General features: G+C 43.3%; 39 protein-coding genes (1 of these 39 only partly in view). 16 read left to right on the top strand and 23 right to left on the bottom strand.

Going from position 1 to position 57,671, the window contains the following annotated elements; genetic code table 11:
* On the bottom strand, positions 1-1,425 hold the 5' portion of the coding sequence (locus C4F40_RS14210; RefSeq protein ID WP_231390073.1) for a glycoside hydrolase family 2 protein. The gene continues 426 nt to the left of window position 1, outside the view; only the first 1,425 of its 1,851 coding nucleotides appear in the window; the start codon lies at positions 1,423-1,425; its stop codon lies off the left edge, out of view.
* Between the two features lie 326 nt (positions 1,426-1,751).
* Between C4F40_RS14210 and C4F40_RS14205 the strand changes: the two genes are divergently transcribed.
* Positions 1,752-2,531: a response regulator gene (locus tag C4F40_RS14205; RefSeq protein WP_196940042.1), complete on the top strand. Its 780-nt coding sequence runs from the start codon at positions 1,752-1,754 to the stop codon at positions 2,529-2,531.
* Positions 2,532-2,632: 101 nt separating this feature from the next.
* Here the strand turns inward: C4F40_RS14205 and C4F40_RS14200 are convergent, their stop codons facing one another.
* The 3 genes from C4F40_RS14200 to C4F40_RS14190 form a co-directional block, all read right to left on the bottom strand.
* Positions 2,633-3,916, bottom strand: coding sequence for a Gfo/Idh/MocA family protein (locus C4F40_RS14200; RefSeq protein ID WP_196940041.1), 1,284 nt, complete (start codon positions 3,914-3,916; stop codon positions 2,633-2,635).
* Between the two features lie 76 nt (positions 3,917-3,992).
* Positions 3,993-5,075, bottom strand: coding sequence for a glycoside hydrolase family 43 protein (locus C4F40_RS14195; protein WP_196940040.1), 1,083 nt, complete (start codon positions 5,073-5,075; stop codon positions 3,993-3,995).
* Between the two features lie 273 nt (positions 5,076-5,348).
* Positions 5,349-6,467 carry a family 43 glycosylhydrolase gene (locus C4F40_RS14190; RefSeq protein WP_196940039.1) on the bottom strand — a complete coding sequence of 373 codons (1,119 nt, stop codon included), beginning with the start codon at positions 6,465-6,467 and terminating at the stop codon, positions 5,349-5,351.
* A 205-nt stretch (positions 6,468-6,672) separates the two neighbouring features.
* Between C4F40_RS14190 and C4F40_RS14185 the strand changes: the two genes are divergently transcribed.
* Positions 6,673-9,807, top strand: coding sequence for a ligand-binding sensor domain-containing protein (locus C4F40_RS14185; protein WP_196940038.1), 3,135 nt, complete (start codon positions 6,673-6,675; stop codon positions 9,805-9,807).
* Between the two features lie 75 nt (positions 9,808-9,882).
* On the opposite strand, the gene C4F40_RS14180 is transcribed toward C4F40_RS14185, so the two are convergent.
* From C4F40_RS14180 to C4F40_RS14170, 3 genes are all read right to left on the bottom strand, one after another.
* The gene (locus tag C4F40_RS14180) at positions 9,883-11,139 is read right to left on the bottom strand and encodes a metallophosphoesterase (protein WP_196940037.1); all 1,257 of its coding nucleotides are present in this window, start codon (positions 11,137-11,139) and stop codon (positions 9,883-9,885) included.
* A 13-nt stretch (positions 11,140-11,152) separates the two neighbouring features.
* The gene (hemH, locus tag C4F40_RS14175) at positions 11,153-12,181 is read right to left on the bottom strand and encodes a ferrochelatase (RefSeq protein ID WP_196940036.1); all 1,029 of its coding nucleotides are present in this window, start codon (positions 12,179-12,181) and stop codon (positions 11,153-11,155) included.
* A gap of 73 nt (positions 12,182-12,254) precedes the next feature.
* A complete protein-coding gene (locus C4F40_RS14170) occupies positions 12,255-13,103 on the bottom strand; it encodes a 4-hydroxy-3-methylbut-2-enyl diphosphate reductase (protein ID WP_196940035.1) in 849 nt (282 codons plus the stop codon).
* 107 nt (positions 13,104-13,210) lie between these two features.
* Here C4F40_RS14170 and C4F40_RS14165 point away from each other — a divergent pair, with 107 nt between their 5' ends.
* Complete coding sequence (locus C4F40_RS14165; protein WP_196940034.1) at positions 13,211-13,630, top strand: nucleoside-diphosphate kinase; 420 nt, start codon at positions 13,211-13,213, stop codon at positions 13,628-13,630.
* A gap of 578 nt (positions 13,631-14,208) precedes the next feature.
* Here the strand turns inward: C4F40_RS14165 and C4F40_RS14160 are convergent.
* The 3 genes from C4F40_RS14160 to ruvX form a co-directional block, all read right to left on the bottom strand.
* Entirely contained in the window at positions 14,209-14,880 is a 672-nt protein-coding gene (locus C4F40_RS14160) for a DUF2490 domain-containing protein (RefSeq protein WP_196940033.1), read from the bottom strand.
* A gap of 96 nt (positions 14,881-14,976) precedes the next feature.
* A complete protein-coding gene (ybeY, locus tag C4F40_RS14155) occupies positions 14,977-15,411 on the bottom strand; it encodes an rRNA maturation RNase YbeY (protein WP_196940032.1) in 435 nt (144 codons plus the stop codon).
* A gap of 2 nt (positions 15,412-15,413) precedes the next feature.
* On the bottom strand, positions 15,414-15,827 hold the full coding sequence (ruvX, locus tag C4F40_RS14150) for a Holliday junction resolvase RuvX (RefSeq protein ID WP_196940031.1): 414 nt from the start codon (positions 15,825-15,827) through the stop codon (positions 15,414-15,416).
* Positions 15,828-16,036: 209 nt separating this feature from the next.
* Between ruvX and C4F40_RS21600 the strand changes: the two genes are divergently transcribed.
* Positions 16,037-16,246, top strand: a complete 210-nt coding sequence (locus C4F40_RS21600) for a hypothetical protein (RefSeq protein WP_231390072.1) — start codon at positions 16,037-16,039, stop codon at positions 16,244-16,246.
* 18 nt (positions 16,247-16,264) lie between these two features.
* A complete protein-coding gene (gene def, locus C4F40_RS14145) occupies positions 16,265-17,254 on the top strand; it encodes a peptide deformylase (protein ID WP_231390071.1) in 990 nt (329 codons plus the stop codon).
* Positions 17,255-17,363: 109 nt separating this feature from the next.
* On the opposite strand, the gene C4F40_RS14140 is transcribed toward def, so the two are convergent.
* The 4 genes from C4F40_RS14140 to cobA all read right to left on the bottom strand — a co-directional run bounded on the left by C4F40_RS14140 (position 17,364) and on the right by cobA (position 21,790).
* Positions 17,364-18,401 (bottom strand): glutaminyl-peptide cyclotransferase, encoded by a 1,038-nt coding sequence (locus C4F40_RS14140; RefSeq protein WP_196940030.1) that lies wholly within the window; start codon positions 18,399-18,401, stop codon positions 17,364-17,366.
* A 25-nt stretch (positions 18,402-18,426) separates the two neighbouring features.
* Positions 18,427-18,780: a YraN family protein gene (locus C4F40_RS14135; RefSeq protein WP_196940029.1), complete on the bottom strand. Its 354-nt coding sequence runs from the start codon at positions 18,778-18,780 to the stop codon at positions 18,427-18,429.
* 24 nt (positions 18,781-18,804) lie between these two features.
* On the bottom strand, positions 18,805-20,793 hold the full coding sequence (gene dnaG, locus C4F40_RS14130; RefSeq protein WP_196940028.1) for a DNA primase: 1,989 nt from the start codon (positions 20,791-20,793) through the stop codon (positions 18,805-18,807).
* Positions 20,794-21,010: 217 nt separating this feature from the next.
* A complete protein-coding gene (cobA, locus tag C4F40_RS14125; protein ID WP_196940027.1) occupies positions 21,011-21,790 on the bottom strand; it encodes a uroporphyrinogen-III C-methyltransferase in 780 nt (259 codons plus the stop codon).
* Between the two features lie 228 nt (positions 21,791-22,018).
* On the opposite strand from cobA, the gene nirB reads away from it, so the two are divergent.
* The 7 genes from nirB to C4F40_RS14090 all read left to right on the top strand — a co-directional run bounded on the left by nirB (position 22,019) and on the right by C4F40_RS14090 (position 32,322).
* A complete protein-coding gene (gene nirB, locus C4F40_RS14120; RefSeq protein WP_196940026.1) occupies positions 22,019-24,544 on the top strand; it encodes a nitrite reductase large subunit NirB in 2,526 nt (841 codons plus the stop codon).
* Positions 24,545-24,659: 115 nt separating this feature from the next.
* On the top strand, positions 24,660-25,007 hold the full coding sequence (nirD, locus tag C4F40_RS14115) for a nitrite reductase small subunit NirD (protein WP_196940025.1): 348 nt from the start codon (positions 24,660-24,662) through the stop codon (positions 25,005-25,007).
* Between the two features lie 22 nt (positions 25,008-25,029).
* Positions 25,030-25,851, top strand: coding sequence for a formate/nitrite transporter family protein (locus tag C4F40_RS14110; RefSeq protein WP_196940024.1), 822 nt, complete (start codon positions 25,030-25,032; stop codon positions 25,849-25,851).
* Between the two features lie 12 nt (positions 25,852-25,863).
* A complete protein-coding gene (locus tag C4F40_RS14105) occupies positions 25,864-26,268 on the top strand; it encodes a hypothetical protein (protein WP_196940023.1) in 405 nt (134 codons plus the stop codon).
* Between the two features lie 535 nt (positions 26,269-26,803).
* The gene (locus C4F40_RS14100; protein ID WP_196940022.1) at positions 26,804-28,081 is read left to right on the top strand and encodes a TolC family protein; all 1,278 of its coding nucleotides are present in this window, start codon (positions 26,804-26,806) and stop codon (positions 28,079-28,081) included.
* A gap of 3 nt (positions 28,082-28,084) precedes the next feature.
* Positions 28,085-29,188 (top strand): efflux RND transporter periplasmic adaptor subunit, encoded by a 1,104-nt coding sequence (locus C4F40_RS14095; RefSeq protein ID WP_196940021.1) that lies wholly within the window; start codon positions 28,085-28,087, stop codon positions 29,186-29,188.
* Between the two features lie 5 nt (positions 29,189-29,193).
* Complete coding sequence (locus tag C4F40_RS14090) at positions 29,194-32,322, top strand: efflux RND transporter permease subunit (RefSeq protein ID WP_196940020.1); 3,129 nt, start codon at positions 29,194-29,196, stop codon at positions 32,320-32,322.
* 46 nt (positions 32,323-32,368) lie between these two features.
* On the opposite strand, the gene C4F40_RS14085 is transcribed toward C4F40_RS14090, so the two are convergent.
* The 3 genes from C4F40_RS14085 to C4F40_RS14075 form a co-directional block, all read right to left on the bottom strand.
* Positions 32,369-33,832, bottom strand: a complete 1,464-nt coding sequence (locus tag C4F40_RS14085; protein WP_231390070.1) for an efflux transporter outer membrane subunit — start codon at positions 33,830-33,832, stop codon at positions 32,369-32,371.
* Positions 33,825-36,989: an efflux RND transporter permease subunit gene (locus C4F40_RS14080; protein ID WP_196940018.1), complete on the bottom strand. Its 3,165-nt coding sequence runs from the start codon at positions 36,987-36,989 to the stop codon at positions 33,825-33,827. Before C4F40_RS14080 ends, C4F40_RS14085 begins: the two co-directional genes overlap by 8 nt.
* 65 nt (positions 36,990-37,054) lie before the next feature.
* On the bottom strand, positions 37,055-38,236 hold the full coding sequence (locus C4F40_RS14075; protein WP_231390069.1) for an efflux RND transporter periplasmic adaptor subunit: 1,182 nt from the start codon (positions 38,234-38,236) through the stop codon (positions 37,055-37,057).
* Between the two features lie 206 nt (positions 38,237-38,442).
* Between C4F40_RS14075 and C4F40_RS14070 the strand changes: the two genes are divergently transcribed.
* The 4 genes from C4F40_RS14070 to C4F40_RS14055 all read left to right on the top strand — a co-directional run bounded on the left by C4F40_RS14070 (position 38,443) and on the right by C4F40_RS14055 (position 42,532).
* Positions 38,443-39,120, top strand: coding sequence for a response regulator transcription factor (locus tag C4F40_RS14070; protein ID WP_196940017.1), 678 nt, complete (start codon positions 38,443-38,445; stop codon positions 39,118-39,120).
* Between the two features lie 2 nt (positions 39,121-39,122).
* On the top strand, positions 39,123-40,457 hold the full coding sequence (locus tag C4F40_RS14065; protein ID WP_196940016.1) for a sensor histidine kinase: 1,335 nt from the start codon (positions 39,123-39,125) through the stop codon (positions 40,455-40,457).
* A gap of 496 nt (positions 40,458-40,953) precedes the next feature.
* Complete coding sequence (locus tag C4F40_RS14060; protein ID WP_196940015.1) at positions 40,954-41,580, top strand: helix-turn-helix transcriptional regulator; 627 nt, start codon at positions 40,954-40,956, stop codon at positions 41,578-41,580.
* Between the two features lie 175 nt (positions 41,581-41,755).
* Positions 41,756-42,532, top strand: coding sequence for a sensor histidine kinase (locus tag C4F40_RS14055; protein ID WP_196940014.1), 777 nt, complete (start codon positions 41,756-41,758; stop codon positions 42,530-42,532).
* A gap of 170 nt (positions 42,533-42,702) precedes the next feature.
* Here C4F40_RS14055 and C4F40_RS14050 read toward each other — a convergent pair whose 3' ends face one another.
* From C4F40_RS14050 to C4F40_RS14025, 6 genes are all read right to left on the bottom strand, one after another.
* Positions 42,703-44,658, bottom strand: a complete 1,956-nt coding sequence (locus tag C4F40_RS14050; protein ID WP_196940013.1) for an OmpA family protein — start codon at positions 44,656-44,658, stop codon at positions 42,703-42,705.
* Between the two features lie 74 nt (positions 44,659-44,732).
* Complete coding sequence (locus C4F40_RS14045; protein ID WP_196940012.1) at positions 44,733-45,743, bottom strand: PorP/SprF family type IX secretion system membrane protein; 1,011 nt, start codon at positions 45,741-45,743, stop codon at positions 44,733-44,735.
* A 104-nt stretch (positions 45,744-45,847) separates the two neighbouring features.
* Positions 45,848-47,437 carry a T9SS type B sorting domain-containing protein gene (locus tag C4F40_RS14040; protein ID WP_196940011.1) on the bottom strand — a complete coding sequence of 530 codons (1,590 nt, stop codon included), beginning with the start codon at positions 47,435-47,437 and terminating at the stop codon, positions 45,848-45,850.
* A gap of 111 nt (positions 47,438-47,548) precedes the next feature.
* Entirely contained in the window at positions 47,549-48,049 is a 501-nt protein-coding gene (locus C4F40_RS14035; RefSeq protein WP_196940010.1) for a hypothetical protein, read from the bottom strand.
* Positions 48,050-48,107: 58 nt separating this feature from the next.
* The gene (locus tag C4F40_RS14030; RefSeq protein ID WP_196940009.1) at positions 48,108-55,130 is read right to left on the bottom strand and encodes a thrombospondin type 3 repeat-containing protein; all 7,023 of its coding nucleotides are present in this window, start codon (positions 55,128-55,130) and stop codon (positions 48,108-48,110) included.
* A gap of 122 nt (positions 55,131-55,252) precedes the next feature.
* The coding region (locus C4F40_RS14025) for a collagen-like triple helix repeat-containing protein (RefSeq protein WP_196940008.1) at positions 55,253-57,671 on the bottom strand (2,419 nt) is incomplete at its 5' end.

Genomic DNA, 57,671 nt, shown 5'->3' with positions numbered 1-57,671 from the left:
AGGGTCTTGTTTCATCGTCCATTCCGTAATTTCCTTCGTTTTAAACTGTCCCCAAGCTTCGTTAAATGGCACCCAAACTACTATACTTGGATAATTATGCAGTACATCCATAATAGCTTTCCATTCTTTACGGTATATTGCTTCCGACTCGGGTGAACGAACTTTATCGTGGAGGCCTCCGGATATCTTACCAGGCTGCATATCCCACACATTTCCTCCGAGATCGCCACTTGGCATATCCTGCCATACCAATATACCGATGCTGTCGCAATAGCGGTACCAATTAGCCGGCTCCACCTTGATGTGTTTTCTAATCATATTAAAACCCATCTCCTTGGTCTTGATGATGTCGAACTTCAACGCTTCATCAGAAGGAGCTGTATGCAGGCCGTCTGGCCACCAACCCTGATCTAGCGGACCATAATGGAATACAAATTTATCATTCAAGTACATGCGCTGAATGCCCATTTCGTCTGGTTTCATCGTAATTTTCCGCATCGCGAAATAACTTTTAGCTTCATCGACTACCTTGCCTTTTCTTAACACCTTGATGTTCAAGTCATAAAGTTTTGGGCTATCTGGTGACCACAATTTCGCTTGTGGGACTGCGAGTTTAAGTGCAGAACCAATAGAAGTATTCGCTTCGGCGATCTTAGCAGTTCCATCATAGGCTTCTACTACGATCTGATCACCTTGTTGCGCGCCTTCTACCTGCGCTTCGAAATGCAATGCTTTGGCATCCACATCTGGTGTATGTCTTGTCGTCACGATATAGGTTCTTGGCACAGATTCTATCCATACAGTCTGCCAAATACCTGTAACTGGTGTATACCAAATACCGTGTGGGTTATTGATCTGCTTTCCACGTGGCTGTGGGCCGTCGCTTGTCGGATCCCACACACGTAGTGCGATATTTTGCTTTTTACCTTTTTTAAGAAATGAGGTCACATCAAATGAAAAAGGATTAAACCCACCTTCATGACGCCCCACCAATTTACCGTTTACATACAGGTCACATTGCCAATCAACAGCTCCAAAATGGAGAATAGCATTGTTTTTATCGACTTTGAGATCTAGACTGATTTCATTATTATACCAAAGCGCTTTATCTTTTCCTACCTCTTTTCCTACTCCAGATAATGCAGACTCCACTGCGAAAGGTACCAATATATTTCCTTCCCATGTGTTCGGTATCTCCTTTTGATCTTTAGCTGTAATGGCATATTTCCATAAACCATTTAAATTCTGCCAATTATTTTTACGTACTAACTGTGGCCGCGGATACTCCGGATGAGGTCTTGTAGCGTCGAGTTTTTCTCCCCAGGACGTCAGTATCTTTTCGCCAGCAGGCTTCCATTGCTGGGAAAAACTTTCTGATAATGTAGCGGCTAGCACAACGGCAATGGCAATAGTTTTTTTCATCATATTTGTTGTTGTTATTTAAGTTTAGTTTCTTTTATCTACACATACGGCCTGATTCGTACAGGTTCGTTAAATATCTTAATAATCATGATTTTTATTACCTTCTTGAATGAGCGAGAGTAAATATCACTTCTATTACAATTTGGTTTACTATCAGTCAACGAATTTTTAAATTTATCAAATATTCAAACCAACTTGTTGACATTTTGTCTCATTAAATCATTAAATCGTCTCGTCAAGGGCTTCAAATAAATACAGGCATCTTAAAGGTTATAACGATTTAAAAAAAATCGTTATATTCGTACAAACAATACCAATCTATACGCCCTATGTATAATAATGCTACCACACGTTTCACTGTACTTGTTGCAGATGACCATCAAGATATTTTAGATTTTCTTGCGGACGATCTGGGCGAACATTATGATGTGGTCAAAGCTAACAATGGCCAAGAGGTATTAGACTTTATCGTCGAACAACATGTAGACCTTATCGTAAGCGATATTATGATGCCCTATGTCGATGGCTACGAATTGTGCACCCGTCTGAAAGAAAACCTTAGCTACAGTCATATTCCCTTTATTATGCTCACGGCGAAAAACAATTTACAATCTAAAATTGAAGGGCTAAAATACGGTGCTGACGCTTATATCGAAAAACCGTTTTCTCCTTCTTTTCTACAGGCGCAGATTGACAGTTTATTGCGCAACAGACAACATGTTCGGGAGCATTACAGCAAATCGCCCTTAGTACCCTTGAACAGTATTGCCTTGAATAAGGCCGATCAGACTTTCCTTGAAAAACTCAACACCCTCATTATAGAAAACATTTCAGAACAAAGTTTATGTGTTGATATGCTGGCCGATCATATGCATATGAGTCGCCCTACATTATATCGAAAAATCAAAGGGATATCAAACCTTTCTCCTAATGAACTCATCAACATAACACGACTAAAAAAAGCAGCCGATCTACTGGTCGAAGGTGAATTAAAAATTTATGAAATATCTACTATGGTAGGATTCAATTCTTCTTCTCATTTTACGAGAAATTTTCAAAAACAATTTGGTGTCTCTCCGAAAGAATATACTGATTCAAAGGTTAAGTAAAGAGGGGTAGGATGCTGGTACCATAGTGAAGCTTGCCTGCGGTATGCAGGCAAGCTTCCGTTAAAAACGTAAAGATCGCCACATCGCTATGACGAAATGTACTATACCTTTGGCAATTTGTAACCGTTGTGATATTGCGACACTAAATATTTATTTGCTTCCTTATCCGTGAATTTCCGTTGGTTCTTGTCCCAGAACAATTTCTTATCGGTTCGGTATGCAATATTTCCCATTTGTGAAAAGATAGCAATATGTGCCCCCACCTCAATTGGAGCGTTCAGTTTCGTTGCATCTTTTTTCGTTATCGCGTCGGCAAAATTAACCATATGCTTTTCCAGTCCGTTGTCGGAAGATTTCTGCAAGGGAACGGCCTGTATATGTTCTTTTTCCGGAATAACTTCCCAACCTTCTCGGTTTAGAATCAGGGTGCCGTTATTTCCAATAAATGCTACTCCATGTGTTCTATTGTATGGTCCCAAATCTATGCCTAATGCATGTTCCCATTGAATATTAAAATCATCAAACTGATACACAGCCGTCAGGGTATCCGGAGTTTCTGCAGCACCGTTTGGATCAGCGAACTTGCCTCCGGTAGCCATTACGGATATTGGATCCGACACTTTCATTCCTAGCAATGCGTAATCCAACATATGTACTCCCCAATCTGTCATCAATCCCCCCGCGTAATCCCAAAACCACCTAAATTCAAAATGAAATCTATTTGGGTTGAACGGTCTAGTCCTAGCCGGGCCCAGCCATTTGTCGTAATGAACGCCATCGGGTGCTAATCCGTCTGGTTTAGGCAAAATACTCTTCTTCCACCCCACATATGACCATGCTTTAACCAATCGTATTTTACCCAGTTTTCCGGAATGGACGAAATCGATAGCATCTCGAAAATGTTGCTGACTGCGTTGCCATTGTCCGACTTGCACAATACTTTTATTACGCTGTGCAGCAGCTACCATCACTTCACATTCTCTAATTGAATTTCCAATAGGTTTCTCTACATATACATGTTTTCCGGCATTTACGGCATCTACCATCTGTAACGTATGCCAATGATCTGGTGTTGCAATAATGACAGCATCAACCACATTATCCTGTAGGAGTTCTTTGTAATCGATATATCGCTTTACAGTTATACCGCGTTGCGCCAATTCATCCGAACGTTTTTGAAGAACATTTTCGTCCACATCACATAAGGCCGTACAGACTACCCTATTGTCTTTCAACAGGGCATTCAAATTTGCCCATCCCATTCCATTCGCACCAATTAGCCCCACCCTAATTTTTTCATCTACTAACGCGAATGCATGAGATGGGGAATACATTGTAGAAGCTGCAATGATAGCAGAAGCTGTTAAAAAATCTTTTCTGTTCATTCTATGATACCTTTTATTTTTACCGGTTGTATAATTTAAGGAAGTCTGATTAAAAAAAACCAGTATTCCTAGCGCATTAGGGCTTAACTGTCGGTCCGTGTACCACTAATTGTCCATTAGGCAAAATCTCCAACGCATCTAAAAACACCAGCCGCTCATTACCCGTTTCCTTAGTTCGCGCGTGATATACACACCATAATTTCCCATCTCTATCTTTCAGTATGCTATTGTGTCCCGTACCAGATACGACACCACCCTGATGGATATTTTTTTGCAGAATCGGATTACTAGCAGACTTCTCGAAAGGTCCCAGGGGATGTTTGGAAGTTGCATAACCTACTGCATAATTTTCGCCACCAAAATGATTTGCCGAATACATCATGTAATATACATCATTTTTTTTAAAAAGATAAGAACCTTCTGTCCATCTTCTGTTTACCTCGCGTGAAGTTACTGACCGACTTTCCCATTCGGACTGCTTATCTTTCATTGATACTGGAGGACGCAGTAATAACTTGGGCTCGCCAACAATCTTGGAAAAATCTGCGGCAAGCTCCACGCCGTAGATCCAACTTTCTTCAATTTCCTGAAATAACCCTTGTTGTTTAGCCCAATCTGCAATTTCCGATTGTACCGGATTTTTATAACAGCATCTGGAATAATACAGATACAGTTTACCATCTTCTCCAAAATAAACATTGCCATCTATCACAGGATATCCCGGATCAAACAATGGAGCACCTGTCACATCTATAAATGGTCCTGTAGGACTATCCGACACGGCTATGCCAATACGGTAGTTTTCCAGTTCGTTCGTTGGATTTTCTTTCCAATGCGCGCTGTAGAACATATAGAACTTGCCATTGCGCTTATACACCTCGGGAGCCCAAAAGTCCTTTGTTCCCCATGATTTATCCTGTTTCGCGGTGTACACCGTTCCCTGGCTTTCCCAATTCTTTAGATCATCGGAAGCATAGGCCATAAATCCATTTTCTACACCTCCGGTACCATACATATAGTAGCGGTCTGAGGTTTCGTCATACACGATAAACGGATCACCGAACGCGACCTCTAAGGGGTTGTTTGACTGTGCAAAACCCGTGGAAATGCTAGATAAACTGCATATCAACAACATCAAAATAACACTTATTTTCATCATTTTATAATTTATTTTTAAAGGTTGATGAGAGCTCGATGTAAAAACACATTCCCCATTTAGCAATACCATTTTACATCTCGGTTTCATCATTTTATAATTTATTTTTAAAGGTTGATGAGAGCTCGATGTAAAAACACATTCCCCATTTAGCAATACCATTTTACATCTCGGTTTCATCATTTTATAATTTTTTTTCAACGGTTGATGAGAGCTCGATGTAAAAATACTTTCCCCATTCAGCAATACCATTTTACATCTCGGTTTCATCATTCATTAATTTTTAAATACAGGAACAACATCCGACTGCTGCGTTGGAACACCTTGTCCAATAATCGGCCAACTATCCGTCCACACTACTTTATCCAACATCAATACACGCCTACTTGCGCCACTTGAAACTTTTGCTTCATCCTTTTGAATGGCATGATACAGTAGCCAGTCCGTGCCTTCATCATCCTTGATAATCTTGCTATGATGACCAGGTCCGACCATCCATTCATTCCCTCTCAGTAGCACCGTTCCGGCACCACGCTCGTTGATATCCCGTCCGGTTTTATCGAGATAAGGACCTTTCAAGGATTTCGATCTAGCAACCAGTACATGGTATTCACTATTGGCACCCTCACAGCAACTTCCTTTGGATCCAAAAAAATAATAATACCCTGCTCGCTTATGGATCATCGCTGCTTCCCAATCACCGGCCGCTACTTTGAATTTCTTGGTGAGATCGGGTACACTTGCCCCATCTTTGGCCAATGGAATTCCGTGTATTCCTTGCGCTGCTCCGTTGCCAAAACTTCCCCAAAATAGAAATTTCTCATCATCTTCTTCATAAAAAGACGGATCGATCGAGTTGGGAACGTTGATTTCACGCGTTGTAAACAATTTACCTTTGTCCTCGAAAGGACCTTCCGCCTTATCGGCAATAGCTAGTCCAATACCAGGATCTGAATCTCCCCAGAGCGAATACGAATAATAAAGATAGTACTTCCCATTGATTTTATTAATATCTGGCGCCCATAATCCCCCGTGGTGTTTCCAGTTCGGCTTTTTCGCAAAAACATCACCGACATAATGCCAATTAATCAGATCCTTTGACCGCAGGATCGGCATCAATCGGTTGCCTTTCCCATCCCCCCAATTATCTTCGGTACCGTACGCGTAAAACAGCCCTGCATCCTCGTCCCTAATTACAGTAGGATCGGCCAAAATAGGTTCGAATACCGGATTAGTAAATTGTTTCATTTTAGAAACCTCGTACTCGTTTCTATCTATTTTCTGATCAAAAATCTGACAAGAGGAAAGAAAAAGTATTCCTCCCAGCGATTGGAGCAAAAAAATGCTATACATACTTTTCCCCAACATCGACCTAAGCGATTTCATCTTCTTCATTAAATTTATATTTCTATTCAACACGATTTATCTAAGTTTGCTTATAATTGTAATCGGATACGTATTATTGAATCACAATTTGATGATTAAATAACACCTACCGATCGGACACCACTGAATTGTAAATCAGCTGACGCAAAGTTTAAAATTAAGGCTTGCAAAAAATTGTCCTTTTTATTCAAAATAAACCAAAATTGTATCATTCATGAGAATTCATAGGTTGTTGGCATCATTATATACTACTTTACTTGTTACACTCTTTATTCCTTTTCACAAAGCCGATGCGCAATTATATTACTTCAACCATTATCAAGTAGAAAACGGTGTATCAAACAATGCTATTTTATGCAGTGCACAAGATAAAGACGGCTTTATGTGGTTCGGTACACGCGATGGTTTGAATCGATTTGATGGATATAACTTTAAGCATTTTTACGCAGACACCGAAAAAGAAGATGGTCTTGGGAGCAACTTCATTCACAGCATTACTGTTAGTCGGGATAAAATGCTTTGGATAGGCACAGATCAGGGCGTGTACATCTTTGACCCGAAAAGCGAACATTTCACCACTTTAAAAGAGGTTCATAAAAGAGAAATCGTAAAAATTGAAGAAGATCACGTAGGCAATATTTGGTTTATCGCAAACAATGAGCTTTTTTGTTACGATACCGACAAGAAGCATCTGGAACGAAAAACAGAATCTAAGCAACATCTGGTATCCAGTTTTTGTTTCGACAGAGACAATAATGTATGGATAGGTGTTGGTAAACATCTTATTTCTCTTGCAAAAAACGTACGGTATCCACTACCCACTACTACTTCCCTTCCAACAGAGATCAAGAAACTATTCGTTGATCGAGAAGGTAATATCTGGATAGGGACTTCCAAAGAAGGATTGTTTAAATATGCCAAGAAAGAACAAACGATTAGTCAGGTCATTGCTAGTCCATCTCCATCTACCCCCTTGTACATCCGCGATATATTGCAGGTTACCGATACGTCGCTGTGGGTGGCATCAGAAGCAGGTCTCTTCATTTATAATATAACCAATAATCATTATAGTAAATTGCAACATGAAAAAGACAACCCTTGGAGCCTTACCGATAACGCGATTTACACGCTTTCCAAGGATCATCAGGGTGGCATGTGGGTGGGCACCTATTTTGGTGGTATTCAATATTATCATCTACAACATACGTACTTTGAGAAAATTTTCCCAAGGTCTACAGCCAATTCCATTCAAGGGCATGCAATACGGGAAATTGTCGAAGATCGCTACCATAATTTATGGATAGGAACAGAAGATCATGGACTCACCGTATGGAATCAGCGAGAAAACAGTTTTTTTACCTTAGATCAAAATGCACATTTGGCGCACAGCAACATCCATGGGTTGGCTCTTGCCGGAGACAGCCTTTTGGTCGGCACATTTCATCAGGGTATGGATGTCGTCGACGTCCGTACAAAGAAAGTAATCAAACATTTTAACAATAAAAATACACACGGAGAATTGGGTGATAATTTTGTATTCTCGATTTACCGTACCCGTTCAGGAAGAATCCTATTGGCTACATCGCGTGGGGCATACGAATTCTTTCCCGGTGAAGATCGGTTTCAACCGATAAAGCATATGCAACGGCACATTTGGTACACCTCTATCTACGAAGATAAAACCGGAAACCTCTGGCTGACGACTTGGCGCGATGGGCTATTTAAACTATCCCCAACTACCGGTTCTCGTATCCGATTTGTCCATAACCCGCAAGATAATCAATCACTCAATAGCAATCGCGTCAATCGGGTATTCCAAGATTCAAAAGGAAATATCTGGGCTGCTACTGAAAACGGGATAGCACTTTGGAATGAAAAGACAAATAAGTTCCGTCGAATCACTAAAAAAGATGGTCTTCCCAGCAACCTGATCTTTGGTTTTCAAGAAGACAGCGATGAAAATCTATGGATAAGTACCTCACGCGGCCTTGTTAAAATGGATATTCATAAGCATACGATTGACCTTTTCGATACTGAACTGGGATTACTTGGTCTTCAGTTCAATTACAACTCTGTATTCAAGGATAGCAAAGGTTATATTTATTTCGGTTCCTCACGTGGTTTAATACGTTTTAATCCACAACTGATGACCGAGCATTTTAACACGAATTTGCGCGCACCGGTATTCATTACAGGGATCCAAACACATCAACGGGAGCTAAGCATCGGCGGAAGAGATGGAAATCTCAGCCAATCTGTTATCTATACGGACCAGATTGAACTGAATCATGATGAATCTACAATAAGTATCGATTTTGCAGCGTTAAATTTTGTATCCGCCAAGTCGACTTCCTATCGCTATCGATTGGTTGGACTTGATACGGCGTGGACATTTTTACGTAACAATGGTAAAGCAAATTTCACCAAGGTTCCCCCTGGGAAGTATCGATTTGAAGTGGTAGCAACCGACGCCAATGGTGCCCCTATATCCGACGAGAAGCACGTACAAATCAGAATTAAACCCCCACTTTGGGCTAGCACACCTGCATTCGTTGTATATCTCATTCTAATGGTGTTGTTCATATATTTTGCGGCGTCTATCTATGATAATCGTATAAAGGAAAAAAACAGGCGTCGTCTTGAAGTCATCAAGAACCATAAAGAACAAGAACTCTATAAAGCCAAGATGGATTTCTTTATGCGTATTACGCATGATATCAAAACTCCATTGACGCTGATAAAAGCTCCTCTAGAAAAAATCCTTCAGGGCGCCGATACCGCGAAAACAGACAAATGGCTACACAGTATTCATCAAAACACGGAAAAGCTCCTTACGTTGACCGACAACCTGCTTGATTTTAGAAAGATAGAAAGCAGCGAGTTTTCCCTACAACTTCAACTGCAAAAGATCAGCGACCTCATATACGTCGCATTGCAAGAATTCGCTCCGTTGATAGAAAGCAAAAGGCTGAGACTTCACACTGATATAGACGAAGAGTTGGAAGCACATATTGACATAGAAACTATTTATAAGATCCTATCGAATTTGTTATCCAATGCTATTAAGTATGCCGATAACACCCTAATTATCCACCTTCGTAAACAGTCTACGAACGATACCTTTCAGATTGAAGTCAAGAATGATGGCGTACTTCTCACGGAAGAAGAGGTACAGCAAATTTTCAAACCCTTTAAACGCGCCTCCTCCCATTACCGGATAAAAGGTTCGGGATTGGGATTAGCCCTTGCCTATTCCTTTGCAGAGTTACATGGTGGCTCACTACATTATGATAAAAATACCGAAAATTTAAATGTATTTGTTTTAGTGATCCCTTTAAAAGTCGAATAAAAATTGGGATTTAGCATCGAACAAACGCTGCGCTATGCCACAAATTAAGCGGATCAGGACAACCAAGATTTACGGCTACCCCGTCACTAATTCAAAAATAGTAATCTCGGGCAAAATTCCTACCCTCCCGGGATATCCTAGAAAACCATAACCCGTATTAACGTAAAGCTGCTTATTGTCCTCTTTATATAAACCGGCCCATTCCTTATAAATAAACTTAGCCGGACTCCACTGAAAATGTTCGCCTCGTACGCCGAATTGCATACCATGCGTATGACCGGCAAACATCACATCTACATCGGTATCGAGCACCTGTGCTCTCCAATGTGAGGGGTCATGCGATAAAAGTAACTTTACCGCTTTATCTTCTGTTCCTACTAAGGCTTTCGTTAGATCTCCTTTCTTGGGAAAACGACCCGTACCCCAGTTTTGAACACCCACTACCGAAATCTCCTCATTCCCTACTTTAATGGTACGGTTTTCATCCATTAGCAGATCCCACCCCATTATTCTTTGCGTTTCAATTAGGCGCTGTAGATTTTTTTGCTTTTCTGCACTATCTTCTTTACCGTAATAATAATCCCCATAATCGTGATTACCCAACGTAGAAAAGACACCTAAATCCGCTTTTAGTTTAGAGAATATATCTTGGTAATCCCTCATTTCAGATGCTACATTATTCACCAAATCCCCGGTAAAGAATATCATATCGGGTTTTTCACCAAGCAACATCTCTATGCCGCCTAATACGGCCTTGTGATTATAAAACGATCCGGAGTGAACATCTGATATCTGTGCTAGTTTCATTCCGTGAAAAGCTTTTGGCAAATTCGGTAAAACCAATTTTTGTCGTCTGATACGGTAGTCGTACGCGCTTGATATTACGCCCCAAGATAACGGGAATAGCGGTAAGGAAGCAACCACTAAACCTGATTTCGTCAAAAACTCCGAGCGGGAGATCCCATGCTTAGGTCGTTCGGGAAGAGGTTCATCCAGCACGGCGGTGTGCTCAGCAACTGTCATTTTCTGCAATGGCTTAAATAAACGTGCTATCCATATCCCCCCTCTACGTATATCATCAATCAAAAGAATAAGAATAAATATAAATTTACAGGCCGCTGTCATAAAAAATGCCACTAACACAACCGAACGATACGCCAATGGAATGCTAAATTCGGCAGCTACAATTAGTCCGAGTAAAAGGCTAATGGAATAGCCCCACCAGAGTACCGTAAACCATTTGGTATGCACAAATTTTATCTTCGTCGCACGTAATGCAAAAAAAATATAAAAATCAAATGCCAGTAATAATATTGCGTTGAAAATCAACATAGTTTTTCTTATTTTAATTATTAAGCGCTAGTTGCTTTAGCGCCCGAATCCACTTTGGATCGTCATTCAAACTTTCCACCATAGTTACCTGTTCACCCCCCAATGCTTTAAATTCATTGGCATACTCCACTTGAATTTCATCGATCGTTTCGATACAGTCAGATACAAAAGCAGGACTGAATACCAATAGTTTTTTAACGCCTTTACTCGCCAAATCGTGTAATGTATCTGAGGTGTACGGCTGAATCCACGGGGTCTTTCCAAGGCGTGACTGAAAACAGACGGTATACTGATCTTCCTTCAAATTCAACTTTTTGGCAATCGCCCGGGTTGTCCCATAACATTGTGACAAGTAGCAGAACACATTTGTCTCCATCTTGCAGGAGTCACATCCCGTTTCCGGACAGACTAAGTTGCCCGTAGGATCCACTTTACCCAGTTGACGCACGGGAAGACCATGGTAACTGAATAAAATATGGTCGTGCGCCGCAATATCATGCCGCAACGCATGATCTACAAACGTATCAATCATATCTGCATCTTCGCAGTAACTGTTGACAAAGGAAACATGTGGAAAATAGGGCCATGTTCGCATGATCTCCATAACCTTCTCAATAACAGAGCCAGAGGTAGCAGAAGCATACTGTGGAAATAGCGGAATAACCCGAATAGATTCTAAGCGCATGCTTTGCATTCTTTGCAAGGCCGAGTCTATGGAAGGATTTTGATAACGCATGGCCAATTCGACGTGATATTCTTCCCCCAATTCTTCCTGAAGCATCTGTTGTTGCAACAGGCTGTAGTACATCAGTGGAGAGCCATTTGTTTCGTCCCATATCGTTGCGTATGTAGCAGCTGATTGCGCAGCACGCTTTGGAACAATGGCGCCTTTAACAAGTAGATTTCGCCCTAAACGGGGAATATCGATCACTCTACCATCCATCAAAAACTCTGTCAAATATCTTCGTACGTCCGCGGTTTTAGGGGAGTCGGGTGTACCCAACTGTACCAATAGTACGCCTTTAATAGCTCTCTTACTCATTTAAGCACAAAAATAATCAAATTTTACACCATATAAGATGCGCTATATTAGAATATGAAGATCACATGACCTATTATAAACTTTCGAGGACATGTTTCACCTCTTTCATAAGCCACATGGGGGTAGATGTCGCTCCACAGATTCCAACCGTTTCATTCTCTTGAAAAAGAGAAGATTCTATCTCGTCCGACGCTGAAATGAAGTAGGAATTGGAATTTGCTGCTTTGCACACATCATATAGGACCTTCCCATTCGAGGATTTCTTACCCGAAACAAAAAGTACTTTGTCATATTGTCGTGCAAAATCACCCAAATCTTCATACCGATTGGAGACCTGGCGACAGATCGTATCATTGGCCTTAACTTCGTATCCTCTATTGATCAATTCTTCTTTGATTGCGTAGAACTTGTCTACACTTTTGGTAGTTTGACTATACAGCGTAAAAGAAGGGGGTAATTCTACCTCATCTAGTTCATCAATATCTTGGAATACCAACGCTTGATTATTAGTTTGCCCCTGCAAACCAATCACTTCTGCATGTCCATGTTTCCCAAAAATCAAGATTTTCTCATTGTCATCGTGGGATGTCTTGATCCGGTTCTGAAGTTTTAAAACCACCGGACAGGAAGCATCTATTAATGTAATATTATTCTCCAAGGCAACCTGGTACGTTTCGGGGGCTTCACCATGCGCGCGAATCAACACTTTTTCGTTTTGTAAACTTGGCAAAGCTTCATGACCAATAATCCGAAGGCCTTTCGCTTTTAACCTTGCCACCTCCTCGTCATTGTGTACGATATCCCCCAAACAATACAAATATCCATCTTCTTCAAGGATTTCTTCAGCCATATCAATAGCATAGACAACCCCAAAACAAAATCCGGAGTCTTTATCGATCGTTACCTGTAGATTCTTAGACATATCTACAAAGTTAGCAATTAGATAGGTATTTCATACGAAATGAAATTAACTTTTGATTTTTAATCTTTTATTTTTTACTTTTCATACCTTTGCAAAAATTTAACGGTATGGCAACAAATAGAACATTTACGATGATAAAACCAGATGCAGTCGCAAATGGACACATCGGCGCGATTTTAAACGATATTATCGCTGGAGGTTTCAAAATTATAGCACTGAAATATATCCAATTAAGCTCCGAAACAGCAGGAAATTTCTACGCAGTACACAAAGAAAGACCCTTCTATGGTGAGCTCGTTAATTTCATGACTTCTGGCCCCATTGTAGCTGCTATTTTGGAAAAAGACAATGCTGTGGAAGATTTCCGCACATTGATCGGAGCGACCAATCCTGCTGATGCTGCTGAAGGCACCATTCGTAACAAATATGCACAATCAATCGAGGCGAATGCTGTTCACGGTTCAGATTCTGACGAGAATGCCCAAATTGAGGGTAATTTTTTCTTTTCGCAATTCGAAAGATTTTAATTCGAAATTCGGCACACATAACAAAGGGCTACATTTTGTAGTCCTTTGTTGTTTGTTAGCAGATCAGGCGTAATAGTGACGGGATAATAAAAACGAACCTATTTTTAATCAATTTGAAATGTCCCCTTCACTGGCTTTCCGCCACTGGCCGTGGCAGGGCTTCTTCTTTCTCCTTTGACGAGAAAGAAGCAAAGAGTCTAGACTGGGTCAATGTTACGCTAAAAGCTTTTGGATTTACTAAACAGCTCTGAGCCGTTGCACTTCGTAGATCTGTTCTTAACGCAAATCCAAAAGCTTTCTTAACGCTACATCGACCTAGGTAGTCCTTTTAAATTCAGCTGAAGTATAAGTAATATTTAAGAATAAACGCACTATCCTTACATACCCAACAAATGTCGCCTTAGCCATTTGCCAATTGTAGAAGGAGACACTAGCCAATGTGGCAAATGGGTACAGCGACGAGTTTTTGCTTCTTTTTGAGGTAAAAAGAAGAGCCCCGCCACGGGCTCGAGTGGCAAGAGAAATTGACTAAATTTAAACCTTCCTTAAAATCCATAACTCCTCGAAAACGCCCCTCTTTATTGCCATTTCAAACGATGGTGTAGGGAAAGCAACACGTGATTCGTCGCTTGTTGCTTTTCGACATTTTGCCGCATGTACCCCACTTGTACACCCAGATTATCTGTTATTTTATATCCAATTCCCCCATACAATCTATTGCGATCAAACGCATCTAGCTTATCATCGTCCGAAATATTTAAAAAGACTTCGTCGTAGACAGCAGCGTAAATAGCTCCTTTTCCTAAGTCTCTTTTCGAAAGGGGCACATCCACAAATAAGCTATACCGCCCACGTCCTCTAAAATTCCTATCTTCGATGAAGCGCTCTTCCAAACGGAAGCGGTGGCGAATAGAAAATCTGTCAATAATATGTTTAAATGTAGCCTCCTGATAAATTCGGTGTTCAGCAAATGGATTATTGGGTGTATCCTCTGCTTCGGTATAGATAAAACCGTAGCCTCCAGTCACACTTAAGAAGGGTTTGACAGCATACTCTAATCCTACACGTAGTAATGTTTGGTTGTGATCACCTCCCAGTCGATAATCCCGCAGCTGCAGTTCATGATGAATGGAAAACTTCGTTGATTTAATAGCCGTATTGCCAAAGTAAATTAACCATCCCTGTGCCTGTTGCTGTGCAGATAACGCCGAAATAAAAAACGATAAAAAAATAGTAAAAGTAATCTTCATAGGTTCGCGTAAAATTATTAATGTTAGAACGATTTCTAAAATAAAGAATCCCCTCCGAAATCAAACTACGCCGCCTGTAACAATGTTTTGATACTCTTAAAATCCTCTTTTCGTAAGATATTCGTTTTCCTTTTCCGTCATGCGTTCCCGATCTTCCTTTTTCTTGTCGTGATAACCGCAAAGATGCAACACACCGTGAATAATAACGCGGTGCAATTCATCCCGATCTGTTACTTCGAATTTCCCGGCATTCTCGCGTATACGATCGACAGAAATAAATATATCGCCCGCAATGACGTCTTCATCTTCTGAAGAATCGAAAGTTACAATATCGGTATAGGTATCATGATTAAGATACTGCTTATTGATATCCAGGAGATATTCGTCGGAGCAGAAAATAAAATTCAATTCTGAAATTCGTTTGAACCCCTCATTTTTGGTTGTTGTTCCGATCCATTCGCGTACTTTTTGCTTCTCCTTGATCGTAAAATCAATATCCTCGGAGAAAAATGAAATATCTTTAAGTGCCATATCTAAAGTTCTTTTTTTTGCATATAGGATTGCAGGATTATCGTTGCCGAAACAGTATCCACCAATCCCTTTTCTTGTCTTTTACTTTTTTTCTTGCCACTCTGTGCGATGGCAGCAGAGGCCATCTTTGAGGTAAACCGTTCATCTATTTCGGCTACCGGAATCTGCGGATAAGTCTTTTTTAATTTCCGCACAAAACCCAATACATGCTGTGCAGATTCCGAATCAGAACCGTCCATCTGCAAAGGCTTACCTACCACAAAGGTCGCCACCGTTTCTCCCTGAAGGTAGTTGTCGATAAACGACCAAATTTCTTCGGGATGCACGGTGGTCAACGCCGTAGCAATAATCTGCAATGGGTCGGTTACTGCTATCCCGATACGTTTCGTACCGTAATCAAAAGCCATTATACGCATTCTTATATCTTGAAAATGTTAATTTATTGACATCGTATGCATTTTGCGATGTACACATACGTTTCCACGGTTCGCTGCCAATGTCGTTGTTACGTTAAGGATCTTTACACACTTATTGGTACGACCGCCAGCCATGCTTTTTTTTTACAAAAGTACAATTACCAAATGAAGATAAAAATCTATAAATTTGGTATATAATCTACCGGTTAATGAAAATAGCTTACACTTTTATCTGCTGCTTAATTCCTATTTTGGGATTCGGGCAAACATATAACACATTAGCGGACTACCGCAATCAGCAAAAAAAAGCGTTTCTCAAAGATGATTTTGGCCCGCTTCGCAAAGAGAACATCCAATATTTAGATTACTATCCCGCGAATACTAAATATGTTGTCGTTGCTCAGTTGGAACTATTATAAGCTGAGCCCACTTTTCGCATGCCTACTTATGATGGCACGAGCAACCTTTACAAAAGGCATTCGCTGTTACACTTCACCATTGACAACCAAGCCCATACCCTTACTATTTACCAGAGTGTCGACTTATTTAAGAACCCCACATACAAAAACTACCTATTTCTACCATTTTTGGACGACACCAATGGCGACCAGACGTATGAAGGCGGGAGATACCTTGAGCTCGATGCATCGAACATAAAGAACGGCAGCATAACGATTGATTTTAACCGAGCGTATAATCCATACTGTGCGTACAGTTCGGGGTACCGCTGCCCGCAACCGTCTGCCGAAAATACGCTGGCAATCGCTATCTTCGCTGGAGAAAAAAAATATATTGGCCCTAAAAACGAAAGACCCGTGAATAAAGCTAATGCAAAAAATTTTAACGAAACAGAATCTGCGCTCATCTTATCGGATGATACCACAACAAAATTTCGTGTATACCAGATTACAAACGAAAACGAACTCGCCGTATTACAAGCGTCATCTACGGATATAAAATACGACGCTCCGCTTTTGGAAACGCTGGCCCGCAGGATGTTACTGACCGTACAAGATTCGACTCATCCGGGCGTCGGGATTGCAGCACCCCAAGTCGGGATCAATAAAAATGTGATATGGGTACAGCGCTTTGACAAAGACGACAAGCCGTTTGAATTCTATATCAATCCCAAGATTATCTGGCGCTCCAAATTGACACGCGAGGGAGCAGAGGGCTGTTTATCTATCCCCGACAGAAAAGAGAACGTCCAGCGTAGTTACGCCATACGATTGCAGTATCTGGATAAAAAAGGGAATATAATAGAAGAAAATGTCGAGGGATTTACGTCCGTGATTTTTCAACACGAAGTAGACCATCTCTACGGTATCCTATACCCTGATAGATTGGAAGAACAAGCAAAAAAAGAACGTATTCCGTTACAGGATAAGATCAATTTCTCTATAGAAGCAGAAAGCATTTTACCATAACTAGGAGTTAGACAGCAGGCTTTAGGAGTTCGATTTCTTTTCTAACTCCTAACACCTAATTTCTAACACCTAATTTCTAACTCCTAATTTCTAGTACCTAACTCCTAAATTACCTTTCTACCGTCTTGATCTCATACAACTTCGACCACAGTTTGCCTGTTACAAAAAGTCGCTTCCCTACGGCATCGTATGCTATCCCATTTAATTCGTTGTCTACGGGCTGTCTGTTTTCGGTATTCATTCCCACGAGGTTGATCCTGCTTTCCACAGCGCCCGTTTCTGGATTAATAACAACTATAATCTCCTGTTGGTATACATTTGCATACACCTTCCCATCAATATATTCCAATTCATTTAGGTTATCAACTGCCCCATTTTCATCATATACGCCGATAGAACCTGTTTCTTTCCCAGTCGTAGGATCCAAAAAGTAAAGTAGATGTGAACCATCCGATTTGATCAATCGCTGTCCATCATACGTTAGCCCCCAACCTTCTTTACTATTCCCGTAACTAAAGGACCCCGTTTTCTCAAATGTGTTTTTATTGTAAAAGAAACCGACATTTTCTTGCCATGTCAATACCACAATTTTATCTCCGGCTATAGTCATCCCTTCTCCGAAATATTCATCGCCGATCGGGACAATCTTTGTCACTTTTCCGGTCTGAAGATCGACCTTACGCAGAGAAGACTCTCCGGTACGACCCGTAGTTTCGTATAATATTCCACCCTCATATTGCAAGCCCTGTGTAAAGGCCTTATCATCATGAGGAAAGACATTTACCACTTCAAAACCGTAATTTTTGGCCGATGGAGGTATGACGGTCACATTGCTGTACGCGATATCTTCTTTACCAGCCACGTATACTTTTGCAGTAATGGAACGATCTCCCAATCCTACCCGCTGCGTATCCAAAACCACACCCGAAGTATCTTTCTTTCGCTCCAAAATGTTGCCATCGACCGAATAGATAACCGAATCTATAGCAGCTTCTGAAAAGTTGAGTTTCAACTTAACCTGTTCACCCAACAGTACCTTTTGGCCAGATTCAGGCATCACAAATTCTAATTTTCCTTTTTGGGTTTTACACCCTCCTACCACCAATGCAAGCGCAAGGACAACAGTCCGAATCGATTTATTACACATCTAACTAAAATCTTAATTTCACCATCTAATTGCTCCAAAAAGCATCTTTAATTAACTCAATTTTACGTTCCTTCAAAAAAACAGATACGATATCAAATCGAATCTCTCCTTGATATTTGGTATAGCTGATATAAGCATCCGCTAAGCGGATAAGATTTCGTTGTTTTCTATAATCAACGAATTCTTTGGGCTCACCAAACCGGCAATCGTTACGGCTCTTCACCTCTACAAACACTAAAACACCTTCGTCTTTGGCAATCACATCCACTTCCAGGTGCTTATAGCGCCAATTCACACACACGATCTCGTATCCACGTTCCCGCAGACACCTAACGGCCTGCTGTTCCCCCCAAATTCCAGCATCTAAATGTTTAGCCATAACAAATTTAACGATCTATAGCACTTATTTCACGATCGTATTCCCAAGCAGCTGCCCTAACATTTTCTCGGCTTCTTTTAACTTGGAATACTTATGTAGTAGAATCTGCAAATCATCTTCGGACTGTTCTTTCTTTAATTCTTCGCGTATCTTATACATTTCCTTTTCGAATTTACGTTTTTTAATCCGATATATCGTCTCGGTTACCAGTTGCTTTAGGTTTTCAATCTCTTCGGGAACATGTATTTTATTTTTATCGTTGTTCCAGTTCGGACTAATCTCATATTGACTGGCGATACAACCGATCGCTAAATCCGACACCTCTTTATCCGTGTGCGAGAAGAAAAACTTCGCCTCGGGAATTTCAAAATTCTCCGCTTGCTTCTTAAATTCTTCCACAATAATAGCACTGGGTTTGTCATCAAAAGACACATCATCAATATTTCCCAGCAGATAAGGGGCTATCGGCACCTCCCCGTCGCCTTCCCATGCCGCCATCTCTCTGCCGTAGTTTAACAATATACGCACCACCTCCCGTTCTTGCAATATCTCAGGGGTAATCTTCGCCTGAGTGTCCGTTTCTGACAACCCCGCGTTCGCTCGCTCTGTCTCAGTCAAAAAGAAATCAGGCGGGGGCATATCTCCGGGATAAGGGCTAGCTGCCGAAGACTGGGAAGCAGATTCACGTTTCTTTTCCAGTGCTTTCGCTTTATTAACGCGAATCTTATTTAATTCACTTAATAAAACACGCTCCTCAATATCCAATAAACTACTACACTGACGGATAAAAACAGAGACTTTAATTTCGTCTGGAATCAACGCAATACTCTCTACCACTTCGTGGATAACCTCGGCACGCTTTATTGGATCGTTATTGGCATCCTTTAAAAGAATATTTGTTTTATAAAAAATAAAGTCCTGCTGATTGGTTGCGACATACTCCTTAAACGCCGCAGAACCAAAGGTCTGCACATACGAATCCGGATCATTTCCATCTGGAAAGAGGAGTACTTTAACATTCAGTCCCTCTTCCAGTAGCATATCTGTACCCCGCAATGAAGCTTTTATACCCGCAGCGTCGCCGTCATATAGAATAATGACATTTTTTGTAAACCGCGAAATCAACTTGATCTGACCTGTGGTCAAAGAAGTTCCCGAAGACGAAACTACATTTTCTACACCTGCTTGGTGCATCGAAATCACATCAGCATAACCCTCTACCAGATAGCAGGTATCATGATCTAAAATTGCTTTTTTCGCAAAACTAAGCCCATACAATACATCCGATTTGCGGTAGATGTCACTCTCAGGTGAATTGACATATTTCGGAACAGACTTTTCGGTCTTAAGTGTCCGCCCACCAAATCCGATAATCCGGCCAGTAAGGTTATGAATGGGAAATATCACCCGCCCCCTAAAACGGTCGTACAGACTCTTGTCATCACGCTCGATAGCAAGCCCGATTTCGGTAAGATATCCCTCTTGAAAACCACTTTTCTTGGCTTCTTCTACTAATGCCGTCCACACATCCGGAGAATATCCCAAATCAAATTTCTTGATGATATCTTCGCGGTACCCCCGTTCTTTGAAATAAGACAATCCGATCGAATTTCCGATATCCGTATTCCAAAGTTGTTCCTTGAAAAATTTCCCCGCCCATTGACTCAACACGTACAGACTTTCACGTTTGTCCTGAGCCGCCAGTTGGGCAGGAGACCGCTCTATCTCCGCGATCTCAATGTGATACTTATTCGCTAGATAGCGTATTGCTTCTGGATAAGAATACTTCTCCAATTCCATCACAAACTTTAAAGAGTCTCCTCCCACACCACAACCAAAGCATTTGTAGATACCTTTAGCTACCGAGACGTGGAAAGAAGGCGTTTTCTCATTATGGAATGGACAGTTACCGATGAGCGAAGTACCCCGTTTCTTTAACTCCACAAAATCACCGACGACTTCTTCTATGCGGGCCGTATCCAGTACCTTATCTATCGTTTCTTTTGCAATCAAGTTTTATTCTCCTTTATTGAACATCAACTATTTTTTCCAGCTGGGCACCATCACGTATATCATCCCTCAGCTCCGAAAAAAACTACCTTGTTAATCCTTGGATTGTACAAGCCGCAAGATACGAATGAAAAATCTCTTTCACTAACCTTAAGCAAAAAACCCGGTCGCCAATAATCCTAATTTAACACATATCGTCAATACGTTACCCCTCTACCCGTTAATACACCTTATACTGACGGTTACTCAGGATATCACAGCTATTCGCTGCATGTAGCCTCACAACTTCGCCAATTACAATAATAGCTGGATGCGACAAGCCGTTATCTCTTGATGCTTTCAACAAATCCCCTACCTTGCACACCACCTCCCGCTGAGCGGGCAAGGTTACATGTTGTAGTATTGCGGCAGGTGTATCACCTTTTCCACACATCACATAGGTACGCGCAATCTCGTCCAATTTCTTCATTCCCATATATATTACTACAGTAGAATTACTTTGTATTGCCAATTGGAGATCTGACGAAAGCCGTCCATCTTTTTTTGTCCCTGTGAGCGTCCATACACCATCACTTACTCCTCGATGTGTTAATGGAATATGATGGAACCCCGCTCCTTGCATACTACTTATACCTGGCACATACTGCACTTCTATACCTAATTTTTCGGCAAAAAGTAACTCCTCAAAACCACGTCCATATATATACGGATCTCCTCCCTTAAGTCGTACGACATGTCCATATTCTTGACAGTATTGCGCAATGCGTGTGTGAATATCCTCCTGTGGCGTAAAATCAGCATATGGTTCCTTACCGACATATACTTTTAAGCACGAATCAGGAACAATTTCGAGTATCTCGGCATCAACTAGGTGATCAAAAAGCACTACATCTGCTTTTTTAAGGATCTTATATGCTTTCATCGTCAAAAGATCAGGATCCCCAGGACCTGCACCCACCAAATAAAGAATATTTTTCAAAATTTTAGCATTAAAAGCCATAATTTATAAAATTTTATTTAAAAAATAATGAATAAGAGTTGATTTATATCTAAAAACTATTTTAAACAATAAAATATGACATAAATTCATATTTACAATCAAAAAACATATCAAAAATATCAAAATATATGATAAAAATCATAAAAAATGTTTGATATATCCAAAAAATATTTAATTTTACAATGAAAACAATACAAATATCGATTACAAAAACAAAAAAATTCGATTATGGCTACAAAAACGATAATTATAATAGGAAACGGGATGGTTGGGAATAAGTTTTGCGAAAAACTACTTGAAAAATCAGCGGATTTTAGATTAATTATATTCAGTGATGAGCCATATAGAGCTTATGACCGGGTACATCTCAGCGATTACATCAACAAAAAGCCTCTGGAGGAATTATACATGTCTTCCGAGGACTGGTATTCATCAAAAAACATCACACTCCATCTTAATGATCCCATTGTTCACCTGGATATTACCAAACAATACGTGGAATCAGGAAGAGGGATTCAATTAAGCTATGATTACCTAATTTTTGCCACCGGTTCTTCCGCATTTGTGCCCAATATACCAGGCATTGAAAAAGAAGGTGTTTTTGTGTACCGCACCATTGAGGATCTCGATTTAATTAAAGCATATGTCAATACGACACAAAAAGGAACCGTCATAGGTGGCGGTTTATTAGGTTTGGAAGCAGCAAAGGCCTTAATGGATCTAGGCATTTCAAAAACCAATGTCGTCGAGTTTGCTCCGCGTTTGATGCCACGACAAATAGATCACGCCGCTAGCACGGTTCTCCAACAGAAATTACAACAACTCGGATTAGAAGCACTCTTGAATAAGGCGACTGCCTTTATCGAAGGGGATACCAAAATACAAAGCCTTCATTTTACCGACGGAAGTGTACTAGAGACAGACATACTCGTGATCTCAGCGGGTATACGACCCCGCGATGAACTGGCATTAAAAAGTGGGATACTGGTTGGTCCCCGCGGCGGTATTATCGTCAACAAACACATGCAAACCAGCGAACCCAACATCTTTGCAATTGGCGAATGTGCGTTGTTCGAAGAAATGATCTACGGACTAGTAGCACCGGGCTATGAAATGGCCGAGGTTGCGGCAACAACAATCTGCGAGGGCAACAAATCGTTCAAAGGTTTTGACATGAGCACGAAGCTGAAGCTTATCGGGGTAGACGTGGCCAGCTTTGGAGATCCGTTCATCGAAGAGCCCTACGCACGAACCATCGTATTTGAAGACAAAAATAAAGGCGTATATAAACGTCTTAATTTGAGTCCCGATGGCAAATACCTACTCGGTGGTATGCTGATCGGCGAAGCGAATAGCTATAATATGCTATTGCAAACGGTGAACAACCATTTGGTGCTTCCCGAAAACCCAGAAGATCTGGTATTTGGTGAGCGTAGCTCCTCAGGACAAAACGCATCGACGGGTATCGCAGCCTTACCTGATGATGCATTAATATGTAGCTGCGAGGGAATAACAAAAGCACAAATCTGCCACGCAGTAACCGAACAAAACTGTGAAAACGCCGATGCCGTTAAGAAATGCAACAAAGCCGGTTCGGGTTGCGGCGGATGTGTGCCAATGGTCAAAGATTTGGTGACCATGACCTTAAAACAACAGGGGAAATATATTCGAAATGTGATCTGTGAGCATTTTCAATTGAGCAGACAAGAACTTTACGATCTGATCAAAATACACGAACTCAAAACATATGACGAAATTCTAGACAGCTTAGGAAAGGGAGATGGCTGCGAAACCTGCAAACCTCTTGTCTCTTCGTTATTAGCAAGTACATGGAATGAAATGATCCTCCAAAAAGGAAACGATACAGCCCAAGACAGCAATGACCGGTTCTTGGCCAATATCCAAAAAGGCGGAACCTATTCCGTGGTTCCGCGTATTCCAGGAGGAGAAATCCACCCCGACAAGCTTATCGTAATCGGGCAAGTCGCGCAAAAATATGGATTGTATACAAAAATAACCGGTGGCCAACGCATTGACATGTTTGGCGCACACTTAAACGACCTTCCGTTTATCTGGGCAGAATTGATTGAAGCAGGATTCGAAAGTGGCCATGCATACGGTAAGGCTTTACGGACCGTAAAAAGCTGCGTAGGCAGTACTTGGTGCCGTTTCGGATTACATGATAGTGTTTCTTTTGCGATCCAGATCGAAGAACGGTATCGTGGCATACGTGCACCACACAAATTCAAATCTGCTGTAAGTGGCTGTATCCGCGAATGTGCTGAAGCCCAGAGTAAAGATTTTGGCATCATCGCGACCGAGAAAGGCTGGAATCTATATGTATGTGGCAACGGCGGAAGCAAGCCGCAACACGCGCTACTACTGGCAAGTGATATAGACAGTGAAACCTGCATACGCTATTTGGACCGGTTTCTTATGTTTTATATCCGCACCGCAGATCCGCTTACCCGTACAGCCACCTGGCTCAACAAAATGGACGGAGGTATCGATTATTTACGTAATGTCGTTGTGAATGATAGCTTGGGCATGGCCCAGCAATGGGAAGCGGAAATGGAAAAACTGGTACTTGCGTACACTTGCGAATGGAAGGCCGCAATCGAAAATCCGCATATTCGCAAGCGTTTTTCCCATTTTGTAAATGCGCCTGATGAAAGGGACACTTCTGTCCGATTCGATGAAATGCGCGGACAGAAAAAAGCAGCAGACTGGAATATCCCGTCGATCACATCCTAAACGTAGACAAAGTTGCGTAGTGCAATTCTAATTGCGTTGACTAAAATGTGAATTTATCGGCCACTCTCGGCCACTGAGAATTTATTTATAGTGGAAATATACTAAAACAAATACGATGGAAACATTAACCAACACCAAATGGCTAACAGCCTGTCATGTTGATGACGCAGTAGAAAACGGGGGCGTTTGCATAAAACATGAAAACCAACAAATAGCACTTTTTTATTTTACACGTAGGAATGAGTGGTTTGCTACACAAAATGAATGTCCACATAAAAGACAAATGATCCTAAGCAGAGGCATGATCGGGTCACTTGGCGAAGAACCCAAAGTAGCCTGTCCATTTCACAAGAAGACGTTTTCCCTTCGTACCGGAGAATGTCTTTCGGGCGAGGAGTGCGCTATAAAAACCTATCCTGTAAAAATTGAAAACGGAATGGTATATATCGGTGTAGAAAACTAATCATCTATTCAACTCAAGCATCATGGATTACATCACCCCAAAAGAAGTTGCGGCCATTATGATGTCCACAGCGATCAATAAGTCAAAACTTTCCGTCAAAGATCTTCTCATCCGCGGGGCACTTTCGGGCGCGCTATTGGCAATCTCGGTTACCTTGGCGTTCCTCGCTACCACGCAGACCAGCATCCCGTTAATAGGCGCTTTCGTTTTCCCCGTCGGTTTCGTCATTATTGTTATTCTGGGTCTCGAACTCGTAACAGGAAGCTTTTCCTTAGTACCATTGGCCTATTTTGAAAAAAAAATTACCGCTGTATCCATGTACAAAAATCTGTTTTGGGTATTCATAGGCAATCTATTGGGAAGCGTATTATTCGCCGTTATGTTTTGGGCGGCTGCAACCGAAACCGGCCAAATCACTGAATTGGGCGCAGTGGAACAATTAATTATTAAAATAAGCGAAAACAAAACCATCGGTTACGGTCATCATGGCACAGCAGGACTGTTTTCCGCTTTCGTCAAGGCTATACTGTGTAATTGGATGGTATGTATAGGCGTCGTCATGTCCATGACATCAAAATCCACATTGGGAAAAATATTGGCCGCAGGTATCCCTATTTTTATCTTCTTCGCACTGGGATATGAGCATGCGGTGGTGAATATGTTTGTTATTCCAGCAGGTATGATGCTTGGCGCCGATGTATCCTTATCAGATTGGTGGTTTTACAACCAACTTATCGTTACCGCAGGAAATATCATCGGAGGCCTTTTGTTTACCGGAATGGGCATTTACTATACTTATGGTAAAGAGAATCCTTCTCTTACAGCTGAAATAAACAAAAAGTAAATTCTGATCTTCATGAACGTTATATACAGGATTTATATCTTAATCGGCTTAGTTTTCTTACTTCCTTCCAGAAACGCAAAGGCACAAACCACAAAACTACAAGCGTCCCTTTTCGAGGGTATACTCGTGGCAGGATATACCGATGAGGGCGCATACATTAATTGCACAGGTCCTGCTGTTAAATACGTCGTCAAAAAGACAAGTATAATGGCAGGATTACTGCCCTCTTTAAAAATAAAAAAGGATCGAGTTCAAGGGGGAGCTACAAGCAATTCCCTGGTCACACCGACATTAGGATTTGGTCTAACGGGATGCTATAAACATTTGGTTATTCAGCTTCCCGCATTTTATTCCGCAAAAACAAGCACAGCGGATGGCAACTGGAAATTGGGTATCGGGGTAGGATACAAGTTTTAACAGCATGCACCCCTCAACTGTCCTAAAAAAAGTACAATACATTTAAATGCTCGGATCATCTACACCTCATCAATAAATGGAATATTACACTGAATTACAATAAGTTAAAAATTTAAACAAAACCATTATTCCATTAGTTTTACATTATTGCTGTTGTTGCATCATATTTGAATATCCAATAGTAATTAACAGAATAACAACCAAAAAAATAGCATTATGGAAACTTTAGAAAACAAAGCTGCAAAATTAGGTCTAGAAAAAGGGTATTTATTGTTGTTGATGGCTATTTTGGAAGATCCGGATGCAGATCAAGGAGAATAAGCAGTGAACGATAAAAAATTCTGCTGAAAAACAAACTTTACAGCGTATACTTATAGCGTTGCTCTAAATACACTAACAGTTATTTGGGGCAACATCTATTTTAATTTACACCTTCTGAATATCCCCACACCTCCCTTCTAATCAAACTCTAATCTAGTTAACACCCCATCTTAATATAGGGTCTGTACTTTTGAGCCATTCAATATCAAACAATATGGCCCACAAGTTTATATTTGCCCTTTGTACATTTTTACTATCCTCGTTGCTTTATGCCCAGGAGGCTACCGTAAAAAAAACGCTTACTGTTACGGACCTAGAAAGCTTATTTCTAGCCTCCAACTACGAGCTTCTCATCGCGAAGTATGAGATTGAGCGTGCTGAAGCGGAGATTTTGCAGCAGCGCCTCTTTCCAAACCCCACGCTTGCCATTAGCGAACTCAATCTTTGGTCCAACCGGACACATGAACAACTCGCTCCGCTCTTTGGTCGCTACGGCAGGAGCCAACAGTTCGGAGTTGATCTGGAACAGCTCATTGAAACGGCCGGCAAACGCAAGAAACGGGTCCACATTGCCCAATTGGAAAAAACGGATGCCCAGCTCGATTTTGAAGAGACGCTGCTCAATCTTCGGTACGACCTTCGTAACACGTTCCACGCCCTGCAAAAAGTCACGGCCCAGGAGCAGCAGGTTGCCGTGCTCGTCGACCAATTCAGCCAACTGAGTGAGCAGTATGAGCGACATGCTAACCTACAGACGATCAACAGGGCTGACTTTTTTCGGATACAATCCGCCACAATATCGTGGAAAGAAGAGCTCGTTTCACTGCAGGATGAACAATTGGAACACCTAGACAGACTGAAACGCTATACCCATCTACCCGATCTCCGTTTGCAGGATCTCGCGCTCTCCTTAAGAACGGAAGGACAACTCACCAGCCTGATCCCGGCAAATCTACAGGAGCTCGCCTACAACAACCACCTCGATCTCAAGCGTGCACAAAATAACCAGTCCCTTGCACAATCTGAACTTAAGCTTGAAGAAGCGAACCGTGTCCCTGATCTGAACATAGGGATTAGCTATGACCGTGGAGGTAATATTATGCGCGACTTTGTAGGGTTTGGCATCAGTATGGATCTTCCGCTATTCAACAAAAATCAGGGCAACATCCGCGCAGCCAAGCTTCGTATCCAACAGGAAGAATCCGCACGAAGTGGTCTCCGCATGGCCCTTGACAACACGCTGGAAAAACTGGTTAGCCAGTTAAGGCTGTACGAAAACGCCTTAGACGGGCAACCCGCAGAACTGACCGAAAACTTCAGTCTGATCCTCGAAAACTACGCAAAAAATCTTCGCGCGCAACAGGTAACCCTGATGGAATTCATCGACTTTTCCGAAAGCTATGTCGACGCGCAAAAAGCATTTCTCCAATTACAGGAAAAATATTACCAAACTTTTGAAGAATTAAAATACACCATCGGTAAAGACCTTTAAGCCATGAAAAAAACAGTATATTTTTTAACAACTGCCGCCGTTGTTACCCAACTATTTAGTGCCTGTACAACACAGCAACCCAGCGACGCCGAATGCACGGAACAAGCCACTGGTTTTTGCATAAGCGAGCAACTAAAGAAAAGCACGCAAATCGATAGCGTCCACTACCAGCCGATTCAGGAAAGCCTGACGCTGACCGGAAAAGTCGAATACAACGAAAACGACTTTGTCGCATTCAAAAGCCTGTTAGACGGCCGCGTAGAACGCGTCAACTTTGAACTGGGCGATTATGTGCAAGCCGGGAAGGTGCTTGCTGTGATCCGTTCCAACGACGTACAAGAGCAGTACCAGCAAAAACGGTATCACGAGAGTCAGCTCGTACTCCTGAAGAAACAGCTGGAGACAAAGCAGATTCTCCTTTCCGATGGTATGGCCTCCGCACCGGAGATACTGGAAACGGAGCATTCCATTGAAAGTACCCAGATCGAGCTGGACAAGATCAACCAAACCTTGGCCCTATATCGCGCGGATGGTACTACCGGAAATTTCCATCTCGTAGCCCCCAAAAACGGATATATCGTCCAGAAGAAAATTAGCGCCGGCCAAACCATCACGCCCGACGGCGACCCCCTGTTTTCCATATCCAACTTAAAGCAGGTATGGGTCATGGTAAATATCTACGCAAACAATTTACGGTACATCAAAGAGGGAGATCCGGTGAAAGTTAGAACAATGGCCTACCCCGATGAGCTGCATACCGGAAAAGTAGATAAGATATACCACGTATTTGACGACGACGAACACGTACTTAAAGCACGGATCGTGCTGGAAAACAAACAGCTTAATTTGATACCCGGATTAGGTGCAGATATCATTATTTATAAAAACCAGTCCGAAAATGCGTATGCCATCCCCAACAATGCACTGGTATTCAATAACAACAGGCAATATGTGGTGCGTTATCAAGCCGATTGCGACCTTAGCATACAGGAAGTGATCCCGGTGGCAAGCAATGATGAATTCACCTTTGTCAAAACAGACTTCTCCGAAAACAATAAAATAGTGCGTACAAACGCACTTCTCATATTTGACGAATTAAACAGATAAGTATTATGCACAAACTTGTAAAGGGCATCGTTTCATTCTCCTTGAAAAATGCGGTCTTCGTACTCATGGCTACGATTGCCCTCTTAAGTGGTGGGATATATGCCTACATACACACACCGATCGAAGCTTTTCCCGACGTGACCAATACCCGCGCGCGCGTCATTACGCAGTGGCCCGGCAGAAGTGCCGAAGAGATCGAAAAACTGGTTACTCTGCCTGTCTCTAAGGTCATGAACAGTATACCGCGCAAGACGGATGTGCGCTCTGTATCCCTTTTCGGGTTATCCGTCGTTACTGTACAATTTGAAGACGGCGTAGAAGATTTCTATGCGCAGCAGTATGTTTCTAATAAACTCGCCGGGGTTGAACTCCCCGAAGGTGCCGAGCCTTCCATCGAACCGCCTTCAGGTGCGACCGGGGAAATTTTTCGTTATGTCATACAAAGCGATCTTCCGATCAAGGAAGTAACTGCATTGCAGGATTGGGTGATCGAACGCGAGTTACTCGGTGTAGCGGGTGTTGCAGATGTCATCAGTTTCGGTGGAGAAGAAAAGATCTACGAAATAAAGATCAACCCTACGCAACTGAAAAATTACGCACTTTCACCGTTAGACGTATACGAAGCCGTCTCCAAATCCAATATCAATGTCGGTGGAGACATTATCCAGCAAGGCGACCAAACCTATGTTGTACGGGGTGTGGGCCTACTCGACAAGTTAGAAGATATCGAAAATATTACCATACAGCTTAACGGGTCGACTCCTATCTTGATTAAAAATGTGGCAGAGGTTGAGATATCCCATAAGCCCCGCCTTGGCCAAGTTGGCCTAAACCAACAAGATGATCTGGTACAAGGTATCGTCGTGATGCTACGTGGAGAAAACCCTTCGGATGTGGTGGAACGGTTAAAAACTAAAATAACCGAACTCAACGAACGCACCCTCCCCGATAACGTCAAGATCGAACCTGTCATCGACCGCACGAAACTTGTTGACAATACGATAAAGACTGTATCGAAAAATATGATAGAAGGTATCCTGCTGGTTTCGCTCATCGTCTTTATCTTTTTATATAACTGGAAGTCTACCTTGATTGTCGCTTCCGTAATCCCACTGGCCTTCCTGTTTGCCATTATCATGTTGCGTGTCCAGGGATTACCCGCCAACCTGATATCGATGGGATCCCTTGACTTTGGACTGTTGCTCGAAGGTACGCTAGTCATTGTTGAAACGGTATTCGTCGCCTTAGCCGCCACTTCAAAACGCGTCGGTCCGGATCGTTTTGCCAAGATGAGCAAGATGGGTATCATCAAGAAAAGCACCAATAGTGTAGCTTCGCACATCTCCTTTGCCTTGCTCATTCTTATCGTAGCCTTATTACCGATTTTCTCCTTTCAAAAAGTAGAGGGCAAAATGTTTACGCCATTGGCTTTCACCCTAGGCTACGCCTTATTGGGGTCCCTGATCTTGAGTCTTACGTACGTCCCGGCGATGTGTAAGCTGCTCTTCACGAAAAATATCGAAGAAAAAGAAAATATCATTACACGCTTCTTTCATCGCACCATCTATGGGCTATATCACCATGCCTTTCGGCACGGCAAGACGACCATTGCCATCTTTCTGGCCATACTAGCCCTGTGTGTCGTACGTTTTTCGAACTATGGATCTGAGTTTTTGCCAAAATTGAATGAAGGCGCGATTTACGTACGCGCCACCTTGCCCAACAGCATTAGCCTGGAAGAGTCTACAAAACTAACCCAGGAAATGAAAAATATACTGTTGGACAGTGTATCCGAAATCAGTTTCATCCTTACACAGACCGGCCGGCCCAATGATGGTACCGATCCAACCGGATTTTTCAATATTGAGTTTAATGTACAGCTGCAAGACGAGGGCGAATGGTCGCGTGGCCTCTCGAAGCCAGAGATTGTGCAGGAGATCCGCGGTCTGCTCAATCACTACCCCGGTATCACCTTTGGTTTCAGTCAGCCGATCCAAGATAATGTTGAAGAATATGTGGCTGGCGTAAAGAGCGCGCTGGTCATCAAAATATTCGGCGAAGACCTCAGTGATCTAGAAAAATATGCAGACCAAGTGGCAGCATCAATCGGAAAAGTCGACGGTATAACTGATCTCAACGTATACCGTAATCTCGGTTTGCCCGAACTCCGGATCCAGCTGCACGATTCCAAGATGGCAAAATATGGCGTATCAACAGCCGATGTGCAAGCCGTGATCGAAATGACGATTGGCGGACAATCTGCCACCAAGTTCTTTGAACAGGACCGGCAGTTCGATGTAGTTATTCGGTTCGAAGAACAGTACCGGGATTCTCCCGAAAAAATCGGCAACATCCTGATTCCGACCAGCAACAATCACAGCGTACCGCTACAGGAAATTGCGACGATCGGTTACAAAACCGGACCGGCATTTATCTACCGCGAGGGCAATAGCCGCTATATCGGCATCGGATTCAGTATTGAAGGAAGAGACCTCGGCAGTACGATCGACGAAGCCAAGGCCGTGGTGGCAAATGAGGTGAAACTGCCTAAAGAAAACCACATGGTGTGGGCGGGAGAATTTGAGAGTAAAGAACGCTCTACCAAGCAGCTCATGACCGTCGTGCCCGTCTCCCTGATATTAATATTATTGCTGCTCTATGCCAATTTTGGTAATGTAAAAGATACGATGATCGCTTCGGTGACCCTGCCCTTTGCCTTTATCGGCGGCTTTCTCTCACTCTGGATCACCGGTACAATCTTCGGCATATCCGCTGGTATCGGATTCATCATCCTGTTTGGTGTAGCAACTATTGACGGTATCGTGCTCATTGGCATCATGAAGCACAACCTGCAGCGAAAGATAGGACTGGTCAAATCTATAGAAGAGGGTGTTAAGAGCAGGATCCGTCCCGTGGTTATGATTGCGTTATTGGGGTCCATGGGGCTATTACCTGCTGCGCTGTCGCACGGAATGGGTTCCGAAATCCAGAAGCCATTAGCGATCATGATTGTCGGCGGACTCCTCATCTGTTTGGTGCTCTCTTTTGCGATTCTGCCGGTCTTATTTTACCTGGCCTACCGCAAAGATCCCAAAGCAAACCCATCCCCGTCGCGGAATTCCGGCACAGTTTAGTTTTCCTTCCCGTCGTTTAGCGTTAACGCTGGATGGCGGGATATCCTTATCTCCAGCCACCCCCGAGTGCACGGTATAAATCCACGTGCGACTGCAAATGTTGTTGCCGCAGTTCCGCTAGATCCAGATCACTGCTCAGGGCATTACTCTGCGCGGTAATAACCTCCAAATAACTGGCGTAACCACCTTTAAAAAGCAAGGTTGCATTGCGCACAGCGAGTTGGGAGTTCTCGACCCTTCTTCGCGCATATTCCAACTCTTCCCGTTGCTTTTCAACTGTCACTACCGCATTAGACACTTCATTAATAGCCTCAACTACCGTTTGTTGTAGACCTATTTCCACTTTATCGCGCTCCAGTCGAGCAGTTTCATAGCGTAGCTTAAGTGTCTTATTCCTAAAAATAGGTGTGGTAATGTCCCCTGCAATACCCCCGAGCAATGCGCCGGGAATATTAAACCAGTTTTTAGGCAGCATGGCGTTGACGCCCAGGGAACCGCCGATACTCAATGTAGGGTACCGCATTGCTTGCTCCACGTTTGCATTTGCGTTAGCTGCGACCAGCTGCAGTTCGGCAGAACGGACATCTGGACGGTTACGTATAACCTCCACCGGCGATGCTAGGGTAAAGGTCATATCTTCAGCAAATACTTGCGAAGCGCTATCGTCCCGAGGGATGGAGTCCGGCATTTGGCCCGCCAATATACGTAAGGCATTTTCCTGTACAAAGATTTCCTTTTCCAGCTGAGGGATCAACGAAGCTGCCAATAAGCGCTGCGACTCCGTCTGTTGGATCGCCAGTGCAGTGATTTCACCTGCTTCGTATTGCAGTTCTATCATACGTAAGGTACTGTCGTTCAATCTCACATTTCGCTTTGCGACTTCAATCTTCGCATCCAGCATCAGCAGATTGAAATAACCTTTGGCTACGTTCGCAATTATACTCGTTTGCACGGCATTCTTCGCTTCAAACGTATCGAGGTATTCCGCTAGTAATTGGTCATTCCGATTACTGATCTTTCCCCATATATCCAGTTCCCAGCTAAAACTAACTTCAGATCCAAACTGCGAAACAGACATAAACATATTCTGCGGCGCGTCTTTCTGCATTTTATCATACCACTTAGAAGATGGACCTGAGCTAAATTCCGAAGAGCGCCACTGCCTATTTGCACCCGCTACCGTAGCATCAACACTAGGCAGATAATTAGCTCGGTTTTGCCGCAGTTGCCGGTTTGCAATTTCCAGATTTATCAACGCCACCTTCAGGTCGTTATTATGGACTAGTGCCGAATCGATTAAGTTCTTTAGAGTCGGATCTTTAAAAAATGTATTCCAATGTACCCTTCCCGTGTGTACCGTATCTGTTGCGGCATGTACCGTATCTCCCCGAAATGCATTAGGCACGTGGAGATCAGGCTGCACATACCGCTGCCCAACCTTACAGCTTGCCACTAATGTTACCACAACGAGGGCCAGTATGGCCCAGCCTTCTATTTTACGCCTATTCATTATCATCCGCTGTATTAAATTTGTCACTCAGTTTTTCGTCCAATCCTTTAAATACAACGAACAGAACAGGAATAATCAGTACACCTAATATTACGCCTATTAACATCCCACCGGCAGCGCTAAAGCTTATCGAATGATTACCGATTGCAGATGGCCCAACGGTCCACATTAAAGGAATCAATCCGGCAACAAAAGCCAGACTTGTCATCAGTATGGGGCGAAGTCGTAGTTTGGCGCCCGAAATAGCAGCCTCTACAATGCTCATTCCCTTATTTCGTTCCTGTACGGCAAATTCGACGATCAAGATGGCATTTTTAGCCAACAGTCCGATCAGCATAATCAATCCGACCTGTACATAAATATTATTTTCCAGTCCAACCAATGCAATAGTAGCATATACACCAATTAATCCGACGGGGATGGATAACAGTACCGCCCATGGCAGGATATAACTTTCATATTGTGCGGCCAGCAGAAAATACACAAAGAGTATACTGAGGGCAAATATCAAAATGGTCTGCGAACTCGACTGGCTCTCTTCAAAGCTCATTCCCGTCCACTCGAAACCATAATTTCCCGGCAGCTGTTCGTCTGCCAAACGCTGAATCGCTTCCATCGCATCTCCAGTACTGTATCCATCTGCAGGTTCGGCATTTACAGCAATGGCATTGTAGAGGTTGTAACGGGTGATGGTCTCTGGCCCAATTGCTTTCTCCAAGGACAGCAAGGTGTTTACCGGAACCATCTCTCCAGATTTGCTGCGCACAAAAATAGAATTAAACGATTCTGGATCCTTCCGATAATCGAAATCAGCCTGCACATACACCCTATATTGACGGCCAAAGCGACTGAAATCCCCAGCCTGGACACGGGCGAAATACGTACGGATGGTCGACATCAGATCTCTGATATCTACTCCCAAAGATTTTGCTTTTACCGCATCAATATCCACCGTGTACTGTGGGAAATTAGCTTTAAAACTCGTATAGGCATTTCCAATTTCCGGTAACTCGTTCAGCTGATTAATAAAGGTATCTGCGATAGTGGTGAAATCGCGAATATCGCCGTCGAGTCTATCCTGTAATACGAGTTCAATTCCCGAAAAATCGCCAAACCCCTGCACAGTAGGTCTAGGGAATACCGTAAATTTTGCTTCGTGCAATTGTGCCAAATCACTTCTTATCGTGTCCATGAATGCATTAATGTTTCTGATTCCTTTACGATCGGCATGTGGGAAGAGATTGATATATCCAGCTGCAAAAGCTGCACTCGAACTCCCGTCGAGCGCGTTAAATCCGGATACCGTGGTCATCCCTGCTACCTCTTTGCGCTGGCGCAGGATGCTGTCCGCCCGGCGTAGCACCTGGGTTGTTCGCGCGAGTGATGCCCCTGGGGGCATGGCTAAGTTATAGGTAATAAAACCATCGTCTTCTGTTGGAATAAAGCTCTTAGGCGATTGAATCATTAAGAAAGCTCCTAAGAGCGTTACAGTAAGCAATCCGCCCCAAGCGATTGCGTTGTTTTTTATCAAGAAGCCCACACCTTTAATATACCTCTCTGTCAGCCGATCGAAGGACGTATTGAAGGCCGTAAAAAACCTTGATTTGAATGCGTTGAATTTGTTTTGCTTTAGCTCTTCATTCTCTGGATGCATATGCGGAGGTTTGAGTAGTAGCGCGCATAAAGCCGGACTTAAGGTCAGTGCATTAAGCGCTGATATTAGGATCGCCGTAGCCAATGTGTACGCAAATTGCCGATAAAATACCCCGGCCGGTCCCTCCATAAATCCGACGGGCAAGAACACCGCCGCCATCACCAAGGTGATCGACAATATCGCTCCTGTAATTTCCGACATGGTGATTAAGGTCGCGGCCTTGGCTTTTAATCCGGTACTATGCATCTTCTGATGGATCGCTTCGACCACGACGATGGCATCATCTACAACGATACCAATTGCCAGCACCAAGGCAAACATGGTCAGTACGTTGAGCGAAAAACCAAAAAGCTGCAAGAAGAAAAATGTTCCCACGAGCGAGACCGGAATAGCGATAGCCGGAATCAACGTGGAGCGCAGATCCTGAAGGAAGATAAAAACAATAATAAATACCAATATAAAGGCTTCAAAAAGCGTGTGCTTCACCTGGTTAATCGATTCATCAATCTGATCCCGCACCGAATAGGTGATGTCGTACTTTATTCCTTCGGGAAAAGACTTAGCCTGTTGTTCCAGAAGCGCACGTACCGCCAAATCGATATCATGGGCATTGGATCCACTCGTTTGTGTTAGGTTAAGTGTAAGTCCTGGATACCCGTCCACCTTGTTATCCGAATTCAGGTTAGTTGCCCCAAATTCGATCCGGGCAATATCTTTGAGGTATAAGACGGAGCCATCTACATTCGTCTTTATTACTACATTTTCGAATTCCTCAGGCTGGCTAAAACGTCCCTTATGCCGAATCACGGTTTCAAATACCTCATCTGATGTTTCACCAAATTTCCCGGGAGCAATTTCAAAGTTCTGATCCGATATGGCGGTCATCACATCTTTAGGAACTAAATTGTACAAGGCCAGTTTTTCCGGGTTGAGCCACAGCCGCATGGCGTAGTCACGTGCCCCTAGGCGCGACACCTGTGCAACGCCGTCTACGCGAAGCAAGGGGCGCATGAGATTAATCTGTGCATAGGCCTGCAAGAAGGTTTCATCATATAAACTATCCTGATGATCCGAATACAAGTTAATGGTCATGATGACACCACTCTGTCGCGGCATGACGGTTACGCCCGCTTCGTTTACTTCGGCGGGAATAGAACTGATTGCCCGGGAGATGCGCGTCTGCACATTAACGGATGCAATATCCGGATTCGTGCCGGTTTTAAAGAAAACAACGACAGATCCTGATCCCGAGTTAGAGGCCGTAGATCGGATGTACGTCATATCCTCCACACCATTGATTGCTTCCTCAATAGGAAGCAGTACACTTTTGGCGACAGTTTCTGAGTTTGCTCCGGGGTAACTCAGCGAAACCACCACACTGGGCGGCGCTATTTCCGGAAAACGTGTGACCGGCAGTAATTTCATCGACACCAAGCCTAGAATAACCAATAAGATAGAAATCACGGTAGCTAATACCGGACGGCTAATAAATGTTTTCAACATAATTATTTGCGTAGCATATTTTCCGATCGGCGGATTTGCAGATCGGCTGATTTGCGTTTAAGAAATTAGTTTGACTGTGCGACCGGCATAATCAGGGATCCGTCGGTGAGCTTGTCAAATCCGCTCAAAATCACCCGATCACCAGAATGGATACCATCCGAGACAATGTATTTATCTTTGCTTTGCCCAGCGATCGTGATGTTTCTACGTTTTGCGCGGTTGGTGCTATCGACCACGAAAACAAAAGTTTTGTCCTGCAATTGCGTCGTCGACACCTGAGGTATTTGTAACACATCTTCCCTGACTTCCGATATTTTTAACGTACCGCTACTACCCGAGCGCAATATGTTGTCCTTATTCGAAAAGGTAGCACGGAGGGAAATTGCACCGGTAGCTCGGTCGACCTGACCGTTTACGGCATCAACAAGTCCTTTCTTCTCGTACGCCTCACCATCGGCTAATACCAACGTTACTTCAGGAAAGGTCAACTTGTGATGCTGGTTATACTGTCGCCCCTCTGCGCTGTCTTTGCGTGCTTGCGCCTTGGAAAAGTACAAAAAGTCGGACTCGTTCATCGCGAAATAGACGTATACCTCTTTAATGTCGGACAGATAGGTCAGCGGTTCTTTGTCTCCCTTCGTCACCAGATTACCGACACGCTTCGGTATACGCCCGATATAACCGCTCACCGGAGCTGTAATAATCGTGAAGTCCTTACTGATCTGTGCCGTTCGCACCGCCGCTGCGGCTTGGTCTAGGGTCGCTTTGGCAACCTGGTACTCCGCCTGCGCCGCTGCCAGCCTCACATCCGAAATCACCTCATTGGCAACCAACGGCTTTAATCGATCCATCTCCAGCTGTGCGTTCTTCAGTTTAGCTTGCGCCACGTGCTCAGTAGCTACCATATTGTTCAGGTTCTCCTGATACGTGGAAGGATCTACCTTAAATAATTTCTGCCCCTTCTGCACATAAGCCCCTTCATCTACATAGATTTCCTGCAATAAACCCTCCACTTGCGGACGGACTTCCACATTGACCTTTCCTTCAATGGTTCCCAGATAATCCTTTACGGTAACGGCATCCGTTCGCTCTACCACGTGGACAGGAAGCGCAAGGGCTTTAGTTGATGCTTCTTTTTCTTTCGATTTTCCATCCGTACAAGCTACCGTTAGGAAAATGGAGCTAAATAAAATAAATGAGCCAGTTAATGTTGATAAAATGATACGATTCACTATATGTCCTTTCAATGTTTCTATTCTTATGTAATATATTTATTACATACACTCTATTAACGTCTCATTTCTCAATTATTATACCACTTAACATTAATTAACACGATCATTTTGTTACCCCGTTGGCCACAGGCACGATAAATACTTGTTTAGCAGAAATTTAAATCCTATTTTTCATTTCCTAACAAATTCGTAGATTTACGTGTCCCGAGTTTCACGTCATGCAAATACTGGTAATCGAAGATGATAAACGAATTAGTGACTTCTTAACCAAGGGGCTAGAAGAGCATGCTTACTCGGTTACGCTGTGTACCAATGCGGAAGATGCTATAGCCTACTACCTCAATCTTCCATGGAATCTCATGCTCGTTGACGTCATGCTCCCGGGGATAGACGGCATCCAGCTCGTGCAGATCATCCGACATAAGAAGATACATGTGCCGATATTAATGCTGAGTGCACTTGGCACGGTACAGGATAAGGTTAGTGCGCTTGACTATGGTGCTGATGACTACATCACCAAGCCCTTTCATTTCGAAGAGCTGCTTTCACGCATCCGCGCGCTTACAAGACGCTATCAATCGGAGGCTCCAGAAGAAAAGTCGAACAAAGTATATTTCAACAATCTTCATATCGACTTCGATCAGTTTCAGGTCTTTCTTTCCGACACGCCTGTGGAACTGTCGCCCAGGGAGTTCAAACTGCTGCTGTATCTTACCGAAAACAGCAATAAAGCAGTTAGCCGAATGCAGATTCTCAATGCGGTATGGGGCATCAATTTTGACAATCAGACCAATGTAGTCGATGTATATATCTCCTATCTCCGTAACAAGATCGAAAAAAGCGGCGATAAATTTATCCATACGGTGAAAGGGATAGGATACATGTTCAAAATATAGCTATGAAACTAAGAGATCGCTTATCCCTCTACGCGGTGATGGTCTTTTCGATCGTTATCCTCCTGGCTTCGACGCTTATCTATTTTTCTTTCTACAATTGGATGGTGCACAACCAATTTCGCGATCTACAAAATAAAACCCTACTAGCAGCAGTATTCTATTTAGAAGCGGACGAACAAAGTCACCCCGAACGGGAAAGTATCAAAAACCAGCTTCAAAAAACCATATCGCGAACGAATATTGCGGTGTACGACCGTTTAGACCGGCAAACCGCGGGCGAAATGATAAACGACAGCCATATTTCCCTTCAATTTATCCAGACGGTCCGCGAACAGCAGAAAGGAAACCTGACAAGTAAGGAGCACTTTTACCACGGTATCTTCTACAGAGACAACGAAGGCGATTTTGTTGTTGTCGCGCGGGAATGGAAAGGAAATTTCAACGCCCAAATGACCTCACTGCTTTATATTCTTATAGCCGTCTTTGTCTTCGGAATCCTATTGATCTATATCCTTTCACAGTTTCTCGGCAAAATAGCCTACGATCCGATCCTCAAAATTATGAAACAGATTAAGGACCGGGATGAAAAGAATTTCCAGCAGCCACTCACCCTTCAAAAATCCTATGCAGAGATTACAGCACTCGTAGAGACGTATAACCTATTTATTGAGCGTATCGGACAAACTTTCGCCATTCAGAAGAATTTCGTAGACTACATCTCCCACGAGTTGCGTACGCCAATCACAGCAATATTGGGCACGTTGGAAGTCACATCGAATAGGGCGAGAAGCGTAGCCGAATATAACGACGTTATGATACAGCTGCGGCAGTACACCGCAGATCTGGAAGCCAGCTTAGATAATATGATGCTGTTATCCGGTGCACGAACAAACTTCGAGTTCAAAAATTTCCGTATTGATGAAGTGGTGTGGAAAGTTATTGAAGATGCCTATCTGTACCATAATGCAGATATCCAGGTGGAATTTGAAGTCGACGACTCCAAATTATTGAACATCTACGGGAACGAGAACTTGTTGGAATCTGCCCTAAAGAATATCATCGAGAACGCCATTAAATATTCCAACAACCAGTCTGTACGTATCCGAATATATATCGCAGCTGGTAGACTAAAATTGTGCATCACAGATAAGGGCATAGGTATTCCAGCTGCAGATCTGGGGAGCATTACCCAAAACTTTTTTAGGGGAGGAAATACGGGCAATTTTCAAGGCAAAGGCATCGGCTTGTCCATGTCAAAAGTTATCTTCACGCTACATCGGATAGAAATGGAGATCAGCTCCGGCGAAAACGGCACAACGGTAGAATTAACCGTATAGGATTGCATGCACAGCATATTATTGATTTATTAAGAGAAGATTGGGCATTTAGCGGTGGTATGCGGTCATTAATTCAAAAAGCGGTGCTGCTTGGGGAGCAACACCGGCTTTTCTTTATGAAAAACGCAATCGGGGATGATTGCACTACTTATTCTTTGACAACAACTACCTCATATTCTGAACACTATCTCAGATAAACCCAAGACCGCTCCACCCATGGCAGAAAAACTTGTGACGTTCTCTATTCGTCTACAAACTGCTCAACGGGGATAAACAACATAAAAGCATGCTACAAAGAAACCAAAGATCAATACTGTTACCTACTCACTAATCTCTATATAGCAAAATTTTGCTATACATTAACCTCATTTTAACAAATTTTTGCTACGGTCTCCATTATTAACTACACCCGTAATTCACTACCTTTGAACAGCCCCATTTAATTATTGAACAAACGATATTTCGTATCTCAAAAAAAGCAAGAAACAAAAGGTGAATGAATCATAAGACTGCCATTGTATTAGATGACCATAAACTGTTTGGTGAATCCTTCTCCGTTTTGCTTGAAAGATACACGCAGTTTGAAACTGTTCACACGTTCCACGAACCATCTGGTCTTATTCGTTTATTAAAACAGAACAGCCGTAAAACATTCTATCTCTTTTTGGATTACTACCTCCAGAACAACAACGGTCTCACTGTTCTAACCGATGTAAAAAGAATCAATAAACTATGTAAAATTATATTCGTTACCGGAACCTCGAGCTGGCCAGTTCTACATAACATCGAAAATCATGCCCCAGAGGGTATTATCAGTAAACTTACGGGGTTGGATGTGTTGCTTGAATGCATCGAACAAATAGAAGCTGGGAACCTCTACCGCTGTCCTGTTTTTCAGGAGATGAAAGCAAATGATATCGCTAAAAAGCCGATTCTATTTACCTCCCGTGAACTGGAAATTCTAAAATATATTGCTTCAGGACTTACCATAGCCGAAACAGCAGAGAAAACATTTCTGAGCCGCCATACCATTGTGTCCCATAGACGAAACATGATGACGAAAGCAAAGGTTACTTCGATTGGGCAACTCCTTATTTATGTAAACGAATGGAATCTAATTTAGTCTGTAACTCGTATATAATGATAAAAAGCTTCTTTTTTATCATTACGACTTGGGAATAAGATTGAAACCCACTTCGAAGAGAACACAAGTAATATACAGATATACAGGCATTACACCATTCTCCAAGGTAAAAAATAAAAGCTATTGTTCAAAAGATCTAATAAAAAGTAACGATATGCAAACGAACCAGAGCTGGGTAATTAGCTTTTTTTTATTCTTTCTACTTAAAGCGGTAGCTGCCTATCTATATATCCGACACCGAGGAAAGCAGGCAAAGGAAACCATACGATCCCTAAACGACGCTGCAGATATACAAATTGCATTAATGGAAGAGGCCCGTGATCAAGCGAGGCGCGACGAACAGCAACGTATCGCACAGCGTTTGCATGATGAACTGGCCGGTACATTGGCCAGCATTAAAAACAGGATGGAAATCATCAACGAAGAGTTAAGTGACGACTCAAAAACAGATGACCTCGCATATTTGAACAGTTTGGTGCACCATGCATACAAACAAGTTCGCCATCGTAGTCATCGCCTTTACGAGCATGCGCTTCAGGTCGATGAACACCGGTTTGCGGGGTATATCGACGATATGGCAAAGTCCGCCTTTCCCTCCAAGCAATATTGTTATAGCATCTATTTGGACCCAGATTCTTTAAGCGAAACTTCCTTTGAACTGCGGAGTGAGATCATCCAGATTATTCGGGAGGCATTTACCAATATACTTAAGCATGCAAATGCCAACGAGGTAAACCTCCTCCTATATCGAGAAAATTCCCATATCGTATTATATGTTCAGGACAATGGAACAACTTTCAAAGCCAAAACAAGACAAAGGAAAGAGCTGGGAATAACAAACATCGAAAATCGTATCCGCTCCCTTGGAGGAAGTCTGCTAATCGCTCTTACTGAAGAAGGCACCCGTTTAACTATTCATTTCCCATTATGACCTCGTGCGGTACATATTCAATATTTTACGCCAGATATAGATTCGTCCTAAATAAAAGAGGTGCTGCTTGGGAGGCAACACCTTCTTTTTTATTTATTGTGAAAACAACAATCTGAGATGATTGTAAATCTTGTTAATTAGAATCCAGTTAAAAGTAATCGTCTTCGTACTTAGTACGCTAATACCTCCACTTCAGTACGTCTGTTTGCCTGATGGTCCGCAATCGAACAGGGTACACCGTTGCTACATTTATTCACTAACCGCTTCTCACCATATCCCTTGGCAACCAATCTGTCACGTGCTATACCGCGGGTCACGATGTAATCGACCGCGCTTTGCGCACGTCTTTGGGACAACTTCTCATTGTAGCTATCACTGCCTCTGCTATCCGTATGGCTCGATAATTCGATCCGAAGTGTAGGATTATCGCGCATTGTTGCTACTAATTGATCAAGGATTAAAGCGGCATCTTTGCGGATATTATGTTTATCAAAGTCGTAGTAGATATTCTCTAGGACAAACTTATCGCCTACTGTGTATATCGGCTGTAAATTCATTGCGACCTGTACCGTGGTGTCCCGTGTTGGAAATAAGCGCTCAACACTGGTCGAATCCGAATGGTAACCCGGTTTTTCCGCCAGCAAACGGTAAGGTTCACCCTTATTTAGCGTAAATGTAATCCGTCCGTCTTTGTCCGTAATACCTTTTGCAGCTATCTCTTTTCCCTTATGAAACAACGTCACGCTAGTGGCCGGCAACAGCTCTCCTGTTTCCCTGTTGCGGGTCAATCCCTCCAGAACGATGATAAATTTAGGTTTCGCAAACGTGAACGAATAGATATCGTCACCTCCCTTTCCCCCCGGTCTATTTGACGACAGGTATCCGTAGATGACATCCTCATCGTTGGCCTCTACGACGTAGGCGAAATCATCACCTGCCGAATTCAGCGGATAACGAAGGTTTTCAGGGGTACCGAATGTCGAGCGGCTGCCTATAGACCTATATATATCCAGGCCGCCCATGCCTACCCAGCCGTCACTCGAAAAGTATAGGGTATCACCGGACACGTTCGGAAACATCTCGTCACCCGCACTGTTTATCGTAGATCCGGCATTCTGTGGGGCTCCCCAGCTGTTGTCGCCCTGCAGCTCACTGTACCAGATATCCACACCCCCATGCCCGCCGGGCATGTCCGAAGCATAATACAATACCTTTCCATCGCTGCTCAGTGCTGCATGGCCCAGTGAATATTCCTTCACATTATTATAGGCAAAGTCTTCTTCGCTCCAATCTGTTCCGTTCTTTCTATATATTTTTAGTTCCAGGTTCTGTTTACGCCATTTCAATCCATCCGACCGGTATTTCTCCGTTTCATTCCCCGGGTATGTCCTCGTTACATAAAGCACATCCTCTGCCGCATTTACAGCTAATGGCCCCACATGGTACAGCGCATTATTGAAGGCACCTCCCATGATATTGGGACCGTTTAATTCCCAATCCCCTGTCCGGTCTGCAGCATACACTTTAAGGTAAGACTGTCCCGTCATACCACTTTTGTTGTCTAACAATCCGTGGGGTTCGCCCGCATACAGAACACCTCCACTTGTTGGCACAAGACTAAATTCGGAAAGGGCTGTATTGATAGCAGCTTCATTTCTCAGGTTGTGCAGGGATGGGCTCTTCATCCATACCACAGCCGAGTCGGCCCCCTGTATATAACGCGTTATGTTTTCCGCGTTTCCGTATTTCTCCTGATAGACCAGATACTGTTTACTGGCTTCGGCGTAGCGGCCCCTCTTCTTCAGCACTTCCGCATAATGCAGCAGAGACTCCTGCTTATGATCGGGCTCTAGCACTATACGCGAATACCAGTTCTCCGCCAGTTCGTATTCGTTGATCCTCCGGTAACTATCTGCCAGACGTTCCATATCTTCCGTTCGCGGCTTTTTCACATCAACGAGCTTTTCATACGCTGCCGCTGCATTTGCATACTCCAATTTATTGTAGAGCAGCTCCGCGCGGCTCCTCCGACTGGGCTGTTCCTGCGCCAGGGACAGCTCTACTCCTAAAAGCAGTAACGAAACAGCCAATAACCGAAAGCTCCCTATATAATATCTTCTTTCCATAATTTATCTGTCTTAACAATGATCTTTCTATTCATGCAACCTCCGGTTCCTACAGTCCGGTTCGATTCCGTTTCCTAAAAATAGCGCGGACTCAGGATCTGGCGCGCCAGGCGGCCAAAGGTCACGCCAAGCGTAACTTCATGCGTACCCTGCTGCAGTCCGCTCATGCGGTTCAACATGTGATCGTATGAGTATCCTATACGCAGTGTAGGACTCACGTAAAACTGCGCAATCACACTAAGTGAATTCAGGGAACTCAATTTGTTTACCGAGTAGTCGCTATAATCGCGGTCAAACACGCGTGCCCGGGTACGGTATCCGCCCCCGATCCAGAATTTATCGTTAAAGATGAACATCGCATTGACGTCCAAAGAAGTGGGCCCTTTAAAATCGTCCTTCACCAAGATACTCGGTCTTAGCAACAGTCCGGGGTCGAGCTCCAACAGTACCCCCGCGATAAGATAGCCGTGCGTATTGCGTGCCAGGCTTTCCAGTGAATTCTGGTTGAACTGGAAATCTTCATCGCTATCTGTTCCGGAAAAAAGATCCTGTACCGATACACCAGCATACCATCTTGGGTTGCTGTAATATACCCCGAGACGGACATCGGGCTTCCACGTCGATATTTTTCCATCCGGCAATACTTGATCCACACGGTCAATGGGATCGAGTTTATTACCGTCCAGACTGTATTGCGTTACCCCTCCAGCGATCCCCAAGCTTAAACGGTGCTCATCGGCCCGGTCAAGCTGCAGGCGAAGCGCGTAATTCGCATAAATACTGGTGGCAGCCTGAGCGCCCAGTTGATCACCGGTCACCACCAGCCCAACGCCGTGCCTCCGCTCCTCCGGATCGAGTACGCCGTCTACCGATAACATACCTGTCTTCGGAGCACCTTCCCAGCCGGTCCACTGGCTCCGTAGCCCCAGTTGACCGAACCATTCCTCCTTATATCCCGCATATCCTGGATTGACACTGATCGAATTGAATATATACTGTGTCATCTGGATGTTCTGCTGGCCTCGCAACCCGGTCCCAAGAAGAACAAGTAGTAGAATCAAAAATAATGGTGTGGACTTTTTCATCGTCTTTATTGTCTAATATTATCCATTGAATGTAAGTAGAGACGTAATACTCTGTTTCTGAGAAACCTTACATTACGTCTCTAAAATTAACGACCCTAATACATTTATTGGCGCTTAATCAAAACACTTCCCTTAAAAATTTGGGTCTGCGTTCCGTTATGAGCCGTAATCAGATAGAAATATGTACCCTCATTCAGTCCAGATCCGTCCCATTCGTTTCGGTAGTCAGAGCTACTGTAGACCTCATTTCCCCAACGGTTAAGAATAACCAAGTCTATCCGGTCAAAACCTTCGTGACCAACTATTTCAAAACGGTCATTCTTCCCGTCTCCGTTTGGCGTGAAAACATTTGGAATGATCAGATTCCGTGGAAGTACATTTACCGTAACCCAAGCTGTAGACCTCAGGCCGTTCTCATCCATGATCTCATACTCAAAACGATCTTCGCCCACATATCCTTCGTTCGGAATATAGGTAATACTTCCATCTGGATTAACTTGTGTACGCCCGTTCAATGGCGGTGTAACCACACGTATCGAACCAATAACAATCGCACTCGATCCTGGTTCATCGTTCTCCAGTACATTGATCGCCGGAATTTCATTTGTATTGCGACCGTAAGTAATGTCAACAGGACCATCATCGTTCGCCGTCGGACCTACTAACGATAGTGACTGCTTCGTAAACCATGTTCCTGTCAGGGTATTACCTGTTCGGGTTTCGATATCCTCTCGCGTATGTATGCCTTCACCATTGAATACAGTTACATCGCCGATCCAGTTACCACCATCGGCATTCTGAACAATCCGTGCGTCTGCATCCACATATGCAACACCGTGGGTTGCCATATTATGCTGTAGACGGTAGCTCATCTGTAAAGACTCATCGGCGTAGATATTCCAAACACGATCCATACCCAGATCAATATCTGCCTGACTAAAGTCGATGCTTGTAGCAGCCCCATAGCTCGTAACGGATACGTAGACCTGGCGACCTGCCGTAGACGGCGTCAGTGTCGCCGGCGTGTAATCCCCTGCAGCGATCCCGACAGGAAACAAGAATGCCGACACACCAAGATAGTTCTTGATCAAATGACCATCAGCACGGTCATCGGTCACCACCATCCGGTCACGGTTTGCATGCAATATATTCGACGCCGTCCCCAGTTCAAAATCATGACCGTTCAGGTAAATATTCGCTCCGTTTACAGCAAGATCTATAGACCTGCTGATACGCAAGGCCGCTGTCTTGGAGGAAGGAAACGTGCCCCCTTCTGGATAAGGCCCCTCAATATTTTCTAGGATCATTCCGTGGTCGTTGTTCAAAACAATTGTGACATCAATAGACGCTATATTATTATTGCCATCTACTACCGTAGCTCCAGTAGCCCACCCCGCATACATCGGGTTAGAAGCCGGACTATGTAGGGTCAATGTACCGCTACCATGAATACGCGCCGTCGGTGCTATCCAGATATTCCGGGAATACACTATCAGATCGCCATCCAACTGCACATCTGCATTTGGACCAAAATATAAACTTTCCGAATAGATTACTTCGAAGGTTCCGGAAGAAATCGTCTGCGGGCCGTTATGGGTTACAAATGAACTAAGACCTGTCTGGGCCTGTGTAGACACCGAAAATGATATCAACATAGCCACGAAGGTTATTATATTTCGTAAACGCTTTTTCATACACGCTATTTATTTTTAAGAGTCACCATTAGTCATGTCTTATTATAGGTACAAGCTCGAGAAGATTTCATTTAGCTCGTTAGTATAAAAATCTTCTCGAAGCCCAATGACTTACTTCCAATAGCTCCACACGGTACCATCATAGACAGCCAATGCCTTGGCGTCTGTATCATAACACATCATTCCCGGATACGGACCGGGTACATTCAGGTGCGGAGAAGCTACTTTCGGAAGTACCAATGCCTTATCCGTCGCTTCCAATACCAGCACGCCGTCGACAGTTGTACTTTTGGCTCCTATTACCGTCTGCGTACCAGCAGCCGTACCTGAATAAGGCAACACAGCGCTGTTGTCCCCCTCGTCTGAAAGGTTAACCCAAGCCCCATTCGCAAACATTTTCACCATTTGGGCATTCTTGTCATACAGGAACGTGCCGTTTGCTGGTGTGGAGGGCAGGGTCGCTACAGCAGGTAGGATAATCCCTTTGGTGGTGCCGGATGCAAAGTCCAATACGCCACCACCATCTACCGTTAATTTTTCAATAGCCGTTTGACCATGAACCACAGTCCAACTGAAGCAAACCCCAAGTAGTAACAAAGCCGGTATTTTCATGATTTTTATGTTTTGATATACTATATTCTTGATTTTTATAAATTAATATCCTTCTCTATTATTCATTACAACCCCTTTGGATACAATTCCAGGTTGTCCCGTTATACAGCTTGATACATTCTTCGTCGGTATCATATACCAACATTCCTTCTACGGCATCAAGGGCGTTGATTTGCACTGTGGTTAAACGGGTAATTACAAAGCCCTTATTTTCCGATTCGATGGCAATGAAACCATTTGGAATGTTTTCAGGCCAGTTTGCGACCATTCCGCTCCTGTCTGAAACCCCTACCTTGGTAAATTCAGTCGGTGTTCCTGTTGCACCGGGTTGCACACAATAACAGCCAATTATCATTGCATCTGAGGAACTTCCTACACCCTGCGGATTTCCGTTGTCAGGCACCCCATTTCCATCTACCGGATACATCGAAATATTAATGGAACCGTCAGGATTTAAATCTGCAGAGGTGTAGTTGCCGTCACCTTCGATCGCATCCGGGCAGCCATCACCATCTGAATCCAGATCAAGACGGTTTGGTATACCATCTCCATCGGTATCACATTCCAAATACATCGACACCACGTAAACTGGATCACCAAAAGCTGTTGTGGTTGAAAATCCGAATGACTTTGCACCAAAATTCATATTTATATAACGCCATTGGCCAAATTCGTTTGTTCCCGTATTTGCGTCTAAATTAGATAGCGTTTTTTCTGTTGGCAGATCTGTAACCGCCCATTCTCCGGATATTGGAACTTGGTTTTCTGATCCAGGAGCAGTCACAGGCATTACAACTCCTGCATCATAAATATGAATCGTCTTGCTATCGTTACCATAATACTGAGGATCTTGTGACATTACTAAAAACGCGCTTAATGCCCCACTAATATCCCATCTGGAAGCAGCTTCACCGTCTTTTGTCCACCAGTTATCTTCAGTAGGATGGACTGAAGCATTTGTAATACGTATGATAATTGCACCAGAATTCGCTGGATACCCAAATTTGGCACTCAAATCAGCTGTTACATCTTGGTTTTTTGCGTTCAATGCCAACCCAAAATCGGAAGGAGCAATATCTATTAATCCTCCTGACACAAAGGCGGCTAGCATATCATTGTATGTATTACTACACTCAACACTATCTAAAATACCATCATTGTCTGAATCCAGATCGCAAGCATCGTTGATACCGTCACCATCTGTATCCGGTCCAGGACAAGGGTCTTCCGGACAAGGCACGCTGTTCAACCCACTCCCACGTCCATAGATATAGGTAGAGCCAACTACCGATTGGGTAGCCACAATCGTGTTGGGTGCTCCATCATTCCATGTAATCGCATTAAAACTATTACCGTTACTCAATTCCAACAGATGCAACTCTCCACCGGAAGTCTTGCTTCCATACATAGTAACATTTCCATTAGGAGCAATAACAACACGGATAAGAGGTGCTGATGCGTTACCCGTCATCTGCCATATAGCATTTGTATTGATTTCATATTGATCCCCATCAGCAAACCGCACATTGATACCGCTTGTCCCGGCAGACTGGAACTCAATTTCCTGTGTAGCCAGCTGTACCCCATTGATTTCCATATTGAAGGAATTATCCAAGGAATGAATATCAAACTGAAAACCATAATTGGTAGCCGGCTGGTTGAATGTAATCGGGACTCCACCATTGGAAGAAAACGTATTTCCTTCCACTTCTTCCGTACAGACCTCAGGATCAATACCAGGACAGGCTTCTAATGTGATCACATTGGACAGCATCGATGGGTTTTCTACCGAGCAAGGATTATCCGGATCTATGACCAGTTCAAAGAAGCTTGAAGCGGCATCTTCATCCGTAAATATCTCGTTGGTAATATCCAGCGTCACGGTAATGGAACTTTCGCCGTTCGGAATGACCAAATCATCGATCTCAATATAGGATTCACCTGTAGGATCAAATCCGAGTACACCCGAGGTTCCATTGTTGAAGGTAACTGAAGTGATATCCTGACCTAAATCATAATACACTTTCAATGTAGCTCCGGTAATTTCTGGGTCTTGATTGTCAAAATTCAAGGTATAGGTTACCTGATCTCCCTCGCCCAGACAGGTAGCATCTACTTCATAAAGGAAGTTTAAATCCGGCGCCGTGAAGCTACTGGCAACAAAACCTACCGTACTAAACTCGCCTGCTGCCGGATTGATACTACTATATGAATTACTTGTTTCAGTTACTGTATAATCACTTGATGTATTATACACTGTGGTCGTACCATTCGTGCTTCTGACGTTAATATAAAGGAAGGTAGTACCTGATGGCAGTTCGAGTCCATTGAGTGTAAACGTATTGGCGTCATACGTATACGGTGTCGGAGAACCAAATTCCGAATCGTTGTACGTGTCTTCCACAAACTCCAATCCAGCAGGTAGTGTTTGGGAAACATTAACTGTCCTGGTGTCACAATTGCTGTTGATGAAACGTAGTCGCATCGTGGTTTCTATACAGCTGGCCACTTCTTCGCTTTGTGTGAAGTCCTGTATCATCGTCACATTATCCACAGTCGGCGGTAGCGGAATCGCACATTCGAATGTAATATCTCCAATATCCAATGACCGGAGCGTCTGGCGCGCATTCGTTCTTTCCACATCAAAAATGATTTCTATTCGCTCAATTGGTCTATTGAATCTAACATTTGCTGTAGAATGCAAGAAAGTTAGCCCTCTATACGGCTTGGCACCAAGTACTTGATTTCCTTGTATTTCATAGGTAGTGGCTGTTGTAGGATTGGCAGCGTGGGTAATTTTTGGCATCACCACATTGCCATCACAGTCATAGCCTATGACAGTAAACTTATTGGCATTGCTGAGATAGGTATTGATATTCGAAATCTGGAAACTTGCCCCAGCCACCGTTTGATTTAGATCGATGCTATGGATTACCTCCACATTTTGGTTGTCCCGTCTTCTGGACAAGAACCATCTACCGTAAGGACGCGGATAAGCGTTTGGACCATACTCAACACCGACAGGGTAATCCGCCGACATATTCACAATCAAATCCCCTTGATCGCTCGATCCTATAATCTCTGGATCCATCACATTGTTCTGGCGCTCTAAAGTAGTATTCCAACTTCTACCTGTTTTGAATACAAAGGTACCACCTGTACAGACATCGCAGTCGCTAGGAGAAACTATCCCCGCGAAAGTCATATACCTAACCCCTTCGGTAAACAAGAAGTTGAAAGAAGCCAAGCCACCCGCATAAGAAGCCGCAGGCAATCTGACCAGGTTAGTGCTGAAATTTTCATCATCGGCTACCCAAATTTCTATACCGGAATTGAAGGTATAGTCGTTGAGATTAGTCTGTAGCCAGATGGGTTCAGGGTTGCCTGTAGTCTCTACACGCCACACTTTATTGGCTCTCGTAATGGCAGGATCCAGAGGAAGTCCGGTACAAGGATCCGTAGCAAGAGCCGCTTCACCTGTCCCGTTATTGTCTCCAAACAGGATAAACGTGTGATCTTCACCGAAAGCTGTTCTTTGCGGATCAGCATTCGGAGAGGCGAAATCATTGGTGGTCGCCACAATCAATACCCCCTTCGCGGCAGGATTGACCGAGGTAGAAACTTTTTGGCTTAAGGCACCTATGTCATCACGTGCGACACCAAAGACATTATTGTTGAAATCGGTACTGTTCACGCCATCCCAGACCGTTTCTTCTGTTGAAGAAAGGTAGTTCAGGGTTTCCAAACGACCGAGCGTTATACCATATTTGATAGCCAAATAGGAATCTACTCTTCTTCTTTCAATTTCACTCAAATTACCCGCTCCATAGATGATCGTTTCACCTAGATGACCTATAAAACCTGCATTATCACTTCCATTACTTGAAAAACGTGTATCTCCAAACGCATGTCCACCATTCATAAACCCTCTAGCTCCATGGGTTCCATTTGCACCGTTTGCAGCTCCGTTCAACCCTTTTGATATGGTGAGATCGGTAAATGTGTGATACATTATACTTGGTATGGTGGTTGAAAAAGTTATACCACCGGGATTAGCCAGATATCTTGATCCATATGCATTATTCAGACGTTCAGACCGCTGGTCTGCAAGCAACCCAATTCCGTCCCATCTGCTAATGCTACCCGCAGGCAAATTATTATCAACCAATGAGCTGAAAATCCTTGGATTCCCCCCCGAATGGCTAACTCCTTCCTTGGTGAACATAAAGATATCAAAATCCAATTCCGATATGGTTTGAACCCCCATATTCCCCAGTGTCTGCGTAGCAGCAGTGAAATTGACACCTGGATTGAAATTGAAATAATCTATATCCCCTTCAACAAACTCAGGCAAAGCATTCCCTCCTAATTGAGAAATAACCGTTCCGGAGAAGAAGTCTGTCCAGGAAGTTACTTCCGTTCCTACGCCGGTATTCTCCGCATCTATATCAGCTCTATACCAGTAGCTGAGTGCATTGACCACTCCTCCCGGTGCATAAGCAAACCCGGCGAAGGTGAAATAATCCCCATCATTGTAAGTGAGGGTAGTGGTATTATATTCAATACCATTGATAGTGACTTCATCCGTCATGGGGATAAAATCGTCCGAGTTATCAAAGGTCTCATCAGTAGAGCGTACCAAATGCAAGTTGTTGATGCCTTTTGGCCAAGCAATGATTACTGTACCTGTACCGCCTGTGTTTTGAACTTTCCAAATAGCTTCAAAACGATGGTTTATTTCACCACCCGGAGCAGTCGGGTATGCTAAAGCAGTCTTTAATCCTTGCTTTAAACCATTGTCACCTGTTAACAAAAACTGACCTTCGGTTAAGTCATTGGTATTATCAAGGTTACTTTCGAATAAAGAGCTGCCGTGACCAATAACTAATTTCTGATTTGTACCTGTACTGGCTGCTTGCTTTTGGTGCAATGCAGTAACATTCTCTCTTGCAATACCGAAAATGTTATTGTTATAACCATTATTCAGGGTTCTGTCCCAAACAATACTGCTGGTTGTAGAAAGGTAATTTTCGTTTAATGTAGTACCATTCTTTACAGCAAGGTAAGAATTGACTCTGGATTGTTCGTTTGATGTGAGAAGACGATTGTACCAAACCACCTCCATAATATCACCAGGAAAAGCCCCGGGAGCATCCCAACCAGCATGACCTACTCTCAGGTTAATACCATAAATCTGGAACCTATTAGTTCCTGTGTATGGCGTTGTTTCATAAACACCATTTAAACCTAATACTTTTTCACCTCCCGACGAAGTCGAAGTTCCCCCATTGGCAACCGAATTGTTAGCAATAGCCGAGAAAACATTGGGAACATTAATATTAAATGTTGTTGAAAAATTTGTTCCGGTTGTTCCGGCAAAAAATTCATATTGTCTTGGAAATCCATTTTCAATCGACATTGCCGGTTCGGAAGCGTTTAAATCATCGTCAATCCCTATGATACGCCCTGTTCCATTGGTAATAGGTCTTACTGCCGAGAAAATAGAAGTATTGGTATTAGGCAATTCTGCATTACCCAGCGGGTTCATTACCGTAGCAGGATTATAAAAGAATTTTGAAGCAGTATAATCTGTGGTGTACGGATGGAAGTTATGGGCTCTATCAGCAGGAGAAAGTGTCATTCCTCCTACATTCGGAATATTGTCCTCATTAAGGGACTGATCTTTCCATGCAGTGGTAATATCTCCAGCATCATCGGATTTAATCCAGAAATCAGGTCCGCTAACGCCTCCCGGAGCAAACTGATATCCAGCAAGCGTAAAATAGTCTCCATCATTCAGAGTAACTGTTGCTGTGTTATAATCAACACCATTTACAGTAACGACAGCAGTCATCGGGATAAACTCGTCCGTTACGTCTATTGTTGCATCCGTAGATCGTACCAGATGTAAATTAGTAATCCCTGCGGGCCAAGCCACGGTTACTGAACCTACGGTGTTGGTATTTTGCACATGCCAAATCGTTGCAAATCTGTTGTTGACTTGACCACCTGGAGCATTATGGGTTAGTGATTCTATTAATTGTCTTTGCAATCCATTATCCCCCCATACCAAAAACTGGCCGTCGGCCAGATTATTTATATTGTCTGCATTGGTAGCAAACAAGCTGCTACCATTTCCTATCAGCAATTGATTTCCTGCATTTTGGGACATAGCTTGTTTTTGGTGCAATCCTGAGGCATCATCCCTGCTTATTCCGGAAATATTGTTGTTATAGGTTGCATCGTTATATATAATATTGTCATTTGCATCGACATAGTTGCCTTGCTTGGAAATACCATACTTTAACGCAAGATAAGTTTCTACCTTATTGTACTCGGCAGGATCGTGTTTGCCGGAGAAAACCACCACTTCTGCCACATCCCCGCTCCAGAAAACAGAATTTGCTCCCGAAGAACCTATCCTAAAGGCCGCAGTATTGGCATACGTAGGGTTTACGTTGGTTGCATTGATGGCTTCCGTCCAGCTTTGGGCAGCAATATAGTTTCTACCGGTAGCACCACCTCCATCATATCCAGTCCTTACCAAATTCAACCCTTGGTTGGGTTGTGTGATATCCCAATTAGGCGGAGCAGGAACCATGGCAGTGCCTGCATTGTTTGCAAAACTCGCGGTACCCCTAGTTGCTATGGCTCCGGTAGTAGCTTGTTGACCGCTGTGAAAGCCCGAAACATCACCGGATGCGCCAATACCAAATACGGCTCTGTTGGCGGTAGCTGTATTGTTTTTAGCCACATAATAGTATGTAGTGGGTGTAGTATTGCCTACCGGCCAAAGGAGCTTGGGCGTGAGATTGTTGAACTGGTGAACAGTAACCCCTTCAAAAGAAGCGACTGGGTTGAAGTTGATCAAAGACTCGCCAGCGGGTGCCGAGGTTCTTTCCAGATTGTAAGCATTCCCCGATTGGTCTGTCCAGAAAGTTCCCGCTAATCCTACATCCCCCTTGTACCAAGCAGCCAAACCGGTGGACACGCCCCCGGGAGACTGCCCGAAAGCCGATGTTAGTACGGCAAAAAATAGCGCTGTAACCCATCCAATTTTCAAATTGTATGTTTTTCTCATGTTTAGTTTAATAAATTACAATCCACTCCATTGATCAACTTATGAAAGATTATCCCGGCCACCTGCGTTGAGACAGGCAGCCGCGACATATCAGCTTTACCAATACCTTACCTTTCGCCGAATTATGGTACTACCGTATATTCAACAATGATATAATAATCTCCTGCCGGATGTAAGGTGGTCATGGAGCCGGCAGTTCCAAGTATCAAGGTTCTATTGACCTGATCATATTCTATGATGTTGGTACTGATAGATCCTGTGGTCTTGCTTATAAATCTGACACCTATCACAGTAGCTCCAGTAGGAATATCACTTCCTGAGAGATCCACTACATTGGAATTGGTTGCCAATGTAATATCACCTACCACTTCAAAAACAGGTTCTCCGCCGATCCATTCTTTACCGGTGTTTTGACTGGTAGCCCGATAATGGGCTGATTGGAGCGTAAGGGCTGAAATATCAGCCGACAGCATATTACCATTTTCATCGGTGTAGAGGATGTTTTCTACCGCTGTGGTGCCACTATCGTCGCGGGTATTGGGGTAGTTGTTAAACGATATCTCGCCCTCACCGGATATACGCATTTTTTCAGTACCAAGAGCTCCGCTTCCCGCACTCGTACTGAATGTTATCGGAGCAGAAACATCAGTGGCATGTGTTCCCAATAATAATTCAGTAGAGCTACCAGAAGCAGTTATTGAAGAACTACTAGCATTCCACTGCTGTATCCATAAATTGGAACCACCGTTATGAAATCCCATAGCTGCATCAACGGCAGTATTGGTAGCTGTCTGATGTATTCTTCCAGCCGCATCCCAATGAGTTCTCCTGTCAGTTCCATTAAATCTCAGCGTCTTTCCGTTTAAGCCTAGGTTCCTGATTGTTTCTGTTCCTGTCAAAAGACCATCGGTGTTATAGATGTTGAGCGGATCCGAAGCTAAATCAGCTACGTCAACCGTTTTGAGTACCCCATCGGCATCGGCTACTACAACTTTATCTGTATTCGCATCCCCTTCATAAGCTGTAGTATTAATGTCACGGATACGCACACCGTCTGCACCAATATCCAATCGCTCAGTAGGATTAATAGTTCCAACACCCATTTCTCCTGTTCCTGTAATCCGGGCTTTTATGGTTGAAGCTGCACCGCCCCCCGCGCTGGTAGAGAAATCAATGGGAGCCGCTGCACCGGTAATATTATGAGTACCTATAAGTAATTTCGTAGCATTATTGGATGCATACATCTGCACATCAGAATTGTTATCACTATACATCGAGAATGAATTAACACCACCATGAGACAAAGTCATCGAAGCTCTATTTCCGGTACCAGCATCCTGATGTATTCCGGTGCCTGCGTCATTATAGAAAGTTGTTTGTTGGATGTCGGAAAATCTCAAGAAGTTGTCGTCCTGTGTTATGCTTGTACTTTCCAGTAACGTGCCACCAAGATATACTTTTTCTCCTTCTATGTGCAAACCATTGTCGGCTTCTATCGCTGTTGCCTGCGGCACAAACAAGGCACCATCTGTACCTGCTGTAATACCGTTCCCAGCATCGCCAGAGATCAGGTTTAACGTTTGCGTATTACCATTCTCGATTGTTGTAGATAATACACCTCCCGTAATACTTAAATCGGTAATTGTTTGATCATCGGTATCAGTAACTGTTGAACTCACAATATAAGGGTTTGCTACAGTACCTGCACCAGTGACACTAACACCAGTACCTGCTTGGGTAACACCTCCAACACCATCAACACCAGCTGGTCCTTGTGGTCCGGGATCTCCTTGTATTCCTTGCGGTCCTGCTTCTCCTGGTGCTCCTACTGGTCCATCATGACCAGCTGGTCCTGTTAAATCTGATGAAGTAAACGAGGTACCGTTTGTATAATTAATAGTAAAGGTACCGTTGCCGTTGTTAACAGTCGATGCTACTCCAACACCATCTACCCCTATATCAGCCAAGGCAACTTGAACAGTATTTCCATCGCTATCAGTTAAGATTAAATTAGTTCCGTCATGTGTTAAACTTACGTTTGTGGTATTGGTGTCTAGCCCTTCTAAATATTCTTCAATACTTGTATAAGTGTTACCGTTAACTGTAACAGGACCGCCGTTAACCACTTCCTCAAACTGGTTGATAACAGAAGCAGGTACATCGACTACCGTTACCGTGCCGTCTTCACTTGTATAAGTATACGTTCCGTCGTTATTGTCGATCAACGTCGTATTGGTTTCGTTTGCCGCTACGATGTTCTCGATGTATTCTTCAATACTTGTATAAGTGTTACCGTTAACTGTAACAGGACCGCCGTTAACCACTTCCTCAAACTGGTTGATGACTGAAGCAGGGATATCAACAGTTGTTACCGTACCGTCTTCTGAAGTATAGGTGTACGTACCGTCGTTATTGTCGATCAACGTCGTATTGGTCTCGTTTGCCGCTACGATGTTCTCGATGTATTCCTCTATCGTATTATAGGTAGTACCGTTAACCGTAACAGGACCGCCGTTAACCACTTCTTCAAACTGGTTGATA

Source organism: Sphingobacterium pedocola (assembly GCF_015209965.1).
GTDB classification, from domain to species: Bacteria; Bacteroidota; Bacteroidia; order Sphingobacteriales; family Sphingobacteriaceae; genus Sphingobacterium; species Sphingobacterium pedocola.
Note: the sequence above shows the minus strand (reverse complement) of the source record. Positions and strands in the feature narration are given on the sequence as shown.

What these genes read in the sequence shown, in the direction of transcription:
- C4F40_RS14035 (WP_196940010.1), bottom strand. Translation starts at nt 48,049, where the DNA reads ATGAAAATACCGGCTTTGTTACTACTTGGGGTTTGCTTCAGTTGGACT.
- ybeY (WP_196940032.1), bottom strand. Translation starts at nt 15,411, where the DNA reads ATGGCACTTAAAGATATTTCATTTTTCTCCGAGGATATTGATTTTACG.
- C4F40_RS14085 (WP_231390070.1), bottom strand. Translation starts at nt 33,832, where the DNA reads ATGAATAGGCGTAAAATAGAAGGCTGGGCCATACTGGCCCTCGTTGTG.
- C4F40_RS14030 (WP_196940009.1), bottom strand. Translation starts at nt 55,130, where the DNA reads ATGAGAAAAACATACAATTTGAAAATTGGATGGGTTACAGCGCTATTT.
- C4F40_RS14040 (WP_196940011.1), bottom strand. Translation starts at nt 47,437, where the DNA reads ATGAAAAAGCGTTTACGAAATATAATAACCTTCGTGGCTATGTTGATA.
- nirD (WP_196940025.1), top strand. Translation starts at nt 24,660, where the DNA reads ATGGAAACATTAACCAACACCAAATGGCTAACAGCCTGTCATGTTGAT.
- C4F40_RS14185 (WP_196940038.1), top strand. Translation starts at nt 6,673, where the DNA reads ATGAGAATTCATAGGTTGTTGGCATCATTATATACTACTTTACTTGTT.
- C4F40_RS14180 (WP_196940037.1), bottom strand. Translation starts at nt 11,139, where the DNA reads ATGTTGATTTTCAACGCAATATTATTACTGGCATTTGATTTTTATATT.
- nirB (WP_196940026.1), top strand. Translation starts at nt 22,019, where the DNA reads ATGGCTACAAAAACGATAATTATAATAGGAAACGGGATGGTTGGGAAT.
- hemH (WP_196940036.1), bottom strand. Translation starts at nt 12,181, where the DNA reads ATGAGTAAGAGAGCTATTAAAGGCGTACTATTGGTACAGTTGGGTACA.
- C4F40_RS14050 (WP_196940013.1), bottom strand. Translation starts at nt 44,658, where the DNA reads ATGGAAAGAAGATATTATATAGGGAGCTTTCGGTTATTGGCTGTTTCG.
- cobA (WP_196940027.1), bottom strand. Translation starts at nt 21,790, where the DNA reads ATGGCTTTTAATGCTAAAATTTTGAAAAATATTCTTTATTTGGTGGGT.
- C4F40_RS14080 (WP_196940018.1), bottom strand. Translation starts at nt 36,989, where the DNA reads ATGTTGAAAACATTTATTAGCCGTCCGGTATTAGCTACCGTGATTTCT.
- ruvX (WP_196940031.1), bottom strand. Translation starts at nt 15,827, where the DNA reads ATGCGTATAATGGCTTTTGATTACGGTACGAAACGTATCGGGATAGCA.
- C4F40_RS14170 (WP_196940035.1), bottom strand. Translation starts at nt 13,103, where the DNA reads ATGTCTAAGAATCTACAGGTAACGATCGATAAAGACTCCGGATTTTGT.
- C4F40_RS14110 (WP_196940024.1), top strand. Translation starts at nt 25,030, where the DNA reads ATGGATTACATCACCCCAAAAGAAGTTGCGGCCATTATGATGTCCACA.
- C4F40_RS14135 (WP_196940029.1), bottom strand. Translation starts at nt 18,780, where the DNA reads ATGGCTAAACATTTAGATGCTGGAATTTGGGGGGAACAGCAGGCCGTT.
- C4F40_RS14105 (WP_196940023.1), top strand. Translation starts at nt 25,864, where the DNA reads ATGAACGTTATATACAGGATTTATATCTTAATCGGCTTAGTTTTCTTA.
- C4F40_RS14045 (WP_196940012.1), bottom strand. Translation starts at nt 45,743, where the DNA reads ATGAAAAAGTCCACACCATTATTTTTGATTCTACTACTTGTTCTTCTT.
- def (WP_231390071.1), top strand. Translation starts at nt 16,265, where the DNA reads ATGCCTACTTATGATGGCACGAGCAACCTTTACAAAAGGCATTCGCTG.
- C4F40_RS14140 (WP_196940030.1), bottom strand. Translation starts at nt 18,401, where the DNA reads ATGTGTAATAAATCGATTCGGACTGTTGTCCTTGCGCTTGCATTGGTG.
- C4F40_RS14060 (WP_196940015.1), top strand. Translation starts at nt 40,954, where the DNA reads ATGAATCATAAGACTGCCATTGTATTAGATGACCATAAACTGTTTGGT.
- C4F40_RS14165 (WP_196940034.1), top strand. Translation starts at nt 13,211, where the DNA reads ATGGCAACAAATAGAACATTTACGATGATAAAACCAGATGCAGTCGCA.
- C4F40_RS14160 (WP_196940033.1), bottom strand. Translation starts at nt 14,880, where the DNA reads ATGAAGATTACTTTTACTATTTTTTTATCGTTTTTTATTTCGGCGTTA.
- C4F40_RS14200 (WP_196940041.1), bottom strand. Translation starts at nt 3,916, where the DNA reads ATGAACAGAAAAGATTTTTTAACAGCTTCTGCTATCATTGCAGCTTCT.
- C4F40_RS14190 (WP_196940039.1), bottom strand. Translation starts at nt 6,467, where the DNA reads ATGAAGAAGATGAAATCGCTTAGGTCGATGTTGGGGAAAAGTATGTAT.
- C4F40_RS14100 (WP_196940022.1), top strand. Translation starts at nt 26,804, where the DNA reads ATGGCCCACAAGTTTATATTTGCCCTTTGTACATTTTTACTATCCTCG.
- C4F40_RS14090 (WP_196940020.1), top strand. Translation starts at nt 29,194, where the DNA reads ATGCACAAACTTGTAAAGGGCATCGTTTCATTCTCCTTGAAAAATGCG.
- C4F40_RS14195 (WP_196940040.1), bottom strand. Translation starts at nt 5,075, where the DNA reads ATGATGAAAATAAGTGTTATTTTGATGTTGTTGATATGCAGTTTATCT.
- C4F40_RS14070 (WP_196940017.1), top strand. Translation starts at nt 38,443, where the DNA reads ATGCAAATACTGGTAATCGAAGATGATAAACGAATTAGTGACTTCTTA.
- C4F40_RS14205 (WP_196940042.1), top strand. Translation starts at nt 1,752, where the DNA reads ATGTATAATAATGCTACCACACGTTTCACTGTACTTGTTGCAGATGAC.
- C4F40_RS14095 (WP_196940021.1), top strand. Translation starts at nt 28,085, where the DNA reads ATGAAAAAAACAGTATATTTTTTAACAACTGCCGCCGTTGTTACCCAA.
- C4F40_RS14055 (WP_196940014.1), top strand. Translation starts at nt 41,756, where the DNA reads ATGCAAACGAACCAGAGCTGGGTAATTAGCTTTTTTTTATTCTTTCTA.
- C4F40_RS14065 (WP_196940016.1), top strand. Translation starts at nt 39,123, where the DNA reads ATGAAACTAAGAGATCGCTTATCCCTCTACGCGGTGATGGTCTTTTCG.
- C4F40_RS21600 (WP_231390072.1), top strand. Translation starts at nt 16,037, where the DNA reads ATGAAAATAGCTTACACTTTTATCTGCTGCTTAATTCCTATTTTGGGA.